41 protein-coding genes and 1 tRNA gene are annotated in these 42725 nt (G+C 61.0%); 25 read left to right on the forward strand and 17 right to left on the reverse strand.

Features of this window, described 5'->3' with window-relative positions; genetic code table 11:
• Positions 1-364, reverse strand: a 364-nt coding sequence (locus WB650_RS11100) for a PAS domain S-box protein (protein WP_423960455.1), incomplete at its 3' end; no start/stop codon positions are given.
• A 353-nt stretch (positions 365-717) separates the two neighbouring features.
• Between WB650_RS11100 and WB650_RS11105 the strand changes: the two genes are divergently transcribed.
• A tRNA-Ser gene (locus WB650_RS11105) sits at positions 718-807 on the forward strand.
• A 24-nt stretch (positions 808-831) separates the two neighbouring features.
• Here WB650_RS11105 and WB650_RS11110 read toward each other — a convergent pair.
• On the reverse strand, positions 832-1701 hold the full coding sequence (locus tag WB650_RS11110; RefSeq protein ID WP_422303337.1) for a phytanoyl-CoA dioxygenase family protein: 870 nt from the start codon (positions 1699-1701) through the stop codon (positions 832-834).
• Between the two features lie 168 nt (positions 1702-1869).
• Here WB650_RS11110 and WB650_RS11115 point away from each other — a divergent pair, with 168 nt between their 5' ends.
• Positions 1870-3075 carry an LLM class flavin-dependent oxidoreductase gene (locus WB650_RS11115; RefSeq protein ID WP_422303336.1) on the forward strand — a complete coding sequence of 402 codons (1206 nt, stop codon included), beginning with the start codon at positions 1870-1872 and terminating at the stop codon, positions 3073-3075.
• 73 nt (positions 3076-3148) lie between these two features.
• On the opposite strand, the gene WB650_RS11120 is transcribed toward WB650_RS11115, so the two are convergent.
• From WB650_RS11120 to WB650_RS11140, 5 genes are all read right to left on the reverse strand, one after another.
• The gene (locus WB650_RS11120; protein WP_422303335.1) at positions 3149-3886 is read right to left on the reverse strand and encodes a glutathione S-transferase N-terminal domain-containing protein; all 738 of its coding nucleotides are present in this window, start codon (positions 3884-3886) and stop codon (positions 3149-3151) included.
• Positions 3887-3905: 19 nt separating this feature from the next.
• Complete coding sequence (gene gstA, locus WB650_RS11125) at positions 3906-4514, reverse strand: glutathione transferase GstA (protein ID WP_422303334.1); 609 nt, start codon at positions 4512-4514, stop codon at positions 3906-3908.
• A 245-nt stretch (positions 4515-4759) separates the two neighbouring features.
• Positions 4760-5182, reverse strand: coding sequence for a hypothetical protein (locus WB650_RS11130; protein WP_422303333.1), 423 nt, complete (start codon positions 5180-5182; stop codon positions 4760-4762).
• Between the two features lie 99 nt (positions 5183-5281).
• Positions 5282-6940, reverse strand: coding sequence for an acyl-CoA synthetase (locus WB650_RS11135; protein WP_422303332.1), 1659 nt, complete (start codon positions 6938-6940; stop codon positions 5282-5284).
• Positions 6937-8631 (reverse strand): thiamine pyrophosphate-binding protein, encoded by a 1695-nt coding sequence (locus tag WB650_RS11140; protein ID WP_423960458.1) that lies wholly within the window; start codon positions 8629-8631, stop codon positions 6937-6939. Before WB650_RS11140 ends, WB650_RS11135 begins: the two co-directional genes overlap by 4 nt.
• Before the next feature lie 104 nt (positions 8632-8735).
• Here WB650_RS11140 and WB650_RS11145 point away from each other — a divergent pair, with 104 nt between their 5' ends.
• From WB650_RS11145 to WB650_RS11175, 7 genes are all read left to right on the forward strand, one after another.
• On the forward strand, positions 8736-9050 hold the full coding sequence (locus WB650_RS11145) for a hypothetical protein (protein WP_422303330.1): 315 nt from the start codon (positions 8736-8738) through the stop codon (positions 9048-9050).
• Positions 9051-9062: 12 nt separating this feature from the next.
• Positions 9063-11822: a UPF0182 family protein gene (locus WB650_RS11150; RefSeq protein ID WP_422303329.1), complete on the forward strand. Its 2760-nt coding sequence runs from the start codon at positions 9063-9065 to the stop codon at positions 11820-11822.
• Between the two features lie 73 nt (positions 11823-11895).
• Positions 11896-12279 (forward strand): type II toxin-antitoxin system RelE/ParE family toxin, encoded by a 384-nt coding sequence (locus tag WB650_RS11155; RefSeq protein WP_422303328.1) that lies wholly within the window; start codon positions 11896-11898, stop codon positions 12277-12279.
• Positions 12280-12287: 8 nt separating this feature from the next.
• Positions 12288-12614 carry a helix-turn-helix domain-containing protein gene (locus WB650_RS11160; protein ID WP_422303327.1) on the forward strand — a complete coding sequence of 109 codons (327 nt, stop codon included), beginning with the start codon at positions 12288-12290 and terminating at the stop codon, positions 12612-12614.
• A 295-nt stretch (positions 12615-12909) separates the two neighbouring features.
• Positions 12910-14595: a sensor histidine kinase gene (locus WB650_RS11165; protein WP_422303326.1), complete on the forward strand. Its 1686-nt coding sequence runs from the start codon at positions 12910-12912 to the stop codon at positions 14593-14595.
• Complete coding sequence (locus WB650_RS11170; protein ID WP_422303325.1) at positions 14595-15251, forward strand: response regulator; 657 nt, start codon at positions 14595-14597, stop codon at positions 15249-15251. The genes WB650_RS11165 and WB650_RS11170 overlap by 1 nt, the downstream gene beginning before the upstream one ends.
• 126 nt (positions 15252-15377) lie before the next feature.
• Complete coding sequence (locus WB650_RS11175) at positions 15378-17750, forward strand: hypothetical protein (RefSeq protein WP_422303324.1); 2373 nt, start codon at positions 15378-15380, stop codon at positions 17748-17750.
• A 10-nt stretch (positions 17751-17760) separates the two neighbouring features.
• On the opposite strand, the gene WB650_RS11180 is transcribed toward WB650_RS11175, so the two are convergent.
• Together WB650_RS11180 and WB650_RS11185 are read right to left on the reverse strand one after the other, a co-directional pair.
• The gene (locus tag WB650_RS11180; RefSeq protein ID WP_422303323.1) at positions 17761-18009 is read right to left on the reverse strand and encodes a hypothetical protein; all 249 of its coding nucleotides are present in this window, start codon (positions 18007-18009) and stop codon (positions 17761-17763) included.
• A gap of 69 nt (positions 18010-18078) precedes the next feature.
• Positions 18079-18816: a family 16 glycoside hydrolase gene (locus tag WB650_RS11185; protein WP_422303322.1), complete on the reverse strand. Its 738-nt coding sequence runs from the start codon at positions 18814-18816 to the stop codon at positions 18079-18081.
• A 416-nt stretch (positions 18817-19232) separates the two neighbouring features.
• On the opposite strand from WB650_RS11185, the gene mraZ reads away from it, so the two are divergent.
• The 16 genes from mraZ (at position 19233) to WB650_RS11265 (ending at position 35556) form a co-directional block, all read left to right on the forward strand.
• The gene (gene mraZ, locus WB650_RS11190; RefSeq protein ID WP_422306870.1) at positions 19233-19682 is read left to right on the forward strand and encodes a division/cell wall cluster transcriptional repressor MraZ; all 450 of its coding nucleotides are present in this window, start codon (positions 19233-19235) and stop codon (positions 19680-19682) included.
• Positions 19683-19700: 18 nt separating this feature from the next.
• Positions 19701-20609, forward strand: a complete 909-nt coding sequence (rsmH, locus tag WB650_RS11195; protein WP_423960461.1) for a 16S rRNA (cytosine(1402)-N(4))-methyltransferase RsmH — start codon at positions 19701-19703, stop codon at positions 20607-20609.
• A complete protein-coding gene (locus WB650_RS11200; RefSeq protein ID WP_422296950.1) occupies positions 20606-20893 on the forward strand; it encodes a hypothetical protein in 288 nt (95 codons plus the stop codon). Before rsmH ends, WB650_RS11200 begins: the two co-directional genes overlap by 4 nt.
• A complete protein-coding gene (locus WB650_RS11205; RefSeq protein WP_422306868.1) occupies positions 20890-22968 on the forward strand; it encodes a penicillin-binding transpeptidase domain-containing protein in 2079 nt (692 codons plus the stop codon). Before WB650_RS11200 ends, WB650_RS11205 begins: the two co-directional genes overlap by 4 nt.
• Positions 22965-24485, forward strand: a complete 1521-nt coding sequence (locus WB650_RS11210; protein WP_422306867.1) for a UDP-N-acetylmuramoyl-L-alanyl-D-glutamate--2,6-diaminopimelate ligase — start codon at positions 22965-22967, stop codon at positions 24483-24485. The genes WB650_RS11205 and WB650_RS11210 overlap by 4 nt, the downstream gene beginning before the upstream one ends.
• An 18-nt stretch (positions 24486-24503) precedes the next feature.
• Positions 24504-25583 carry a phospho-N-acetylmuramoyl-pentapeptide-transferase gene (mraY, locus tag WB650_RS11215; protein ID WP_422306866.1) on the forward strand — a complete coding sequence of 360 codons (1080 nt, stop codon included), beginning with the start codon at positions 24504-24506 and terminating at the stop codon, positions 25581-25583.
• Between the two features lie 4 nt (positions 25584-25587).
• The gene (gene murD / locus WB650_RS11220; protein ID WP_422306865.1) at positions 25588-26925 is read left to right on the forward strand and encodes a UDP-N-acetylmuramoyl-L-alanine--D-glutamate ligase; all 1338 of its coding nucleotides are present in this window, start codon (positions 25588-25590) and stop codon (positions 26923-26925) included.
• A complete protein-coding gene (gene ftsW / locus WB650_RS11225) occupies positions 26888-28027 on the forward strand; it encodes a putative lipid II flippase FtsW (RefSeq protein ID WP_422306864.1) in 1140 nt (379 codons plus the stop codon). Before murD ends, ftsW begins: the two co-directional genes overlap by 38 nt.
• The gene (gene murG / locus WB650_RS11230) at positions 28024-29106 is read left to right on the forward strand and encodes an undecaprenyldiphospho-muramoylpentapeptide beta-N-acetylglucosaminyltransferase (RefSeq protein WP_422306863.1); all 1083 of its coding nucleotides are present in this window, start codon (positions 28024-28026) and stop codon (positions 29104-29106) included. Before ftsW ends, murG begins: the two co-directional genes overlap by 4 nt.
• Before the next feature lie 5 nt (positions 29107-29111).
• Complete coding sequence (gene murC, locus WB650_RS11235; RefSeq protein ID WP_423960472.1) at positions 29112-30533, forward strand: UDP-N-acetylmuramate--L-alanine ligase; 1422 nt, start codon at positions 29112-29114, stop codon at positions 30531-30533.
• A complete protein-coding gene (gene murB, locus WB650_RS11240; protein WP_422300912.1) occupies positions 30520-31422 on the forward strand; it encodes a UDP-N-acetylmuramate dehydrogenase in 903 nt (300 codons plus the stop codon). The genes murC and murB overlap by 14 nt, the downstream gene beginning before the upstream one ends.
• 53 nt (positions 31423-31475) lie before the next feature.
• The gene (locus WB650_RS11245) at positions 31476-32264 is read left to right on the forward strand and encodes a cell division protein FtsQ/DivIB (RefSeq protein WP_422300913.1); all 789 of its coding nucleotides are present in this window, start codon (positions 31476-31478) and stop codon (positions 32262-32264) included.
• The gene (gene ftsA / locus WB650_RS11250) at positions 32261-33478 is read left to right on the forward strand and encodes a cell division protein FtsA (RefSeq protein ID WP_422300914.1); all 1218 of its coding nucleotides are present in this window, start codon (positions 32261-32263) and stop codon (positions 33476-33478) included. Before WB650_RS11245 ends, ftsA begins: the two co-directional genes overlap by 4 nt.
• Before the next feature lie 76 nt (positions 33479-33554).
• Positions 33555-34838 (forward strand): cell division protein FtsZ, encoded by a 1284-nt coding sequence (gene ftsZ, locus WB650_RS11255; RefSeq protein ID WP_422300915.1) that lies wholly within the window; start codon positions 33555-33557, stop codon positions 34836-34838.
• A gap of 144 nt (positions 34839-34982) precedes the next feature.
• Entirely contained in the window at positions 34983-35219 is a 237-nt protein-coding gene (locus WB650_RS11260; protein WP_422300916.1) for a ribbon-helix-helix protein, CopG family, read from the forward strand.
• Positions 35212-35556 carry a type II toxin-antitoxin system PemK/MazF family toxin gene (locus WB650_RS11265; protein WP_422300917.1) on the forward strand — a complete coding sequence of 115 codons (345 nt, stop codon included), beginning with the start codon at positions 35212-35214 and terminating at the stop codon, positions 35554-35556. Before WB650_RS11260 ends, WB650_RS11265 begins: the two co-directional genes overlap by 8 nt.
• 264 nt (positions 35557-35820) lie before the next feature.
• Here WB650_RS11265 and WB650_RS11270 read toward each other — a convergent pair whose 3' ends face one another.
• The 8 genes from WB650_RS11270 to WB650_RS11305 all read right to left on the reverse strand — a co-directional run bounded on the left by WB650_RS11270 (position 35821) and on the right by WB650_RS11305 (position 42563).
• Complete coding sequence (locus WB650_RS11270; RefSeq protein WP_422300920.1) at positions 35821-37641, reverse strand: phosphoenolpyruvate carboxykinase (GTP); 1821 nt, start codon at positions 37639-37641, stop codon at positions 35821-35823.
• Between the two features lie 492 nt (positions 37642-38133).
• Positions 38134-38802 (reverse strand): hypothetical protein, encoded by a 669-nt coding sequence (locus tag WB650_RS11275; protein ID WP_422300918.1) that lies wholly within the window; start codon positions 38800-38802, stop codon positions 38134-38136.
• Positions 38803-38818: 16 nt separating this feature from the next.
• A complete protein-coding gene (locus WB650_RS11280) occupies positions 38819-39589 on the reverse strand; it encodes a DUF455 family protein (protein ID WP_331582869.1) in 771 nt (256 codons plus the stop codon).
• A 61-nt stretch (positions 39590-39650) separates the two neighbouring features.
• On the reverse strand, positions 39651-40451 hold the full coding sequence (locus tag WB650_RS11285; RefSeq protein WP_423960467.1) for a DUF455 family protein: 801 nt from the start codon (positions 40449-40451) through the stop codon (positions 39651-39653).
• A gap of 16 nt (positions 40452-40467) precedes the next feature.
• The gene (locus WB650_RS11290; RefSeq protein WP_422304239.1) at positions 40468-40854 is read right to left on the reverse strand and encodes a hypothetical protein; all 387 of its coding nucleotides are present in this window, start codon (positions 40852-40854) and stop codon (positions 40468-40470) included.
• Positions 40847-41248: a hypothetical protein gene (locus tag WB650_RS11295; RefSeq protein ID WP_422304238.1), complete on the reverse strand. Its 402-nt coding sequence runs from the start codon at positions 41246-41248 to the stop codon at positions 40847-40849. Before WB650_RS11295 ends, WB650_RS11290 begins: the two co-directional genes overlap by 8 nt.
• A 1-nt stretch (position 41249) precedes the next feature.
• On the reverse strand, positions 41250-41870 hold the full coding sequence (locus WB650_RS11300; RefSeq protein ID WP_422304237.1) for a hypothetical protein: 621 nt from the start codon (positions 41868-41870) through the stop codon (positions 41250-41252).
• Positions 41871-41900: 30 nt separating this feature from the next.
• Positions 41901-42563 carry a TetR/AcrR family transcriptional regulator gene (locus tag WB650_RS11305; RefSeq protein WP_423960470.1) on the reverse strand — a complete coding sequence of 221 codons (663 nt, stop codon included), beginning with the start codon at positions 42561-42563 and terminating at the stop codon, positions 41901-41903.
• Between the last annotated feature and the right edge of the window lie 162 nt (positions 42564-42725).

A 42725-nucleotide genomic window follows, 5' to 3' on the forward strand; every position in this document is an offset into this window, starting at 1 on the left:
GGCTCAGGCTGATCTCGATTGGAAACTCGGTACCGTCCTTGCGCAGTCCGTAGAGTTCTAGCCCGGAACCCATCGAGCGCACTCCCGGGTTGGCGAAGTAACCGTCGCGATGCTGCGGGTGCTTGTCGCGAAAGCGCGCCGGCACCAGCATTTCGACTGTGTTACCGAGCATCTCGGCCCGCGCATAGCCGAAGAGTTTTTCCGTCTGCGCATTGACCAGCGTGATGCGACCGTTCTTGCCGACGATCACCATCGCGTCCGGCGCTGACTCGAGCAGCGCGCGGAACTTGTCATCGGGAGCGCTGCGTCCATTGACGCGAAGTGGCTCCCCCGCGCTGCGGTTGGAACGTCCGTCTCTATTCATGGAATCGCCTCGCTCTCAGAGTTCAAGTTCCATGCCGCATGCTGTGAATGATTTTGGACACCGCAAGCGAACCGGGAAGAAGGCGGGCGACAATTGGATGGCAGTGCCGTCATAAAAATGGCGCGATAAGGCTATCGGCTCATCGATGCGACTACTTGCACGATCGGCGCGACTCCGAGCAGCTGACCTTCTGACGACTATATAATTTTGTAGTAAAAAATAACTGCAACGCAAACGGCCGCCGCCGAGGTCTGGTGACGCCCCGCGATCCTTCAGACCGCGCGCGATTTTGAGTAAGCTGGAGATTTCAAGAGCGAAATCGAAGTGGCGAAGCTGCTTGATTTACCAAGGTTGGAGGGGTGGCCGAGTGGTTGAAGGCACCGGTCTTGAAAACCGGCAGGGATGAAAGTCCCTCGTGGGTTCGAATCCCACCCCCTCCGCCACCCGAGTGAATTCTTCCGTTTGGCTCAGGGTTCGCCGCGAGGCCGCAGTTTCGGAAAATCCGGATGCCGGAGGGGATCGCCGGGCTTGAGTGTTTCCGGAAGCTTCAGAAACACCGATCGGGGTTCGTCGGTGGTTCGGCGCCGATCGGGGCGAACTTCGTCGAGTACGCCTTTGGTCCGCGGAGTGTAGACCGCATCGTCGCCGAAGAAACGCAGCGACAAGGTGCGCCGTCGAGTGCCAGGGCTGGTTGGTGCGCCGCCGTGCAGCATCCCAGGATGAAAAACGAGCACGTCGCGGGGCTCGACGGCCCACGAAACAATGTCCCATCGCGCGCGTTCCGCTTCTATATTCGGCAGCCGCGGCAGACTTCCATCGCCGTAGAGCGGGGCCGTGTCGTCTTGCGCATCGAATCGCGAGCCGTCGAACAGAGTTTGGCGATGAGACCCGCGAACGAACTCCAGCGAATGCTCCTTGGCGACGGCCTCGAAGGTTATCCACATGACGGCGAGCATATCGCCGCCGATCGGAAGGTACGATGAATCCTGATGCCACGGCGTGCGGCGGCTTTGACCACCCTCCTTCAGAAACACCTGCTCGTACATGAACCACACGTTGTGTGTATCCCACAGTGCAGCCGCGAGGTCAGCGGCAGGAGACTCCTCGAGCATGGGCAGGTAAGCGCCAATCGCGTTCGGGTTGGCCAGGTCCTGGTAGAAGGTCGCGGAGGAATCAGGCTGGGAAAACTTCGATGCACCGGCGCCCGGATGAGCCAGGCTCCAGTTGTAGGCCTGTTCTGCCATGCGCAACGACGCCGGATCGATCGCGTTCCGCAGACAGACGACGCCGTCGGTCCGAAACGCTTCGCGATAGGATGTGAAATCTCGCTCAACCATGACACCAACCTTTTCGAACCTGGTCGAGTCCTAAATTAATTAGAACACTACCAACCGCCCGCGCGAGTGCAATCGCCCGAGAATCAGGCGGTGGCGGGGTTTTGGAGGTTGGTGGAGGTGGGATATCCTGACGCTATCGAAGATCGAGAGCCTGAAGGAGGCTGACGAATGACTCGCACGATTCCAATGCGCAATGGTATCTTCCTTGCCCCGTTTCATCCGCTTGACCAGGATCCGACGGAAGCAATTCACCGCGACCTGGAACTGGTCCAGAACCTGGACCGGCTCGGCTATGAGGAGGCCTGGATCGGCGAGCACCATTCGGCCGGCTTCGAGATAATTTCCTCGCCCGAGGTTTTCATCGCCGCCGCGGCGGAAAGAACCAAAAGGATCCGCCTCGGCACCGGCGTGGTGTCGCTGCCGTATCACAACCCACTGATGACGGCGAATCGGATGATCCAACTCGACCATCAAACGCGCGGCCGCGTGATGTTCGGGGTTGGTCCCGGCCTGCTTCCTTCCGACGCCATGATGCTGGGAATCAATCCGATGACTCAGCGCGATCGCATGATGGAGGGGTTGCAGGTCATCATGCGTCTGTTCGACGGCGAGGTGGTGACGGAAAAGAGCGATTGGTACAACCTGGTCAACGCGCGCGCACATCTGCTGCCCTACACCAAACCGCATCCGGAGATCGCGGTGGCGAGTGCAGTAAGCCCCTCGGGCGGGCGCGCCGCGGGCAAGTACGGTTTCGGGATGTTGTGTGTGGCGGCGACCAATGCGGATGGGTTCGATGCGCTGGCGACCAATTGGCAGATCGCAAACGAGATCGCGGCCGAGAGTGGACGCACGATGGATCGCAGTCGCCTGCGGCTGGTCGGGCCGGTGCATCTGGCCGAGACGCGCGAGCAGGCGCGCAAGAACGTCGAATACGGCATCCATAAATTTATGGAATATTTCGCGAGACTGAATCCGCTCGCGCCAACCCCCACCAACGGCAAGAATCCGATCGACGAAATGATCGAATCCGGTCGCGCCGTGATCGGCACGCCCGACGACGCTATCGCGCAACTGAAACGGCTCGAGAACAAGCAGGGTGAGTTCGGGGCGTTCCTGCAGCTCGCGCACAACTGGGCGACCTTCGACAAGACCCTCAAGTCGTTTGACCTGTGGGCCGAGCACGTCGCGCCGGTATTCAAAAGCGCCAACGTTAGCCGTCAGGCGTCATACGACTGGACCATGTCGAATGCGAAAGACTTCATGGGGCAGGCGATGAACGCCGCCGGCGCGATGATTCAGAAGCACGCCGAAGAGCGTGCCGCGAAGCATGCGGCCGAAGAAGGCGCCGCCGCGACACGCCGGGCATCGAAGTAGTTCAGCGCACATACGGCTGACGATCTCGGCCTGGCGGTAAGCTACGGCGGCGTTCTGTCGAGAGCGGCGCTTGCTACGACCACTCCTTAGGCACGGCTTGCGCGCGCTGATGGGTAAGCAGTTTGGAGCGGCGCGCCTGCTCGTCAGGTGTCACCGAGGCCGGGTCTTCGCGATACTCGGGACCAGCTGCCATCGCCTTTTTCACCGCCGGCCGTTCGCCGATCTCATCGAGCCAGCGCTTGACGTTGGGAAATTCGTTGAGATCGAGATTGCGATTCTGCCAGGTGGTCGCCCACGGATAGCAAATCATGTCGGCGATCGTGTATTCGCCCGCGGCGAGATATTTCTTCTTGTGCAATCCGAGATTCATCACACCGTAGATGCGATGGACTTCGTTGTCGAAGCGCAGCAACGCGTAGGCCTGGTCGCCGTTTTTGCCGGCGTTGGCAGTGCGCCGAAAATGCCCCTGCTCGCCCATCTTGGGTCCCTGGTTGGCCATCTGCCAATACATCCACTGCGCGACGTCGTATTTCTTGTGCGGTTCCTTAGGCCAGAACTTCCCGCTTTTCTCGGCGAGATATTCCATGATGGCGCCTGACTCGAAGATTGTCAGCGGCGAGCCGCCACCAATCGGATCGTGATCGACAATCGCCGGCATCCGGCCGTTGGGCGAAATTTTCAGAAAGTCGGCGGTGAGTTGATCGCCACGACCAATATTGATCGCCTTGATTTTATAGGGGATAGCGGCTTCTTCGAGCAGGATGGAAATTTTTTTCCCGTTTGGAGTGGGCCAGAAATAAAGATCAATCATCTTAGTCCTCCGCGGCTGGCTACTTGGCCAGACCTTCGGCCTTCAATGTTTCGTGCACCTTCGGGCGTCCGCTCACGCGAGCCTGGTAGGCAGCGACATTGGGATAGGGTTTGAGATCAATTCCGGCGAAGTTGGTCCAGTTGATAATGGTGAACGCGTACGCATCGGCGACCGTGAAGTTACTCCCCAGCAGGAACTGCCGATTCGCGAGCTGATCGTTGAGATACGCCAACCGTTTGTTGATGTTGGTCTTCGCCGTATTTTTGGCGTCGTCCGACGAGGCCTTGTTGAACAGCGGGCCGAAGTTCTTGTGAAGTTCGGTGCCGATGAAGTTGAGCCACTCCTGCAGCCGATAGCGCTCGATAGTCCCGGCTTTTGGCGCGAGTCCGCTCGCCGGATTCTGATCCGCCAGGTACTGAACGATGGCCGGGCCCTCAGTGAGAACGCTGCCATCATCGAGACGCAACGCGGGAACATAGCCCTTGGGATTGACCTTCATGTAATCCTGGCCGGTTTCCGTCTTATGTTCGGCGAGGTTCACCTTTTCCAGTTCGACCGGGATGCCGGCCTCGGTTGCGACGATGTGGGGTGAAAGCGAGCATGCACCGGGTGAGTAATAGAGTTTCATCGAAATCTCCTCTTCAATTTAATTGGCGGTGTGAAATCGAAACGCTCCATCAATGCGAGCTGTCACTCTAACTAGCGCAAAGCGGAAAAAAACACACGTGGATCTCACGCGCCTGGGCGAGAACACGACTAGCTCGTCATCGATGGCGGCTGAGGGTAGTGGCGGTTTTGAAATTAAAACGCCGCCCACTACCGACGCGTCGACGCGCGAGATCCTCGCGTCGCTAATGATGACAGGCGTTTCGCTTAGTGGTGCTCGCCGCCACCTTCCGCATGCCCTCCACCAGCTTGACCGTGCCCGTCATGCACTTCATTTCCGTGGAAGTTAGCAACCTTATCGGGACGCTTTTCAGGTTCAGGTTTCTCGCCAACCTTTGGCGTTGGTCCTTTGTAGCCGCGTCGAACATCGTAGGTATTATCTACATGCCCCTGGAAGTGTTCAGGGCCGTGATACCATGGGCCAGCGCCAATAAACACTCCGTCACTAAACCACTCCGGGCCATAGTACCCGTAAGGAGCACACCCATAAGGAGGATAGTCATAGTAACCGTAAGGACATTCAGGGGCCGGCCCAATGTTGATATTGATCTGAGCCTCTACTTTCGGAGCGGCTATCGTGAAGCAGATTGCAGCCACAGCAGCTATCGCAAGAAATTTGCATCGGTTCATAGGTTATCCTCGAGTGTAGTAGGAGTTCGTCGACCTGCTTCTAGGCTATTCATTGCGAGGGAAAAAAAACAAGCGCGAGACAGATTCGCGATGTTCTGATTACGGAGATTTGCCCTTGCGCGATTCTTCCTGTTTGCGTAGCTCGACGCGGCGGATTTTTCCGCTGACTGTTTTGGGTAGCTCGTCGATGAATTCTATCTCGCGCGGATATTTGTAGGGCGCCGTGATGCGCTTGCAATGCTCCTGTAGGTCCGCAACGAGTCGATCGCCGGGCTCGGCGCCGGGCCGCAGCTTCACGAAGGCTTTGACGATCGATCCGCGATCCGCGTCGGGGCTCGCGACCACTGCGGATTCCATCACTGCGGGATGTTCCAGCAGGGCGCTTTCCACTTCGAACGGGCCGATTCGGTAGCCGGCCGAGATGATGACGTCGTCGGCGCGGCCGACGAACCACAAATAGCCGTCCGCGTCGCGCGTGGCTTGGTCGCCGGTCAGGTACCAATCGCCCTTGAACACGCTGGCCGTCTCTTCGGCGTTCTTCCAATATTCGAGAAACAGCGAGGGGGGACGCTCCGGAGTCACGCGCACCGCCAGTTCGCCGAGTTCGTCGGTCTTGGTCTCGGCGAGATCATTGTTGATGACGCGGACGTCGTGGCCCGGGAAGGGCAGGCCCATCGAGCCCGGTTTTACCGGCATCCCCGGCATGTTCGCCGCCAGGATTGTCGTCTCCGTCTGCCCGTAGCCGTCATGAATCGTGAGGCCGAACTTCTCGCGCCACACTTCGATCACTTCGGGATTCAACGGCTCGCCCGCACCGGTGCAATGCCGCAGTTTCGGGAATTCAAAGCCCGCGAGGTCCTCTTTAATGATCATCCGATACTCAGTCGGCGGCGCGCAGAAAGTAGTGATGCCATAACGACCGAGTAACTCGAGTTCTTTGGTGACGTCGAAGCGACCGTTGTACATGAACGTCGTCACGCCGTTCATCCACGGACCGAACAACACGCCGTACGCCGCCTTGGCCCATCCGGTGTCGGAGGTTGTCCAGTGGATATCGCCGGGCCGCAGGTCCAGCCAGTTGAGCCCGGTGAATTTGTGACTGTAGGTATACGAGTGACTATGCAGGACCGCCTTCGGTTCGCGCGTCGTGCCGGAAGTGTAGTAGCAAATCGCCGGCTCCGACGCCTTGGTATTCGCGGCCCTGAACGCAGCCGACGAGTGTCCCATGTATTCCTGCAGGCTGATCCATCCGGTGCGCGCGGCGCCGGCGATGAAGTAGTGCTCGACGCTGGGGCATTGCTTGCGCAGCTCGGCGATCATCGTGGCGTTCTCGACGCATGCGATAACCGCGCGCGCGCCGGAATGGTTCGCGCGATACACCAGGTCCTTCTCCCGCAGCATCGAGGTGCATGGGATGACGATCGCGCCGAGCCTGAGCGCTCCGATATAAGCCGCTTGCCACAGCGTGATTCGCGGCAACACCAGCAGGACCGCGTCGCCGGGCCGGATTCCATGGCCGGCGAGAACATTCGCGATACGCTTCGATTGCGCCGCGATGTCCGCGAAGGTCAGACGCGCGCGCCGGCCCTCACTGTCTTCCCACAGGATCGCGACGCGATGCGGATCTTCGGCGAACTTGTCGATAGTCGCGGCGAAGTTGAAATACTCCGGGGTCTCCCATCGGAAGTCGCGATACTTGCGCCAATACTGTTCGAGTGCGTCAGGCTCGAGTGAATCAGACTTTATTAGATCACTCATGGGCGCGAATTCCCGCGCGCCGCGTGCTCCGGCGGCGCCTGCGATCGCTTCGCCGCCGCCTTGATGTACTTCACGGTCACCGGAGACAGGTCGTCGCGTTCGACCCGCACGTCGATAATAGCGAACGATTTGCAGTCATGCGCGGCTCGTAGCGCGTCGCGCAACTGCTCGACTGTGGTGGCCTCGAATCCTTCGCCGCCCCAATCTCGCGCGAGTTGCGCGTATGGCCACGGCGGAATCTCGAGCAGCTCGCGGCGCTCGGCAATCGGCCGGAAGATGCCCCATCCGCCGTTGTTGATCAGCACTACGATCGGATTCACGCCCTTGGCCGGCGCCTGAGAAATTTCAGGCCCCGTCATCTGGAAGCCGCCGTCGCCGCACATCACCAGTGGACGAAGTCCGCTGCCGATCTGCGCGCCGAGCGCGGCCGGCACCGCAAATCCCATCGACGCGTAGAATCCCTGCGCGAAATAGCCGTTGTTGTGAGGCACCCGGATGTCGAGCCCGCCGAACAGCATGTCGCCCGACTCGGTCACCACTATGTAGTCGCGCTTGTCGGCCAGGAATTCGTTGACGACCGCAAGGATCTGACTGACCTTGACCGGCTTGCCGTTGCGCGCAGCGATCTCGCGAAGATTGTCGGCGTATTGCACCTTCTCATGATGCTTCCGCAGCTTCTCTCGCAGCAGCGCGCGCGCAAAATCGCGCACCCCGACATCGGTGTAGGTGTGATACTTCACCTCGACCTTGCGATCGGCGGCCCATACCGTCTTTTCCTGGATCACGTGCGGCGGACGGTTGCCGAAGTTCATGTCGGTTCTGAGACATCCGAGGTTGAGCACGAAATCCGCTGCGTCCATCCGCTCGACGATCGATGGCGGACTGATCGGGCCCACGTGCACGCCCATGTACAGCGGATGGTCCATCGGGAACGCGCCCTTGCCGAGCACGGTGGTGAACACGGGCGCGCCCATCTTTTCGGCCAGCTCGACCAGATCGTGCGACGCCTTGAAGCGGTGAATCTCGATACCGGCGATCAGCACCGGCTTGCGGCTCTCGTTGAACATCGCGGCCGTCTCATGCGCCGCTTCCTCGACTTTGCGCGCGTCGGATTCCTGGAAGTGCAGCCGCCCATCCCACTCGATCAGATCCTCGGGGACTTCGATTTGCCTGTCGACCATGTCGCGATGAATCTCGACGTAGCCGGGCCGCTGCTCGGCCCAGATGCGCTTCACGACGCGATGGAGTTCGCTGGCGGCCGTGCTCGGGTCAGTCAGCACGGCGCCCGCGCAAGTCACTTCGTCATAAATACGACGCTGGGAATCGATCTCCCGAGCCTGGTGATGAATCAGAGTGCCGAGCTTGCGCTCCTCTTCGCCCGGACCGCCTGAAAAAATCAAAATCGGCACGCGTTCCGAAAACGATCCCGCGACCGGATTCACCATGTTATGGCCGCCGGCGCCGTAAGTGACGCAGATCACGCCGATTTTGCCGGTCGCGCGCGCATAGCCGTCCGCCGCGAAGCCGACGCCCGGCTCATGCGACAGCGTGATGATTTCCATCCCGTGCTTGCGCCCCAGGGCAAAAAACAACTTGAGCGCGAGGTCGCCGGGGATACCGAAAACATGCGACACGCCAATCTTGCGCAGGTACGCGACCAGGAAATCGCCCAGCGCCATGTGCCTCTTCACTCCGCTTCGCCTCCTCGATCGTCGCTATTGTAACAAAAACGACCCCACCGGAAGACATCTTCGGCCACGCGCTGTGTTAGAGTATGCTGTTAGCGGGGAAGACGATGTTCTCGAAGATACTTCGCATGCAATTCCTGGGGCCGATGCAACTCAGCCGGCTCGTAATGTTCCTGCCGCAATTCGTCCGTCTCTTTTATCGGCTGTGGACCGACGACCGCGTCCCGATGCTGGCGAAAGCGGTGCCGTGGATGGGCGCGCTGCTCATGCTGACCCCGCCCGCGCTCGAGCTCGACATGATCCCGATCGTCGGCGAGCTCGATTGGCTGGTTATCGGCTATCTCACTCTCAAGGTTTTTATCTGGCTCTGCCCGCCCGACGTGGTGCGGGAACACGTCGTCCAAATCGGGCGTGGCGAATAGCACAGCACGCTGATGCGGCCCCGTAATCTCCTTATCGCCGTCGCGGCGATCGTCATCGTCGCGCTGCTGTTGCTGAGCTTCCTCGATCAGCTGCTGGTCGACTACCTGTGGTACGGCAGGCTCGGCTTCGGCGGCGTTTTCAGTACTACCGTCGGCGCCGAGATCGCGATCTTCCTCATCGTGTGGCTGGTCGCGTTCGCCGCCATTTTCGTGAGCGGGCTGATTGCGATCGGCTCGAGTCGCAATCACGAGCGGCTGCGCGTCGTGCGCCGTCCCGACGAGATGGTCGAGGTCAATCTGCCCGAGCTGATTCGCGCGCTCGGCGAACGGGTGCCGTGGCGCGTGATCGTCGCGGGCGGCGCTGCAGTGCTGGCGCTGTTCGCGGCGCAGGGCGAGGCCTCCAGCTGGGACGTCTACCTGAAGGGACTCTACGGCGTGCCGTTCGGAATCGTCGAGAAGGCGTTCGGCAACGACATCGGGTTTTACGTCTTCACGGTGCCCCTGCTCGAGGAGATGCGCGATCTGTTCCTGATGCTGATCGTGCTCGCGGCCGGGATGGCGATCGCGGTCTATTGGGCGCGCGGCGCGCTCGACTTCAAGGAATCGCCGCCGCGGGTTTCGCCCGGCGCCGCGGGACATCTGTCTGTTCTGCTCGGATTGTTCTTCATCCAGCGCGCGATGAGCTACTGGCTCGGTCGCTTCGACCTGCTGCTGCATACCGACGGTGTCGTATTCGGGCTGCGCTACGTCGATCGAATTCTATGGCAGCCTGGGCTGTGGCTACTGGTGCTGCTGGCGCTGGTCGCCGCCGCGATGTGCATCTACAACGCGCGCGAAGGCGGACTGCGAATTCCGGTCGCCGCGTTTGTTATCGTCTTCGCCCCCGCGCTCATCATGAATTTCATTCAGCCGGTGATCGAGCGCCTGTGGGTCAAGCCCGATGAGTTGCGGGTCGAGAAGCCGTACCTGGAGCGCAATATCGAGGCGACGCGGCACGCATACAAGCTCGACACGGTTGACGTGAAGCCGTTTGCGGGGCAGGGCACGCTCACGCCCGCGGCGCTCGAGCAGGACGAGGCGACGGTCAAGAACATCAGGCTGTGGGATCCGCGCCCGCTGATCGACACCTACCGCCAGTTGCAGGAAATCCGCACCTACTACGATTTTCGCGACGTCGATATCGACCGGTACTGGATCGAAGGCAAGTACACCGAGGTGATGCTCTCGCCGCGCGAGATGAATATCGACGCGCTGCCTGATACCGCGCAGACCTGGGTCAATCAGCATCTCAAGTTCACGCACGGCGCGGGGCTGGCGATGAGTCCGGTCAACAAGAAGGATACCGAGGGCCTGCCGGTCTTCTATATAAAGGATATCCCGCCGCGCTCGGATGTAGGGCTGAAGGTTGATCAGCCCGCGCTTTATTTTGGCGAGGCGCGCGACAACTACGCCGTGGTCGATTCGGCGACGCCCGAGTTCGACTATCCCAAGGGCGCAGACAACGTCTTTTCGTATTACGCGGGATCGGGCGGCGTGCCGGTATCGGGATTTTTGCGCCGGCTGCTGTTCAGCATCTTCTTTCGCGACATCAACCTGCTCGTTACCGAAAATATCGTCGATAAGAGCAAGATCATGATTCGCCGCAACATCAAGGAACGAATCCAGTACATCGCGCCGTTCCTCGATATCGACCGCGACCCTTACGCCGTGATTCTTAACGGGCGCATGGTCTGGATCCTTGATTGCTATACGACCAGCGATCATTACCCGTACTCGCAGCGCAACACTTCCGGCATCAACTACATCCGCAATTCGATCAAGGCGGTGGTTGACGCGTACACCGGCGACACCGATTTTTACATGTCGGATCCCGACGACCCGGTTATCAAGACGTGGCAGCGCGTGTTCCCCGCGATGTTCAAACCGATGTCCGCGATGCCGTCGGACTTGCGCGCGCACATCCGATATCCGGAAGATTTTTTCCTGATCCAGGCCGACACGTTCCGCACCTATCACATGACCGATCCGCAGGTCTTCTATAACCGCGAGGACCTGTGGGGATTTCCGCGCGAAAACTATGCCGGCGAGACGGTCCCGATGACGCCGTACTACGTGATCATGCGGCTGCCGGGCGAGACGCAGGCGGAATACATGCTGATGCTGCCGATGACGCCGTCGGGACGCGACAACATGATCGCGTGGATGGCCGCGCGTTGCGATGGCGCCGATTATGGTCATCTGTTCGAATACTCGTTTTCGAAGGACCGGCTTTTCTACGGCCCCTATCAGATCCAGGCGCGTATCAATCAGAATCCCGAAATCTCGCGGCAACTTTCGCTGTGGAATCAGATGGGCTCGAAGGTCCTGCTCGGCAACCTGCTCGTGATACCGATCCAGGATTCGCTGCTCTACGTCGAGCCGCTGTTCATCCGCGCCGAAAACGGCCAGTTGCCGGAATTGCAGCGAGTGGTCGCGTCATACAGCGACCGCGTCGTGATGGGCGATACGCTCGACCTGACGATGACGGCGCTATTCGAGAATCAAGCTCCGCCGGCGCCAACGATCGCCAAGGCAATAGCGACCGAATTGGCGCCGCAATCGACCGCGCAGGGCCCAAGTCCTGGCGCAGGGAAAGCCGACATGACCAGCGCCGCGCAGCACTACAATCGCGCGATGGACGCAATCCGCGCTGGCGACTGGACCGCATTCGGCGCCGAGATGAAAGCTCTGGGCGACGAGCTGTCGAAGCCCTCAGACTCCAGCCACCCCTGATAGAAAAAGATCTCCGCGTTCGTTCGCCACTTAGCAAATTGACGATATGCTCTTAAGGGCATACAATTGAATCGTGAGGTCGGGGAAAGGGGAGTCGCTCAAACCGGTAGTATGGGTTCGGAGCAGCAAAGACGATCTGAAAAAGTTTCCACCGACCGCCCAATCGCACATCGGTTTCGCGATCAAAGTTGCGCAGAGCGGAGGAAAACATCCCGACTCGAAACCGATGAAGGGTTTCGGCGGTGCTAGCGTTGTCGAGATCGTTGAAGACTACGACGGCGATACGTATAGAGCGGTTTATACTGTCAAGTTCGCTGAGGCGATTTATGTTCTTCATGCTTTTCAGAAAAAGTCCAAGTCGGGTGTTGCAACGCCGAAACGCGAAATCGATCTCATAGAGGAAAGGCTTAAGCGCGCAAAAGAATTGCACAGCTTGAGAGTTCACTCCAGGAGATAAAAAACCTTATGAGTAAATTCGTCGATTACGAAGTTGGCAGCGGGAATGTCTTTCGAGATCTCGGTCTCCCCGATGCCGACGAACTCGACATCAAGGCGAACCTCGCGATCAAGATCGGCCAGATCATTGCGCGTCGCGGGCTGAGCCAGGTCAAAGCGGCGGCCCTGCTTGGAGTCGACCAGCCTAAAATATCAGCGATCGTGCGTGGCCGCCTGGAAAAGTTCTCGATAGAGCGACTCTGTGAATTCCTGACTCGACTCGGCTGCGACGTGAACATCCGGGTGCAGGAGAGGAACAGGCCCGCACGGGGTAAGATGAGGATCCAGATCGCCTGAAAACCGTTCGGCCTGACGACTCTCTGCACGAGTTATCGAAGCCCTCAGACTCCAGCCACCGCTGACCTCACCGCCCGTCCGGTTCTCCGTCCACTTGGGGGAAGGGGTTAGGGGTTAGGTTGCAAGCATCGCTCACGATTCCTGCGCGCGACTCGTTTTCCTTCGCCGCGCGGCGTCTCATCCAAAAGTCACACTCCTGCATATTCTGTTCCTTGGGTAACTCGATGCGCGTCGCATCTGTCCGCCGTCCCTTAGAACTATTGTGTCCCTCTGCCATCGTAATGAAGGCGCAAAATTGAGAAACGTTCTGAAGCATCGCGATCGGCTGCCGATTGAGGCCTCCCGGCCCACCTCGCGGCAATCATCTTTCGGCGATCGTATCGCAGCTATCGCCGAGCTTGGCGTCGCTACGATTGCGGCCGAGCGATGCGCGATTGCGTTTCAGTCCAACGGCGTCCATCTGGCGCAACTGGCATGCGCGCCGCCGGGAGACTCAAAATGGGACCCGATTGTGAAGGCGGTCCTGCTCGCGCTCGACAATCGGTTAAGTGATGTGGTTGCTGCGCGTGGGACCAGGCGGCCGCGTGGTGTTCCGAGTTCAAACGAATCGATTGATCAGATAGCGCTGAGCGCGCGTGAAATCGCCGCGATCGCGCGAGTCGAGAAACTAGCCGAAGGCTATCAGCTGGTTGCGTCGGCGTTCACCGACGGAGCCAGTTCCGTGCGAATCGCGATAGTGGCGCCGGTCGATCGCGCCCGAAGTGAACTGGAAGCGTTGCTTCAACTGATGGCGCGATCGGTCTTGGCTGAAATCGAACTGAGCGCGGCGCGCACGTCGCTCGAGTTCTGGCGCACACACGGCGCCGAGAACGGCCGCCAGGCCGCAGGCGCAAAGCGGGAGTTGGCCCGGGAGCGGACGGCATCGAATTACCTGGACCATGCGGTTGCCGCGGCGCGGCGTGCGCAGCCGGCCGATTGCTTCCAGCGTTTCGGCGAAATCGTCGCAGGCGGAGCCGGGTTCGATCAATGGATGGTCGCGACAGCAGACGGCGGCGAGCTGATGCTGACCGCTACTTCGCCGGGCGTGCCTAAGGAATTCGATCCGTCGGAGGCCAGAACGCTGTCGGAAAGTTTCCGGCGCCACATCGTGATCGGGCATTGGTCCGATCGCGACACGAGCAATGCCTATAGCGTCAAGCAGTATCTCGAGGAGAGAGTTTTCGCCGGGTCGTATGTTTGCATCCCGTTCGGGGCCGGGGCGATCGCGCTTGCCTCACGCGACGCGCGCGCATCCGCCGCACGGGCCGAGGCGATCGTCGAGCGGCTGGCTCCGTTCGCCGCAAGCTGGGTGCTGGAGCGCGATGCGTCGCGGCACGGCATCCTGGTGCGTCAGCTTGCGCTCAGGATGTTTGCCGCCATCGACGAGGAGCGCGCAAAGATCGCTCGCGACCTGCACGACGATCAGGCGCAGTTGCTGGCAGCCGCAAAGATCGCACTCGACGGCCCGCCCGAAGCGGCGCGCTCCATTTTCATGCAGGTCGAGGAGGAGCTGCGCCGCAAAACGCGCGAACTTCGTCCCGCCACGATCGGAAACGCCTCGCTCGATGAAGCAATCGAGCGTGAGTTTGGCCGGCTCAATCGCGCAGGCGTGAAGGCGAAATTTGTTCATCTCGGTAGCGGCGGCGAGGCGGAGGAAATCTCGCGCCCGGTCCAGCAACTATGTTTCCAGGTCGTGCGCGAGGCCCTGTCCAACGTGATTCGGCATGCGCGAGCGAAGTCGGTCCAGATCACGATCGAAAAGAACTACGCGGCTGCGCGCATCTCAGTCAGCGACGACGGCCGCGGTATCGCCAGCGGCCACAACGAGGGCACTGGTTTGACCGGCGTGCGGGAGCGGCTCGAGTTGATGGGCGGGACGTTGGTGGTCGAATCGCGAGCCGGTCGAACCACAGTCGTCGCCGAAATTCCGGAGACAGCCTGATGGAAGATCACGGGCGGATTCGCGTGCTGCTCGCCGATGACCACCGAATCTTTCGCGAGGCATTGCGGATGTTGCTGGCGAATGAGTGCGAAGTGATCGCGGAAGCGTCGGACGGTGAGCAAGCCGTAGCGCTTGCGTCGCGCCTGAAGCCGCAAGTGGTTGTGATGGATATTGGGATGCGCGGAATCGGAGGCCTGTCCGCCGCGCGTCGAATCGCCAAAGAAGCTCCGAGCTCCAAAGTGCTGATGCTCAGCGAGTATCAGGAAGAGGAATACGTGCTCGAGGCGCTCGGTGAAGCGGGCGCCGCGGGTTACGTGGTCAAAACCGACGCGTCGGCTGAATTGCTGAGTGCGGTGCGCGCGGTTAACGCGGGGCGGCAATATCTCAGCCCCACTATCGCGCCGATCGTTCTCGCGCGGCTTCGCAATGGCGCGACTACCAATGGTTCCCGTGCGACGAGTCCGACCCGGCGCGAGCGCGAAGTGCTGAAGCTGATAGCCGAGGGAGCGACCACCAAGGAGGTCGCACACCGACTCGGGATCAGCGTCAAGACCGCGCAGGCGCATCGCGACAATCTCAAACAGAAACTCGAACTGCGATCGACCGCCGCGATGGTGCGATACGCGATCAAGCACAAGCTGACCCGCATCGACTGAATCCCATCCATTTTGTTCCGCTTCCCCCGCTCGGAAGGGAGAGTCTGTTCTCGGCGTGACAGAAACTCCACATTTTGGTTGGACTACTATGACAATTTGATGCTCTAAGCTGGATAGTGTCAGCTGATGGGATCTGAGCATGGGGGAGTGCACCGAGCGAGCGCGCGGCGTTGGTTTGAACTCGAGCCGCCCGCACCTGAGCGGCTGGAGCTGCAGACCTCGCCGCGCGTCTCGACCGTCGCCAGCTACGTCTTCACGCGCGCGGCCGAGCGCTCGTGGGAAGTTCTCAATCAGCATCTCGAAGGGCCGCAAGGGGGAGTGTTCTGGATCGGTGGGCCGGCGGGATGCGGCAAGACGCACTTCCTCGACTACGTAATCGCGTTGCAGAGGCGCGCGGGCGCGCTCGACGCTCAAAACGCGCGGCGGCTGGTTTGCGGACTCGAGCTGGCCGGGCGGATTACCGGCGCCGAGGTCGAGATGTTTCTGCTGAGCGTGATGGCGGAACAAATCGGCGGCAGCCAGAGCTCGGGCGATCTCTTCCGTCAACTGCGCGGCCCGTCGGCGTTGAATGTCGCATTGGAAACCGCATCGCGAATGGGCATCAGGGCAGTGACGGTCGCGATCGATTTCGGAACGTCGCATTGCGAGACCGTCGCGGATTTCTTCGCGACGTTGGTCGCGGTCGCCGCGTCTTTCCGCCAGGTAAAGTTCACCGTGATCGCGGCCGGCCGCGCCGCAGTACCGCATCCGACTCGCGCGCTGATGGTAGCGCCGCGTGATCCGAACGAAGAAACGACGATTGCGATCCGACGCGCGCGGCGACTCTTGGACGACGCCGAACTCGATGCCGGTCACGCATATGCGGGCATCGATACCGCGGGCTTGGCGCCTGATGCGATCTTCCCGTTCCATCCCGCCGCACTCAAAGCGCTCCGGACTATCGCCAGTCGTCCGCTTCCGGATGGCGCAAACTTCGATCGCGCCGCGATCGTGCCGTTGTCGCGCCTCGCGCGCGAAGTATTGGCGACCTCATCCGCCAGCGGCGAATCGAGGGCGCGCCTGATCTATCCGCCCGACCTGACGGCGAATGCCGAGATCTCAAAGCGGCTCAAGGTTCTCATGCCGGAAGCGGGACGCGCCGCGTGGAAGATTGCGCGCGCCACGATCGCCGGTTTCGACCCCTACGAGAAAGACCTCGCGCGCGAAATCGTCGATTCCCTGATCGTCGAGAGCGTGTGCGGCGAGACCGCGGCGGTCCCGATCGAAGAACTGAAGTCGCTGTTGCCGATGGTCGCGTGCAGCGCGACGCCGGCCCTGCATGCGACGCCGGCCGTCCGCGACCTATTACGCCGCCTGGAAGTTTCCACCGGCGGCGTGATTCGTTTGGAAACCGATGCAGCCCGGTTCGATCCGGCCGCTGCCGGCGCGCCGGAACTGGCGACGTTCAACGCCGCGCTGGTGCTCGCGCGGGGATTCGATCCAAGGCTGACGATCGCGCGCGACCGCGAGAGTCTCGACGCGCGCCTCGATCGACTCGACGCCTCGATGGCGCTTGCGGTCGAGGGTGCAGTGCGCACGCGCGAGGTGCTCTCCTCCGCGCTGAGAGAAGCGAACCTCGAGATGCCCGCGGCGAACAGCATTGCGATCGAGAAATTTATCGCGCTGGCGGAGTCGGGCGCGGTTGCGATGCTCGAGGCGGCCGCGGATCGATCGTATCTGGCCTCGGCAATCCAAATCGCTACCGCATACGAAGTATTGGCGGCTGCGGCTGAGTCCATCCCGCGGATGCGCGCGATGCGTGAGTACCTGGCGGCGACGGGCTTGCGCGCCACACCGGACGAAGCCCGCGCCAGAGAAAACGCCTGGCAGCAATTGGCGATCACCTCGCTGGAAACCGAATGCGAACTGTTGCGAGTCGAGCTTGGGCCGCGAATCCTGACCGGGCCGCCGCGCAGTCTCGACGCGTTGGAAGCGCGTTTTCAGAAATTCAAATGGACTTACGTACAGTGTTACCTGAGCGCGCACGAGCGATGGGTCGAGAAGATGGAGCGGCTCGAGCTCGCGGTGGGTGATGCGCGCCGCTACTTCGACGCGCTCGCGCGGCTCAACGCGATCGCGGCGCTGGGACGTCCCGAAGGCGCGCATCTTGGCACACAGGTGGCGGACCTGAGCGCTCGGATCGTGCGATGCGATCTGCGCGACACGATCGCGCCCGAGACGACGCCGCGATGTTTAAGTTGCGGCTTTGAGCTTGGCGCCTCGTCGCCGCAGGCGGAGCTCGAAAATGTTATGGAGGCGCTACGCCGTGCGCTCGAAGTCAAACTCGCGGCGCTGTCGCAAAGCATGATCGCGCGTCTGATTCGCAATCACGACAAACAGCATCGCCTGGAAGGATTTCTGAAAATCACGCAAGCCGCGCAGACCGACGCGCTGGTGCGCGTGCTCGACGACAAGCTCGCGCGATATCTCGCGCAGGTGCTGGTTGAGGTCGCGGATTAGCAGGGGAAGACTAGCGGCGCGGGGTGTTGCGCTGCTTCTTGGCCTGCCCGGGAGGAAACGCACTCGCGCGTTTGTGGCGCGGACGGACGTTAAAACGATCCAGCTGGCGGAAGTAAGCGTCGCGGACGATCTCGAGGCCCCACAGCAGCGTCAGGCCGAGTGTGCGCCCGATTCCGCCAGCGATTTCAAGCGCAAGTGGAAGGCCGCGCAGCGGTTCGATGCGAACCTCAACCGGCGCTTTCTCTTGAGTGGTTTCCATTAAGATTCAGAGTAAGTTGCCAGGCGCCCGCATGCAACACGCCCGCGGACGCCTGGCAGGATTTGCAGTCTACGGAGAAGCGGATGCGGCGGGAGCCGGGGTCGGTGCGCTCTCGCCTGGGCCGATCACCGTGAGTTTCACGTCATCGTATTCCGCCTGCGAGTCGTCGGCTGCCCAGAGTCCGATTTTGCCCTTGGCGATTTTGCTGTCGTCGAAATCGAAGATCATCTTGTCATCGTCGTAGCACGAGAAGTGTCCACCCTGCGCGGTCACTTTGAGCCGGTACCAGGTGCCTTTGTCTGTCGGCACGACCTGCTGCTTGAGGTTGCTCAGGACGCCATCGGTCATTCGCGAGAGCGCGAAGTAATCGCTGGGGCATCCGGCGGACATCAGGTAGAAATTTTTGGCGTCGACGTAGCGGAAGATGAGACCGCCGGAACAATCGAAACGTCCGCCGACGGATTGGAACTGAGCTTCAAGAGTAAAGTCCGAATACTCAGTCGGATCGGTTTCAATCGCGATTGGGTAGTACGCAAGCATGCTGGTCAGTGACTTGAGCAGACGCCCCGCGGGCAAACCGAATACATTGGGCTTGCTGGGCGCGGTCGGATCCGCGATCACCTGCCAATCGCCTTCAACCGCTTGCCATCCAGCGGCCACGGTGCCCGGCTTGTCCTGATCGAAATTCCACAAATGAACTTCGGGAGTCGGGGTTGGTGTCGGCGTCAAGGTTTCGGTGGGCGTCGGCTCCGCCTTTTTCTTTCGTCCTTTTGAAAGGGCGGCAGGGCTGACGATTAACACTGTCATTACCACACCTGCTGCGATGACCGCCGCGCTTCGCAGCCAAGAATTTCCCGTCTTCATCTATCCTCTCTATGCCCCGATGAGATTGGAGCCCCGTATTTCACAGGTAGTTGATTCGGCCTGCAGATTGGCGCGAGTTTCGCGAATGAATAGCGTCGCTGTCAAGTTCTCTTTTCAATAAGCGACAGCGTGAATGAGGCTAGAGCGGCACCCCGATGGCCAACCGTGTATTTCGTCTGAGTGCCGATTGTTTATCTACGGTGTCGCAGTCGAATAGTGAGACCCCATTCCTAGTTTCGCTTTTTCTTCGTTACTGACTATTCGCGTCAATAGTCACTTTATTACATCTCAGCACGCGCGATTTGCTTGACTGAAGTGGGATAGAGTGGGATGTTGTGGAGCGTTGGGGAGGGAAACCAGTGTTCAGCGGTCGGTTCGAGCATGCGATCGACGAAAAAGGTCGGGTGAGTATCCCGGCCCGATTTCGCGAAGTTTTGCAGCGCGAGAATCACGATCGTCTCTATATCACGAATTTCCCTTACGCCGGAGAGCGATGCCTGGCGCTGTACCCGCCGAGTCAGTGGGACACGCTGAATGCGACTTTGCGAAGCAAGCCAAGATTCGATCCGCGGGTGCAGGCGTTCGAAACATTTTTCATCGGCGGGGCGCAGGAAGTGCCGGTCGATCGGCAGGGGCGGATTCTCATTCCAACTACCCTGCGCAATTTTGCGCGACTCGATCGCGAGGTGACATTTTCTGCGCGGCAGGATCACTTTCAACTCTGGGACAGGAAGGTCCTCGACAAAGTTCTGAAGGTTGCCGAGGAAACAATTTTGGATCCGGAATTCTTTGAGAAGCTTGGTCTGTGACGAGCGATGAATCTGGCAGTGAGATACGAAGACGACGCAGCGGACCGGAGGCATGTGCCGGTGATGGTGGAGGAGGTGTGCGGGCTGTTGTCCGCGCACGGTCCGCTCGCGTTCGTCGACGTGACTGTTGGTACGGGTGGGCATGCGGCGGCGATGCTACGCGCCACCAAGGCGCGGATGCTCGGGCTGGATCGCGACGCGGCGGCGATTGCCGTCGCGCGCGACCGGCTGGGGGAGTTCGGCGACCGCGTCGTGCTCGAGCGCGCCGACTTCGGTGAAATCGCGGCTGTGATGAAGCAGCATCACTTCGACGGCGCCGACGCAATACTTGTCGATCTGGGCATGAGCAGCTACGCGCTCGATGATCCGAATCGCGGGTTTTCATTTCGGCTCGATGGTCCATTGGACATGCGGATGGACGATCGGCAGCCGCTGCAAGCGAAAGACATTGTGAATGAAGAGAGCGCCGAGGAACTCGCGCGCATCATCTATACGTACGGCGAGGAGCGCGGGTCGCGGAGAATAGCGCGGATGATCGTCGAAGCGCGTCGTCGCGGCCCAATCGAAACCACCGGCGAGTTGCGCGCGATCGTCGAGCGGGCTCTGGGAGCGCATCGGCGCGGTGGGGCGCATCCGGCGACGCGCACCTTCCAGGCTTTGCGAATTGCGGTGAATCACGAGATGGAAAGTCTTGGGGCGCTGCTGCGCGACGGTCCCGCGATGCTCAATCCCGGCGGCCGCATGCTCGTCATCTCGTATCACTCGCTCGAGGACCGGCCGGTCAAGGAGCGTTTTCGCGAGTTGGAGCGCGCGGGCGGCTACGCGGCGATTTCGCGCAAGGTGATCAAGCCGTCGTCGTCGGAGATATCGCGCAATCCGCGCGCGCGCAGCGCGAAACTGCGATGTATCGAACGGAGCGCGCGATGAGCCCGCGCGTGAAACCTACCCGGCGGCCGTCGAAGATTGTGCCGACGATCCTGGGCGCGCTCATCGCAATCGTCGGATTCGCGACGCTGATGATCCGGCTGCAAATGACGCAGGAAGGTTATCGCCTTTCGGCGTTGCATGAGGAAATCGCGAAGCTGCAGGACGAAAATCGCGGGCTCCGCCTGACTGCGGCGCAACTCAGCTCGCACGAAAGGCTGCGCGCACTCGCGCCGCAGTATCATCTCGCACAGCCAGGCCGCGGGCAGGTGGTGATGCTCCCATGAATACATCGTTCAAGCAGCGGCGCGCTCGAATCGGAGCTCTCACTCTCACCCTGGCAGCGCTGTTCGGCCTCGCGGTGATTCGGCTGGTGGTACTGGTTGCGCTGTACGGGCCGAAGTTGAACTCGCTTGCGCTGCACGAGCATACCGGCGAAACGCAACTCGCAGCGGTGCGCGGCCCAATCGTCGATCGCAACGGCGTGCCGCTGGCGTTGTCGGCCGAGACGCGATCGGTTTACGCGCGGCCGAAGAAGGTGCTCGAGTCGAGCACGCCGGCCGAGCGCGGCAAGCTGGCGGCGATCCTTATGATGATGCCGATCGCGCTCGAATCGAAACTCAACAACGCCGCGCCGTTCATCTGGCTCGAGCGCCGGATTTCGCCGGACAAAGCGCAGGCGGCGGACGCGCTCGGGATCGACGGCATCGGCACGATTAGCGAATACAAACGGTTTTACCCGGAGAGCAACCTGGCCGCGTCGGTGGTGGGGTTGGCGGGGATGGACGGCCAGGGGCTCTCCGGATTGGAATTGCAGTACGACAGGATTGCGCGCGGCGAAGCGGTCGAGCTGAGCTTCGATCACGACGCGGAGGGGCATCCGATTTTCGACAGCCCGCTCGCGCTGAAAGCCCCGGAGCCGGGCGCGCAACTCGAGCTGACGATAGACTCGTCGATCCAATCGCTCGCCGAGACCGAGCTGGCGGCAGAAGTGAAAGCGAGTGGCGCCAAGCGCGGCAGTGTGATCGTGCTCGATCCTTTCACCGGCGCGGTGATGGCGATGGCGAACGAGAACGCCGACGGCGCGAACTTGCACGATCGGTTGCACAACCCGGCGGTCGAAGACGCGTTCGAGCCGGGCTCGACGATGAAGGGGATTCTCGGATCGATCGCACTGGCCGATCACGCGATCACGACCGACAAACAGTTCTACTGCGAGAACGGGCACTTCTATCTCGATAAGCACACCATCCACGATCACAGCCCGCACGGATGGCTCAATCTCGGCGGGATTATCGAAGTGTCGTCGAATATCGGCGCGGCGAAAATCGCGTTGACGCTTGGCTCGGATCGTTACTATGAAGGGCTGCGCGCATTCGGGATTGGATCGCGCACGGGAATCGATCTGCCGGGAGAAGCGTCGGGGCTGCTGAACAAGCCTGCCGGATGGAAGGAAATCGATCTCGCCAATCACGGCTTTGGACAAGGCGTGGCGGTGACGCCGATCCAGCTCGCGGTGGCGTATGCGGCGATCGCAAACGGTGGAAACATAGTCAGGCCGTATGTCGTCAAGGCGGCATATGACGCGGAAGGACATGCGATTCTCACGCATACACCGCAGGTCATGCGTCGCGCGATCGCGCCCGATATTGCGCATCAGATGAATCTGCTGCTGCGCAACGTCGTCATGTCCGATGGTGGCACGGCAGCGAAGGCTCGCGTTGACGGATTTATCGTCGCGGGCAAGACTGGCACGGCGCAGATGGTGAATCCGGAAAACGGCACCTACTATCAGAATCGGCACGTCTCGTCGTTCGTGGGATTTTTGCCGGCGGACGATCCGCGGCTGCTGATCCTGGTGGCGCTGTACGACGTCGGCCACGAGCACTTCGGCGGCCTGATCGCGGCGCCGGTGTTCAGTGAAATCGCGCAGGGCGCCGTCCGTGATTTGAATATCACCGCACCGAGTGAGCCCACTGACACCGCAAGCATGATCCCGATGCCCGATTTCGGCAAAGACTCGAGCGGCAAGACGCCTCCTGCATCGTCTCCCGACCCTGACGACTATCTGCCGGTGCTGACGGGATCGAAGCTCACGCGCGCGACGCCGAATTTCGCGGGACTCAGTCTCAGGCGCGCGATGGAGCTGGCGCGGGTCTCGCGCGTCAACGTCGACGTGCATGGCGGAGGCTATGTCGTCGCGCAGGAGCCGGACGCGGGTGCTCCGCTCAATCATGCGACGGTGAAATTGACGCTCGCGGCGATTGTCGCGGACAGTGGAGTCGAGACAGCGGCGGATTCGAGCGTCACGCCCGCATCGTATTTCAGTGGCGGCGGTGTATCGCCCGTCAGGCGAAAGTGAAACTTGGCGAATTGCTCGAAGGACTCGATGCTCGCCGAATCGACGGCGACCTTAACGTGGAAATCACGGGCCTCAGCTACGACTCGCGTCAGACGAGGCCCGGACATCTGTACTTCTCGACGGCCCGCGACGCAACGCGCAACCGGGCCAACATTGACGATGCATTAAACCGTGGGGCGCGCGCTGTGGTGGTTGGAGGATGGGATGGTGGAACAGCGCGCCCCGCGGTGACCCTGGTGGTGAGCGAGCGGCCGCGCCTGCTGATGGGCGCGGTCGCGTCGCGCTTTTTCGGCGCGCCGAGCGAGCGCGTCGATCTGATCGGCATCACGGGAACCAGCGGCAAGACCACGACCAGTTACATCCTCGCGTCGATTTTCGAAGCGGCGGGAATGCCGACCGGAATCATCGGCACTATCGGCATCTTCATCGGCGGCAAGAAAATTTACAGCGGACTAACCACGCCCGAGTCGATCGACTTCGAAGCTGCTCTGTTGCAGATGGAGCATGAGGGCGCGCGTCACGCAGTTGCGGAAGTGTCGTCGCAGGGAATCGCGGAAGGGCGGGTCGAGGCGCTGAACTTCCGCGCCTGCATGTTCACCAACCTCGGCCGCGACCATCTGGACTATCACGCGACGATCGAGGACTACTTCGCGGCGAAGCTGCGCCTGTTCACCGAGATCCTGCCGCGAAGCAAGCGCGCGGACACGGTCGCGGTCGTGCGCGGCGACGATCCGTTCGGGCGGCGCGTGCTGGACGCGGTGAAGGGGCCGAAAATAAGTTTCGGGATCGACCGCAAGCTCGAGGTGCATCCCGAGAAATTCGACGCGGACCTGGGCGGTCTTCGCGCGACGCTGTCGGTGCTCGGCCAAAAAATCGAAATCCAATCGCCGCTGATCGGCGAAATCAACTTGCTCAATATCCTTGGCGCGTCGGCTCTGTCGGCGGCCCTGGGTATCAAAATGGATGCGGTGGCGGATGGCGTGCGGCGATGCCCAGGGGCCCCCGGCAGGCTCGAAGCGGTTGCGGCGAAACCGGGGGTCACGGTGCTGGTGGATTACGCGCACAAGCCCGATGCGCTGGAAGCGGTGCTGATCGCGCTTCGACGCTTGCGCGCAGGCAGGATCGTCTGCGTCTTCGGATGCGGCGGCGATCGCGACCGCGGCAAGCGTCCGATCATGGGCGAAATCGCGGGACGCCTTGCTGATATCCCGATCCTGACCTCGGACAATCCGCGCACAGAGGATCCACTCGCGATCATCGCCGAAGTCGAGAAGGGACTGGTTGATGCTGGCCGTGCGCGCAGCAACGATTCGTCGACCAGTGGCGGATATATCGTGGAGCCTGATCGGCGCAAGGCGATCGCGATCGCGCTACGAATCGCAACGGCTGGCGACGCGGTTTTAATCGCCGGCAAAGGACATGAGGACTATCAGCTGGTGGCGGGCCGTGTGCTCCCGTTCGACGATCGCGTCGTGGTCCGCGAGATTGCCGCCGAACTCGGCGGCGGGCAGAGTTGAGACTCGGCAAGCGCTGCCATGCTCTACCTGCTGCTCTACCCACTGCACAAATATTATTCGGGCTTCAACGCGCTCCGGTACGAGACTCTCCGCTCTGTCCTCGCAGGTCTTACCGCGCTCGCGCTGTCGTTGGCTCTGGGACCCATTTTGATCGATCGATTCCGCGAGCTGCGGATCGGTCAGACCATACGCGAAGTCGTTCCGCAAGCACATCAGAAGAAAGCCGGCACGCCGACGATGGGCGGGCTGCTGATCGTAGCCTCGATGCTGTCGGCGACGCTGCTACTCGCCAACATCACGAATCCCTACGTCTGGATCGCGATCTTCGTGACGCTGACCTTCGGCGCGATCGGTTTCAGCGACGATTACTTCAAGCTCACGCGCGGCAAAGGCCTGGGGCTCAGCGGCCCAGCGAAATTGGTGTGGTCGTTCTCGTGCGCTTTCATCGCAGCGGCATGGCTGTTTCTTTATCTCGGCTTCGACACGCATCTGACGGTGCCGTTTTTGAAGAACGTGCATCCCGATCTGCACACCTGGCTGTACATCCCGTTCGCGATGCTCGTGATCGTGGGATGCTCGAATGCTGTGAACCTGACTGACGGACTCGACGGGCTCGCGATTGGCCCCGTGATGACGGTGGCAGCGACATACTGGGTGTTCACATACGTCGCCGGCAACATCAGGCTCGCAGGCTATCTGCAGATTCCGTACATCGCGAACGTCGGCGAGATTTCGATTTTCTGCATGTCGGTGATCGCCGCATCGCTCGGTTTCCTGTGGTTCAACGCTTACCCGGCCTCGATGATGATGGGCGACGTCGGCGCGCTGTCACTGGGTGGCGCGATTGGCACGGTCGCAGTGCTGTGCAAGCAGGAACTCGCACTGGTACTTGCGGGCGGAGTGTTCGTAGCAGAGGCTGCGTCAACCATCATTCAGCGTTACTATTTCAAGGCGACGCACAAAAGATTTTTCCTGATGGCGCCGCTGCACCATCATTTTGAACTGAAGGGTATTCCCGAAACCGTGGTCGTGATCAGATTCTGGATCGTTTCGATCGTGTGCGCGCTCGTCGCGCTGAGCACGCTGAAGCTGCGTTGAATCGATGGAACTATCGGGCAAACGCGTGATGGTCATCGGGCTGGGAGTCAGCGGACTTGCCGCGGCGCGATTCCTCGAGTCACGCGGTGCGACGCTCGTAATGACCGATCGGCGTGTCGATATAGAACGCAGTGGACTGCCCGCGGGCGCGGTCAAGCTCGGGGCTGAAGATGCGAACTGGTTGAACGAGGTCGAGCTGGTCGTTACGAGTCCGGGAGTACCGCGCGATTCGATTCTTTTGCGGGCTGCGACCGCGCGCAAAATTCCAGTTGTCGGCGAAATCGAGCTCGCGAGCCGTTTCCTCGACGCACCCATCGCCGCGGTCACCGGCACCAACGGCAAGAGCACAGTCGTCGTGCTGCTCGGCGAGATTTTGAAGGCGTCGGGACGGCGCACCTTCGTCGGCGGCAACCTCGGCACGCCGCTAATCGAAGCGGTTGACGGCAAATGGGACGTCGCAGTGGTCGAGGTGTCAAGTTTCCAGCTCGAATGGATCGACAAGTTCAAACCGCGCGTGGGCGTGCATCTCAATCTGACCGATGATCATTTCGATCGTTACAAAGATCTCGAGGACTATGGCAGGGCGAAGGCTCGGCTTTTCGAAAACCAGCGGCGACCTTCAGATTTCGCGATTCTGAATCGCGACGATCCCAACGTGTGGAAGCTCGCTAAAAGCGTGCGCTCGTGGGTGATCAACTTCAGTCTCGAGCACCCCGTCCGTGAGTCATTGGCGATTTGGTTCGACGAGAAGAGGAACGCAATTGTCTTTGAGTTTGACCAGATGAAGGCTGGGTTAATCAGTCTCAAAAACTTTCGTCTGCGCGGGCGTCACAATATCTCCAATGCGATGGCTGCTGCTGGAGCGGCGCTTGCGCTCGGCGTGAAGTCTGAAGTGATCGAGCGCGCATTCGCCGCATTTAAGGGGCTCCCACATCGAATTGAAGTCGTGCATGAGAAGTGCGGCGTCACTTATGTCGACGACTCGAAAGGGACCAACGTCGGTGCAGTGGTCGAGGCGATCGACGCGCTCGCGGCGCCGATAATTCTGATCGCAGGCGGCCTCGACAAGGGCGGGGATTATGCGCCGCTCAGACGGCCGCTCGGCGAGAAGGTCAAGCTTGCGATTTTCAACGGAGCTGCGCGCGACAAGATGGCGGCGGCGCTCGAAGGTTCAACCCAGATCGAATCTGTCGCGACTTTGCGCGAGGCGGTCGAACATGCTGCCCGCGCGGCGCGACCGGGCGACACCGTGCTGCTGTCGCCGGCGTGCTCGAGCTTCGATCAATTCAAGGACTATGCGGAACGTGGGAACGTATATAAAGAGCTGGTTCGGGCGCTTTGACGCCGTCAGCTACCGGCGTCCCGACCCGTGGCTGTGGCTGCCGGCGGCGGCGCTGCTGTTGCTCGGCCTGCTGATGGTACTGAACACGACCTACTTTCTCGGCATCGAGAAAAAAGGCGACGCGTTCCATTTTTTCAAGCTTCACCTCGCGCATATCGCGGTGGGCTTTGTGTTTCTGATGATCCTCTCGCAGTTCTCGCTGGCGGGTCTGCGGCGAATCGCGATGCCGTTGTTCATCGCGTCGATCGTAATGCTCGCGCTGCTCTATGTGCCGGGTTTGGGGCTGATGAAGGGGGGCGCGCGACGATGGCTCAGGCTGGGACCGGTGATCGCGGAGCCGTCGGAGCTGGTAAAATTCGCGCTGGTATTTTTCCTGGCGAAGTTTCTGAGCAAGCGGCAGGAGCGCATTCGCGAGTTCAAGCATGGACCGCTCGCGGTGTTTCTGATCGTCGGTCCAATCACACTGTTAATTTTGAAGCAGCCGGATTTCGGCAGCACCGTGATGATCGCGCTGATCCTGTTCGCGATGCTCTGGGCTGCGGGCGCGCGCTGGCAGCATCTTGCGGCCGCAGGCGGTGGGGCGCTGGGCCTGTTGGCATTCCAGGCCGTGGCGAAATCGTATCGCATGAAGCGGCTCACGACGTTCCTCGATCCGTGGTCGGTCGCGCGCGGCGCCGGATTCCAACTCGTGCAATCGTTCATCGCGCTCGGCGAAGGCGGCAAGTGGGGCGTAGGCCTCGGCGCGGGTCGCCAGAAAATGTTTTATCTGCCGGAAGCGCATACGGATTTCGTCTTCGCCGTGGTCGGCGAGGAGTTCGGCTTGATCGGTGCGGCAGTCGTGATCTCGTTGTTCCTGGTGATCCTGTTTCGGGGGATGCGAATCGCGCACGACGAGCCCGATCCGTTCGCGAGCCTGCTCGCGGTGGGACTGACGGCGCTGCTTTCGATTCAAGCGTTGATCAATATGTCGGTGGTGATCGGGCTGATCCCGACCAAGGGACTGCCGCTGCCGTTCCTGAGTTATGGCGGCACTTCGATCATCATCGCGATGGCGGCGTTGGGCGCGCTACTCGCGCTCGGTCGCCGGCCGGCGGTGCGATGAAAGTGATAATCGCCGGCGGCGGAACAGGCGGGCATCTTTTTCCGGCGGTCGCGCTGGGTGAGGAAATGATGCGCGAGCGTCCCGATATAGAAGTGTTGTTCGTCGGCACCAGTGCGGGGCTCGAGGCGAAGTGGCTGCCGAAAAGCGGGTACAGGTACGAGCTGTTCGAGATGCATGGAATTCGCGGACATAGCGCTCTCGAGCGGGCGCGCGCGTCGGTGGAATTCGTCCGCGCGATCGGACTGGCGACGTCGCTAGTCAGGCGGTTTCGTCCGAGCATCATCGTGAGCGCCGGCGGATATGCGTCGGCGTCGATGGCCGCGGCGGCGGTCCTGACTCGGACCCCATTGGTGTTGATGGAACAGAACACGCGGCCCGGTCTCGTGAACCGCATGACGGCTAGATTCGCCAGGAAGATCTGCGTCGGCTTCAGTGACAGCGTGCCTTATTTCAGTTCTACTAAAGTAGAGGTGACTGGCAATCCTACCCGATTTCGGTATCGGCCTGACCGATCGCGGCAAGAGGGTCGTCAATTACAAATCCTTGTTTTAGGCGGTTCATCGGGAGCGCATCGCCTGAATATTGGTGCCGTAGGGGCTTTCAAAATCTGCGGAAAAAGTGTTATAAATTGGCACGTAATGCACCAGACCGGGGAGGCGGATGAGGAGTTGGTGAGGAGTGCATACCGCGAGTTCGGGTTCGCGGCTGAGGTGGTGCCGTTTATCGACGACGTCGCCGCCGCGCTGCATCGCGCTGATCTGGTTATCGCGCGCTCTGGCGCGATGACAGTAACCGATATTGCTCTTGGCGCGCGTGCGGCCATTTTCGTGCCGTATCCCTTCCACAAAGATCAACAACAAGTTCACAACGCGCGCGTGCTTGAAAAACGCGGCGGGGCGATAATAGTGCGCGACGACGATCAGCTTGCGCCCAACCTCGCGCGCGAAATCGAGGCCCTCGTTCAAAATCCGGCGCGGCTCGATGAGATGGGCGAACGGGCGCATCAGGAGGCGCATCCCGATGCGGCTCGTCACATCGCGAAAATTTGTTTCGAGATAGCGGAGAAGGCGGCAGCGTGAGTGAACTGCACGCAAATGGTCTTTTGACGCGTCAACGGCGACTGCACTTCGTCGGGATCGGCGGCGCCGGCATGAGCGGAATCGCTGAGCTGTGCCTGAAGCTTGGGATGCGCGTCAGCGGATGCGATCTGAAACCGTCGGCTACCGTGACGCGGCTTTCGTCGCTCGGTGCGGAAATCAGCCAGGGCCATCATCCGGCGCACTTGAAGGACGACGGCGGTATCGACGCGGTAGTAATTTCGTCGGCGATAAAATTTTCGAATCCCGAGGTCGCCCGTGCGCGCGAAATGAAAATCCCGGTGATCGCGCGCGCCGAGATGCTGGGCGAACTGCTGCGGATGGCGAAACTCGGAGTCGCAGTCGCGGGAACTCATGGCAAGACGACTACCACCGGGCTCATCGCGCTGATCATGGAAGAGGCTGAGCTCGATCCTACCGTCGCGGTCGGCGGAAATATTCGCAACACTGGCAGCAACGTTCGGCTCGGGCGCGGCGACTTCATGGTGGCCGAGGCTGACGAGAGCGATGCGTCGTTCCTGCTGCTGATACCCACCATCGCGGTGGTGACGAATATCGATCCGGAGCATCTCGATCATTACGGCACGATGGATAAAGTTCGCGAGGCGTTCACGGACTTCGTCAATCGCGTGCCGTTCTATGGCGTCGCGGTGCTTGGAATCGACAGCGTGAACGTGCGCGGGCTGATGGCTTCGATATGCAAGCCGATGGTGACCTACGGCGTCGCGCCGGACGCGGATCTGCGCGCGGAGAAAATCGTGATCGACGGGCTATCGACGCGCTTCGAGGTGATTCGCAAGGGCGAGAATCTCGGACGGGTGACGATCCCGACGCCCGGCGTTCATGTTGCGCTGAACTCGCTCGCGGCGATCGCAGTCGCGATGGAAGTCGGGATCAGTTTCGATCGTGCGGCGGCGGCGCTTGCGAAGTTCGGCGGAATCAGCCGGCGCTTCGAGATCAAGGGCGAAGCTGCCGGACGGATCGTGCTCGACGACTACGCGCACCATCCGGCCGAAGTGCGCGCGACGCTGGCCGCCGTGCGCGCGTCGTTCAAGCGGCGCGTCGTGGCGGTCTTTCAACCGCATCGATATACCCGGCTGCGCGATCTGTTCGACGATTTTCTGTCGGCGTTCGACGATGCCGACGTGCTCTACCTGTTCGACGTTTATCCCGCCGGCGAGGAGCCGATTGCCGACGTGTCGTCGCGCCGCCTATATGAGGCACTGCGCACGCGCGGACATCTCGAAGTGCATTACCTGGGCGCCGAGGAAGATCCGGCAGCTCGAATCGCGACCGGCTCGCGGTCCGGCGACGTGATCGCAACCTTGGGCGCCGGCGATATTTACCGAACGGGCGGCGAAATACTGAACGCGCTCAGCGCCGAGGTCAAAGTTCATGAAGGCGCTTGAAGGCGAGCTGCGCACGAAATTTGGCGCGCGAGTGCGAGCGTCGATGCCGCTTGCGGAGCTGACGTCGTTCCGAATCGGCGGGCCGGCCGACTTGTTCGTTAACGTCGAGGACGAAGCCGAGCTGATGCATGCGAAGGCTGCCGCATATCGCGCAAGCGTGCCATGCTTTTGTCTTGGCGCGGGGACGAATCTGCTCGTGAGCGATCGCGGGATGCGCGGGCTGGTCGTCAGACTCGGCGATGGTTTCGCGAAGATAAAAATTGACGACACGAGAGTCGTTGCAGGTGCTGGAGCCGCGTTCGGTGCCCTGGTCGAGGCAGTCGTCGATCGGGGTCTTGAGGGGCTCGAATTCGGCGAAGGAATTCCCGGCACTGTCGGCGGCGGTCTGGTGATGAACGCGGGTGCGTTCGGCGGCGAGATCGCGAAGGTGGTCACTCTGGTGCACGGCGTCACCGAAGCTGGCGAGGCGATCGCACTGACGAAGGACGACGTCAAGTTTGCGTACCGGCGCACCGAGTTGCCGAATCGTTTCATAATCACGCGCGTCGATTTCGAGCTTGCTCGCGGCGATCGCGAACGGCTGATGACGCGAGTCGCGGAGCTGAAGGCCAAGCGCGCATCGCGGCAGCCGCGCGGAATCCCGAATGCTGGATCGATCTTCAAGAATCCTCCGGGAAATTTCGCGGGCAAACTGCTCGAGGGCGCGGGACTGAAAGGGACTCGGCTCGGTGGCGCGGCCTTTTCCGAACAGCATGCAAATTTTATCGTGAATCTTGGCGGCGCTCAGGCCGCTGAGGTGCTCGCGCTGATCGACATGGCGCGCAACAAGGTTAAAGAGCAGAGCGGCGTCTTGCTCGAGCCGGAGGTCAGACTGGTCGGCGACTGGTGACGCGTGATTTGGATTTCTGATTTTTCACTTTTCACTTTCACTGAGGTGGCGGGGTGGCGGTTCGGGGCGGAAATAAAGCGGTGGCGGGATGGAGCGCGCGGATGGGCGGGCTGGTGGTATGCACCTTTTTCGCGCTCGGCGTGATGACTGGTTTCAGCACGACCGGGCGCATCGTGGCTCTCAGAGCAGCTGCGACTCTGAACTCTTATCGCGATCAGATTCTGGATTCGATTGCGCCCGCGCGCGCGACCGTCTCGAACTACTCCGGGGTGCTGGTCCAATGGGCGGGGCGCGCTGGAATTTACCGTCGCGACTCGCACGAGCCGGGTGCAGCGATTTCGTCGGGCGATATGCGTGAAGGTGCGGTCGCGATCGTCGAGCGTCACGACGGCTTTTACGAACTTTTCAGCGGCGGCGAGCTGCGCGGGCCGGTCTCGCTCGGCAAGCAGGGCGATCTTCCTGTGTTGAGCGGCGACGCGCTCGACAGCGCGCGCGGAACCCAGATGGTCGACTATGCCGCAGTGCTGGTGCGCGCGGAGACGCAACTGTCCGAAATCATTTCCGAGATGCACGTCGGCGATGACGGCACGGCGTCGCTGTTCCTCGAACGCGAGCGCACTGAAGTGGTGATCGATCTCGATCGAGCGACCACTGAGATTCAGCGCGCGATCAAAGTGCGGCAGCAATGGCAGGGGCGCGAGAATCTGATCGCGGCGCTCGATTTGACGACGCCGGGGCTGGCGGTCGTACGCCTGCATGCGGCGGAAAACAATCACGCGAAGCATAAGAGCGGGCTTCGCAAAGTTTCGTTTAAGCCGGCGGAGGAGTCGGCGACCCGATGAGAAATCTGCTCACAGGCCTGGACGTCGGCACCAGCAAAGTCTGCGCGATTGTCGGCGAGTCGCTGCCTGACGGCCAGTTGGCGACGCTCGGTTTCGGAATCTCGCCGTGCACGGGTCTGCGCAAAGGCGTCGTCGTCAATATCGAGGCGACCGTCGAGGCGATCAAAGCCGCAGTCGAAGAAGCCGAGAAGACTTCCGGCGTGCGCGTGGGCTCGGTCGTGGTTGGCGTTGCGGGACCGCATTTCAAAGGCCTCAACAGTCACGGGATCGTCGCGGTGCGCGGCGGTGAAGTCAGCGTGCGCGACGTTGAGCGAGTGATCGACGCGGCGCGCGCAGTCGCCATCCCGCTCGATCGGCAGGTGCTGCATATTCTGCCGCAGCAGTTTGCGGTCGATGAGCAGGAAGGCGTGCGCGAGCCTTACGGAATGGCAGGCGTGCGGCTTGAGGCGCGAATTCATATCATCACCGCGGCGCAGAGTTACGGCCAGAATCTCACCAAGTGCTGCGAGCGCGCGGGGGTGACGCCGTCGGAGATGGTTTTCCAGCCGCTCGCTTCGGCGGACGCGGCGCTGTTTCCGGAGGAACGCGAACTGGGAGTCGCGCTGATCGACGTCGGCGGCGGTACTACCGACATCATTGTGTTTCACGGCGGCGCGGTGATGCATACGGCGGTTTTGCCCATTGGCGGGAATCATCTTACGAGCGATATCGCAGCAGGATTGCGCACGCCGATTTCGGAAGCGGAGCGACTCAAGATTACCTTCGGCGTCGCGACCAACCAGGTCGTGCGGCGCGACGAGATGGTGCAGGTGCCGGGTGTCGGGGGACGCGAGCCTCGAGTGATCGCGCGCCGGCTGCTCGGGGAAATCATCGAGCCGCGGATGGAAGAGATCTTCACGATGGTGCAGCGCGAGTTGCTGCGCTCTGGCGTTTCGGACGGGCTCGCGTCGGGCATTGTGCTGGTCGGAGGCACCTCCCTTCTCGAGGGCACGCAGGAATTGGCCGAGCGTATCTTCGGCGTGCCGGTGCGACGCGGACTTCCGATCAATCTGAAAGGCCTGCCCGAAGAACTGATGAAGCCGATGTACACGACGGCGGCGGGCCTGCTGCTGCATCAGAGCGCGGCGGGCGGAATTGGAAATGGAGTAGGAAAAGCGGGCCGGCTGGGACGGCTGCGTTCGCGGCTGAGCGATTGGGTAAGGGACTTCTTTTGAGATGTCACCGAGAAACCGAGAAAACAAATTTAATGGGCAACAAACTTTGCCGGTAGGTGGTGGAGGAGGATCTGTGATGATTGAGTTGGTGAGTAATCCCGACCCGGGCGCGAGGATAAAGGTAATCGGCGCAGGCGGATGCGGTGGCAATGCGGTCAACCACATGATCAACGTGGGGCTGCGCAACGTCGATTTCATCGCCGTGAATACCGACATCCAGGCGCTGCAGAATAATCACGCGCCGCTGCGCCTGCAGATCGGCGACGAGATCACGCGCGGACGCGGCACCGGCGGCAATCCTGAAATCGGGCGCAAGGCCGCGCTCGAGGACGAAGATCGGATTCGCGAGATCCTGTCGGAAGCCGAGATGGTGTTCGTGACCGCCGGTATGGGCGGCGGCACTGGAACCGGCTCTGCGCCAGTGATTGCGCGTATCGCGCGCGAGCTCGGTGCGCTGACCGTCGGCGTCGTGACCAAGCCGTTCCAGTTCGAAGGGCGCCGCCGCATGTCTCAGGCGGAAGAGGGGCTGCGCGAGCTGAAGAACGCGGTCGACACGCTGATCACGATTCCAAATCAGCGACTGCTCTCGGTCGCGAGCAAGAACACGACGCTCAAGGAATCGTTTCAGAAGGCCGACGACGTGCTGCTGCAGGCAGTGCGCGGAATTTCGGAATTGGTCACGGTGCATGGGCTGATCAACCTGGACTTCGCGGACGTGCGATCGATCATGGCCGAGATGGGCATGGCGATGATGGGCGCGGCGACGGCGTCGGGCGAGAATCGCGCGGTCGAGGCGGCGCAGCGCGCAATTTCGAGTCCGCTGCTCGAGGACGTATCGATCAAGGGCGCGCGCGGTCTGCTGATCAACGTGACCGGCGGATCGGACATGGCGCTGTACGAAGTGAACGAGGCGGCGAGCCTGATCCAGGAAGAAGCGCACGAGGATGCGAACATCATTTTTGGCGCAGTGATCGACGAAGCGATGTCGGACGAGATTCGCGTCACCGTAATCGCAACGGGGTTTGGCGATCTCGACAGAGGTTCTTCGTCGCGCTACTCGCCGTCGGGCGCGCCTGTCACCACGCCGATCGCGGCGGCGTCGACGCGGCCGGTCGATCCGATGGAGGTCAAGCATCCGGCGCCCGCGGCGCAGGCCGGGCAGGTCAGGATGTTCCCGGGCAACAAGCCGGTGCGCCGGATGGGGCTGGTCGTCGACGACAGCACGCTCGACATCCCGGCGTTCAGGCGGCGCGGCGAGGATTCGGGCCTGGCCGATGGCGAGAAGCTCGAGCCGAATTCGCTGCTCGACGGCGACGACAAGCTCGACATCCCGACCTTCCTGCGCAAACATCTCGATTAGCGCGGGACGTGTAGCGGTTAACGCAGATGTGCTGATAGGGCCCGGCCGATGACGCCGGGCCCTTGCGCATCTGGATTGCTTTTCGAGCTCTAACTGCTGCATACTTGCTGAAGATATCTAAGTCAGATATTCGAGTTGGATTTCATGGAGTCTATCTCCCTAAAACTACCCGAGGACTTGCTGGAGGCTAGCGAGCGATGCGCACGCGCACTTGGCATTCCGCGCGCTGAATATATCCGCCGCGCTATTGAGCGCATGAATCGCGAGGCCGAGGCTCGCGTACGAGCGGAGCGAATGGCGCGGGCGTCGCGCAAGGTCCGCAAGGAAAGCATGCGGTTGAATGCCGAGTTCACTGCGATAGAGCGCGACCCGGGTGACTAAGCGTGGCGAGGTCTGGCTCGCCAATCTCAACCCGCGCCGCGGCACCGAGCCGGGCAAGACCCGCCCCGTGCTGGTCGTCCAGGCGCAGGCGTTGATCGACGCCGGGCATCCCTCAACTTTGATAATTCCCCTGACCACCAATCTTATCGACGACGCAGAGCCGCTGCGCGTCCGCGTGCTCGCGCAATCCTCGTTGCGACGCGATTCCGACCTGCTGATTGACCAGTTACGCGCGATCGACAATCGCGTCCTCGTTAAGGGTCCACTGGCTCGTCTTGACGAAGCAATCATGGAGGGCGTCGGCGACGCTCTCCGCGAAGTGCTTGATCTTGACTAAACTCAAAGGCGTGTTGATCAGCGCCAGCGGACGACTACGTCATCTGCAGTGATCGCGGCCGTTTCGTTTCGGACGAGGACCGTCGCTCTCTCGCCGAAATCTTTGAGCCGCCACTCGTGAAGCACAATCGGGATGCTCGGGGTGGGCGATGAATGTTTATTCCGCATGTCAGAAACACAATCTTGAATCGCGCGCGAAAATGCGCGCTGAATAAGGTCCCTCACCTTCGATCCTCTCCCTGCGGGAGAGGGGAAGACGAAAGCCTCAGCGGCCGGCGGCGACTCGTTGAGTGGGGGCTTCGCCGTTGAGGGATTTGAGGATCGCCTTGCGGCGGTCTTTCAATTCCTTCGGCATCGTCGGACCGATCTTTTCGAAGAACTCGGCCGCGGATTCGAGCTCCGCCTTCCACTCCGCGGGATTCACGGCGAGCGCTTCTCGCGTCGCGCTCTGAGGAAGATCAAGTCCGTTCAGATCGAGCTCTGTTTCGTCGGGAACGATTCCGACCGGCGTCGCGCGGCCCTTGGCGCGTCCGTGGATTCGATCGAGCATCCACTTCAGCACGCGCATGTTTTCGCCGTAGCCGGGCCAGATGAAATTGCCGTCGGCGCCTTTGCGGAACCAGTTGACCATAAAAATACGCGGCGGATTTTTGATCGCGCCGCGCATCTTGAGCCAATGAGCGAAGTAATCGCCCATGTTGTAGCCGCAGAACGGCAGCATCGCCATCGGATCGCGCCGCAGCACGCCGACCGCTCCTGCAGCGGCCGCGGTCGTTTCCGAGCCCATCGTGGCGCCCATGAAAACGCCATGCGTCCAGTCGATCGACTCGAGTACCAGCGGCACGGTCGAGGCGCGGCGTCCGCCGAAGATGACAGCGGAGATCGGCACGCCGCGGGGATCGTCAGCTTGCGGCGACCAGGCGGAATTGTTGCGCATCGGAGTCGTGAAGCGGCTGTTCGGATGCGCGGCTTTCTCGCCCGACTCTTTTTTCCACCGGCGACCCTGCCAATCGAGCAGTCCGTCGGGCGGCGGCACGTCCATCCCTTCCCACCACACGTCGCCGTCCGGCGTCATCGCGACGTTGGTGAAAATGGTATCGTGCTCGACCATCTTCATCGCGTTGAGATTCGATTTTGCGCTGGTGCCGGGCGCCACGCCGAAGTAGCCGTTCTCGGGATTGACCGCCCACAGCCGGCCGTCGGGGCCGACGCGCATCCACGCGATGTCGTCGCCGACGGTAGTGACTTTCCAGCCCTGGAATTCGGCCGGCGGCGTGAGCATCGCGAGGTTGGTCTTGCCGCATGCGCTCGGAAAAGCGGCGGCGATATAAGTGGTCTCGCCTTCAGGGCTCTGGAGGCCGAGGATCAGCATGTGCTCGGCGAGCCAACCTTCGTCGCGGCCGAGTACGCTCGCGATTCGCAGCGCGAAACATTTCTTGCTCAGGAGAGCGTTGCCACCGTAACCACTGCCGACCGAGATGATCATATTGTCCTGCGGGAAGTGGCAAATCAGGCGGCGGTCGGGATTCAAATCCAGCGTGCAATGGATTCCGCGATTGAAGTCGGCGGAGTCGCCAAGTTGATCGAGCGCGGCCTGGCCCATCCGCGTCATGATTCGCATGTTCAGCACGACGTAGAGGCTGTCGGTCAACTCGACGCCGACTTTCGAGAGCGGAGAGCCGAGCGGGCCCATCACATACGGAACGACGTACATCGTGCGCCCGCGCATCGAGCCGTCGAGCATCCCGTGCAGCTTGGCGTAAGTCTCAGTGGGGTCGGACCAGTTGTTGGTCGGGCCGGCGTCGATTTTATTTGGCGTGCAGACGAAGGTCAGTTGTTCGGTGCGGGCAACGTCGTTCGGATCCGAGCGATGGAGGTAGCAGCCGGGGCGTTTTTTCTGATTGAGCTCGATTAGTATTCCCGCGTCGACGGCTTGCGCAGTGAAACGTTTTTTCTCAGCTTCAGAACCGTCGCACCACACGACAGCGTCGGGCTTGGTGAGCGCGGCGACTTCATTGACCCAATCGCGCAACGCGCGGCTGCTGGTGGGCGAACTTTTTTCGTTGCGGTTGGCGGTCACTTCAATTCGCTCCACATCGGTCCCTGTGAGACGTAACTCCTATTCAATCGCAGGTGCAAAAAGCAATCTCATAATTATGGGCTCGTAATATGTAGATTAGCAGATCAAAATAATCAAGGGCAGAAGTATAAGTGGTGCTTTTGGACGGTCGAGGCAGGTGCCGGCGTAACCCGAGCACCAAACGTCGACGGAGTGCATCTTCGCCGTGAAGATCAGGGTTGCGACCGGCGCATTTCTGGCTCACTGAAAACAACCGAAAACGACAATTTGCACCACCTGTAGTGGTAGCTTGGTGACGTGACTACCAAGGGTAGCTTCGTTCCGTCGGAAATTGCTTTTGCTGAGTGGGGGTCGCGGCAGACTTCGGATATGGATCGAGAATGTGGGGCGTCGAGACTTTGGTGCATCACCTATGGTTAGCACGACGAATCTATCGGGGATAAGGCGTTAGAGTTCACCCCAAAATGCGGGATGCGCGTTTGACCTCTGCGGCCGGCCTTACAGCGAGGACAACGCTTCCTCGCATGCAGGCGCGCTCCATTTGGCGGGCGCGTTCAGCTGTGCAATCAGCGCGTCGTTGATCGCGACCGTGCAAGTGGCGGTCTGAGGGTTTTTCCCATAGATGTCGGCGATGAGATTAAACTTCAGAACGTCCCCGGACTTGATCGATTTCAGGAAGCTGTCCCAGGTCATGAAATTTGCGGTCGGGTTGCAATTGGATCCGATGACGCCTTTGCAATCGATCGGCCAGGGCGCGAAGTAGGTCTCATGCGTTGTGGCGTCGCCACCGTCTATCGGAGTAGGTACCGCTTCCTCGACGTCTCCAAGGCTCAAGGTCGTGCCATCCGGTGAACCGGAATGGATGAAGCTCTGCCACGTTTGTGCGTAAGGGGTGCCGCCGATCTGAACTTGCAGCGACTCACGTCCGATTATGGCGTTGTAGCCGATGTCGCCGGAATTTATGAAAGACATGCGCGCGGCGAAGCGGACGTAATCCTGGCCGTCGATATTGTCGCCATGAATCAGTATCTGCTCAGGTCCGAATAGCTTAACCTGCGCGCCGCGAAAGTATTCGGCGACCTGGTAGGCCACCGCTGTGAAGGCGAGGACGAAGGCAGCCAGAGCGACCAGGTCGGTCTCACGCTTGACTGTCAGAAATGGCGGCAATGAACGGTCGCGATGCTTAGTACGCGGCGCTCTTGCGCGCGGAATTGATCAGCCGCTGGATTTCTTCTTCGGTGAATCCGGCGAGCATGCGCGCCTCTTTCGCGATCGAGACGACTTGCCCGTCGTCGTTCTCGATATCTTCCTGCGCGAGGCGGCCGCCGCGGAAGTTGAAGACCTCATCGACCATGTCCTGGAACGCCTGCGCCTTGGCCAGCCGCTCGGGGTCGCCCTCGGTCAACTTGCGCATCCACTTCGAGCCCATGCGGACGTGGGTGATCTCGTCGGCGAGCACGTAGTCAACGGAACGCTCGATCACTTCGTCACCGTTGCGCTGCGCGATCCGAATAAGCTGATCGAAGACGTCGCACGCCAGGCCCTCGAGCCCGCGATTGATTCCAGCGACGCGCGCCGCTGGATCCATCGCCTGGGTGCATCGCCACAGAATTTCGGTCTCGACGTAATCACCAGGATGCCCGCCCATGTATTCGACGAGGCGCTGGAAAATCTCGCTGTGACGCGCTTCGTCCCAGACCTGGCGCGCCATGTCGAGCTGGAACTCCCACGGCGCGTCGGGGAAATCGAACAGCGTGCGGCCCGCCGCCTCCATCGCCTGCAACTCGCCGGTGTAGATTCCATGCAAGCGCGAGCGCAACGTCTCTTCGTCGAACGGCATCGGGCGGCCGCCTTCGAGACCCTGCTCCTCGCGAATTTCGCGGACCTGGCGGCTGCGGAGCACGACCCAATTGTCGGGACGGGCGAGACGGTCAACAGGAATACATTTTTCCATTGTGTTTTTTCAGTATTTTTGTTTCTTAGCGTTAAGTGGCACAGACTTTAGTCTGTGATTCTTAGTAGGCGGCGCTTTTGCCGAAGCCTTTGACGAGGCGATCGATCTCTTCTTCGGTGAAGCCTGCGAGCAGCCGCGCCTCACGCGCGATCGTCAGGCCCGCGTCGATCTCGATTTCCTTGTCGTTGACGCGCTGCTTCACGTGATCAACGTCCTCGACGCGTTTGCGGCCGGGGCCGAAGTTAAACAGCTCGTCGATCCGGTCCTGGAACTCCTGCGCCCGCTTGAAGCGCTCGGGGTCGCCTTCGGTCAACTTGCGCATCCACTGCGAGCCCATGCGCACGTGAGTGATCTCGTCGGCGAGCACATAATCTACCGAGCGTTCGATAATCGTGTCGCCCATCTTCTGCGCGATACGAATAAGTTGTTCGAAGACGTCGCACGCGAGTCCCTCGAGGCCGCGATTGATTCCCGCGACGCGCGCGGCTGGATCTTCGGCCTGCGTGCATGACCACAGCACTTCGCCCTCGGGGAATTCGCCGTAGTACGAGCCGACGTATTCGAGCAGCTTCATGTAGATCTCGGCGTGGCGCGATTCGTCCCATACCTGGCGCGCCATGTCGAGCTGGAACTCCCATGGCGCGTCGGGAAAATCGTAGAGCGTGCGGCCGGCCGCTTCCATCGCCTGGAATTCGCCGCCGCAGATTCCGTGCATGCGCGACTTCAGGAAATCATCCTCGTAAGGCATCGGGTTACCGGGCGACAATCCCTGCTCGCTGCGCGCATTGCGCGTGCGATTGGCGGGCAGCAGGATGTGGTCCTCGGGACGCGCCAGCTTGTCGACCGGAATCATTCTCTGCATTGGATCTACTCCTATTTCACCTGCTCCAGGCTGACCGCCGACCGGTCAGGTTCAATGCTTCGCGAACGGTCCACTTGCCATCGGTCTCGCCGAGCCGAAACTGAAACATGAACGGTTCTACATTGGCGCCGACGAGTTGCGCTTTCAAAAAATAATGTTTCGCGACGCGAGCGCGTCCGATCAAATCGAACCTATCATACTTATTTGGCGGAATCTCTTTGGCCACGAGCATCATTTCGTCGCGCACATGCGCCGGAGTCATCGCCTCGACGGTTGCACGGTCGCCGCGAATCAGCGCATTCAGCAGATGCTCCGCCGCCGCGAGCATTTCGGCTGGCGGCTGCACGATCGATGCGATCGGCTGCGGGCCCATTACGTTGCCGCGTTCTCCGAGATCAGGCATTGCCGTTCTCCGCGCGCGCTTGCGCAACCGCGGCCGCAAGATCGGGAATGTCGCTCCACGACGAGCGCTTGCCGGTGGTGTCCTCGACGCTGACGATCACCCACTTGCCGTCGGCCTCTTTGCGCCATCGGTAGAGCACGCGACGCATCGCGGTTTCGTTGCCTCCGCTGAATCGAATCTTCGAGACATACTGGAAGCCGACCTTCGCCAGCGCGAGCGTTTCAACTTTGACCGGCTTGGCAATCCGCGCTATCTCAGCCGCCGCCTGGCGATGCGTCTCGAGCGCTTGCGGCAGCACGAATTTTTCTGTCGTCGCACTATCGCCCGCCGCGAGCGCCGCCGCATGCGTCGCGATCGCTTCGCGCAGGTCGTCGATTTTATCTATATGAACCATATTAGCTGCGCCCGACTTTTCTGCGCGGCGCCGGCTCGTCCGCCTCAAAGCCCGTCACTCCGCCCGACGCGCCGAGCAATCCTTCGAGATGCGACTGCCAGTTCGCGGCGCGCAGATGCTTTTCCTTCGAGTCGAGCAGCTCGTTTAACAGCACGCTGCCGCGCTCGACGTGAGCCTTTTCTTCTTCGACCAGCCGCTGAAAGATTCGCTGGGTTGGAGGCTCGTAGACAGGATTAGTCGCAGTGAGATGCGAGCTGTAGTGCGAAATCAGATGAGGCTTCAGCACGCGATAAATCCCGACCAGCCGCTCGATCGTATCCTCCCACTCTTCTTTATCTTCGATCGCGTTCATGAAGGTGACGAAGGCCTCGTTGGGCGGCTTGGAAACCTGCGGCTGCGCGCGAAGTTCGGGCAGGCGCTTGCCGAGCGCGTCAGTATGGAGCGCGTCCTCGTACACCTGTTTGGCCATCTCGAGCTTGACTGCGAGCTCGGGCGTGAGCGCAATCCAGCCGGCCATCATGCGCATCATGCGCTCTTCGGCGTAGCGATAATTCTGGATGTAAATGACGCTCTGGCGGACGCTGTAAACGCCCTCGAGAGTTCGCCGGTCGTAAAGTGCCATTCGCAACTCCTCGATAATGACCGCGCCGCGTCAGCGAGCGGCGGCGGAAGTACTCGATCCATTTGCAGACCCGAAAAAGCGGCCCTCGACGATCGCCGCAATCTCGCGCCAGTAAGTTTCTTTGTCCGTCCCCTTCAGATTGTTCGCGCCCATCGCCCATCCGGCGCACAGCATGTGAATCGCATGAACGGCGCTGCGCGCATCCTCGAAATGAATCACTCCCGTGCGACGGCCGCGCTCGAGAATCTCAGCGACAGCGCCCAGGTAGTCGGCGCCAATCTTTTTCATCGCGGTGCGATACTGCGGGCGTCGTTCGAGGTAGCGGGCCTCATGATGGAGCACGTTGAAGGCCTCGCGATAACGATCGATCACGTCGAGAATCGCGCGCATCACATCGATCAGCTCGCGGCGCGGGTCGCCGACGGTGCGCTCGCGAATCGCAGGCAGCATCTCGACAAACTCGGCGACCATCGACTCGGCAATCAGCGGAATAATCTCGTCCTTGCTGTCGAGATAAAGATAAATGGAGCCTGCGGCGAGGCCAGCCTCGAGCGCCAGCTCCTTCACCGACGCTTCGTGAAACGATTTGCGCGCCAGCACGCGGCACGCCGCCAGAAAAATCTGGCGCCGCCGCGATTTGACGAGTTTCTCGTCCTGCGCGGGCGTGCGTATTGCTTCAGCGGCTCTGGGCATTGGTTACGATCACTAGCAAGGTAATTTCAGATCTCGAAAAGCTACTGAATGAACGTTCATTTGTCAAGGTCCAAGGTAAGCATTGGTGGCACAGGCTTTAGCCTGTGATTCCTTCCTGGATTTGCATGAGACCAGAAAATCACAGGCTAAAGCCTGTGCCAC

The organism is Binatus sp. (SeqCode) (assembly GCF_049584895.1).
In the GTDB taxonomy this organism is placed as follows: domain Bacteria; phylum Desulfobacterota; class Binatia; order Binatales; family Binataceae; genus Binatus.

Excerpts from the sequence above, each read along its gene's own strand:
- WB650_RS11280 (WP_331582869.1), bottom strand. The coding sequence starts at position 39,589 with ATGGAAAAATGTATTCCTGTTGACCGTCTCGCCCGTCCCGACAATTGG.
- WB650_RS11305 (WP_423960470.1), bottom strand. The coding sequence starts at position 42,563 with ATGCCCAGAGCCGCTGAAGCAATACGCACGCCCGCGCAGGACGAGAAA.
- WB650_RS11145 (WP_422303330.1), top strand. The coding sequence starts at position 8,736 with ATGTTCTCGAAGATACTTCGCATGCAATTCCTGGGGCCGATGCAACTC.
- WB650_RS11150 (WP_422303329.1), top strand. The coding sequence starts at position 9,063 with ATGCGGCCCCGTAATCTCCTTATCGCCGTCGCGGCGATCGTCATCGTC.
- WB650_RS11260 (WP_422300916.1), top strand. The coding sequence starts at position 34,983 with ATGGAGTCTATCTCCCTAAAACTACCCGAGGACTTGCTGGAGGCTAGC.
- WB650_RS11300 (WP_422304237.1), bottom strand. The coding sequence starts at position 41,870 with ATGGCACTTTACGACCGGCGAACTCTCGAGGGCGTTTACAGCGTCCGC.
- WB650_RS11180 (WP_422303323.1), bottom strand. The coding sequence starts at position 18,009 with ATGGAAACCACTCAAGAGAAAGCGCCGGTTGAGGTTCGCATCGAACCG.
- WB650_RS11290 (WP_422304239.1), bottom strand. The coding sequence starts at position 40,854 with ATGCCTGATCTCGGAGAACGCGGCAACGTAATGGGCCCGCAGCCGATC.
- WB650_RS11115 (WP_422303336.1), top strand. The coding sequence starts at position 1,870 with ATGACTCGCACGATTCCAATGCGCAATGGTATCTTCCTTGCCCCGTTT.
- WB650_RS11120 (WP_422303335.1), bottom strand. The coding sequence starts at position 3,886 with ATGATTGATCTTTATTTCTGGCCCACTCCAAACGGGAAAAAAATTTCC.
- murG (WP_422306863.1), top strand. The coding sequence starts at position 28,024 with ATGAAAGTGATAATCGCCGGCGGCGGAACAGGCGGGCATCTTTTTCCG.
- WB650_RS11170 (WP_422303325.1), top strand. The coding sequence starts at position 14,595 with ATGGAAGATCACGGGCGGATTCGCGTGCTGCTCGCCGATGACCACCGA.
- murD (WP_422306865.1), top strand. The coding sequence starts at position 25,588 with ATGGAACTATCGGGCAAACGCGTGATGGTCATCGGGCTGGGAGTCAGC.
- WB650_RS11130 (WP_422303333.1), bottom strand. The coding sequence starts at position 5,182 with ATGAACCGATGCAAATTTCTTGCGATAGCTGCTGTGGCTGCAATCTGC.
- murB (WP_422300912.1), top strand. The coding sequence starts at position 30,520 with ATGAAGGCGCTTGAAGGCGAGCTGCGCACGAAATTTGGCGCGCGAGTG.
- WB650_RS11110 (WP_422303337.1), bottom strand. The coding sequence starts at position 1,701 with ATGGTTGAGCGAGATTTCACATCCTATCGCGAAGCGTTTCGGACCGAC.
- ftsZ (WP_422300915.1), top strand. The coding sequence starts at position 33,555 with ATGATTGAGTTGGTGAGTAATCCCGACCCGGGCGCGAGGATAAAGGTA.
- WB650_RS11205 (WP_422306868.1), top strand. The coding sequence starts at position 20,890 with ATGAATACATCGTTCAAGCAGCGGCGCGCTCGAATCGGAGCTCTCACT.
- WB650_RS11200 (WP_422296950.1), top strand. The coding sequence starts at position 20,606 with ATGAGCCCGCGCGTGAAACCTACCCGGCGGCCGTCGAAGATTGTGCCG.
- WB650_RS11175 (WP_422303324.1), top strand. The coding sequence starts at position 15,378 with ATGGGATCTGAGCATGGGGGAGTGCACCGAGCGAGCGCGCGGCGTTGG.
- WB650_RS11135 (WP_422303332.1), bottom strand. The coding sequence starts at position 6,940 with ATGAGTGATCTAATAAAGTCTGATTCACTCGAGCCTGACGCACTCGAA.
- WB650_RS11185 (WP_422303322.1), bottom strand. The coding sequence starts at position 18,816 with ATGACAGTGTTAATCGTCAGCCCTGCCGCCCTTTCAAAAGGACGAAAG.
- ftsA (WP_422300914.1), top strand. The coding sequence starts at position 32,261 with ATGAGAAATCTGCTCACAGGCCTGGACGTCGGCACCAGCAAAGTCTGC.
- mraY (WP_422306866.1), top strand. The coding sequence starts at position 24,504 with ATGCTCTACCTGCTGCTCTACCCACTGCACAAATATTATTCGGGCTTC.
- WB650_RS11295 (WP_422304238.1), bottom strand. The coding sequence starts at position 41,248 with ATGGTTCATATAGATAAAATCGACGACCTGCGCGAAGCGATCGCGACG.
- WB650_RS11285 (WP_423960467.1), bottom strand. The coding sequence starts at position 40,451 with ATGCAGAGAATGATTCCGGTCGACAAGCTGGCGCGTCCCGAGGACCAC.
- WB650_RS11160 (WP_422303327.1), top strand. The coding sequence starts at position 12,288 with ATGAGTAAATTCGTCGATTACGAAGTTGGCAGCGGGAATGTCTTTCGA.
- gstA (WP_422303334.1), bottom strand. The coding sequence starts at position 4,514 with ATGAAACTCTATTACTCACCCGGTGCATGCTCGCTTTCACCCCACATC.